Annotated in this window: 61 protein-coding genes (1 of these 61 running past the window's edge); 26 read left to right on the top strand and 35 right to left on the bottom strand. The window is 44.2% G+C overall.

The annotated features are described in order from the left end of the window. The 4 genes from AACR11_RS03380 to AACR11_RS03365 form a co-directional block, all read right to left on the bottom strand. Positions 1–472, bottom strand: the 5' portion of a protein-coding gene (locus AACR11_RS03380) for a GGDEF domain-containing protein (protein ID WP_029791078.1). It extends 650 nt beyond the left edge of the window; the window shows 472 of its 1,122 coding nt (coding positions 1–472); its start codon is at positions 470–472; its stop codon lies beyond the left edge, outside the window. A 195-nt stretch (positions 473–667) separates the two neighbouring features. Continuing rightward, on the bottom strand, positions 668–1,843 hold the full coding sequence (gene rlmF, locus AACR11_RS03375) for a 23S rRNA (adenine(1618)-N(6))-methyltransferase RlmF (protein WP_029791079.1): 1,176 nt from the start codon (positions 1,841–1,843) through the stop codon (positions 668–670). After that, the gene (locus tag AACR11_RS03370) at positions 1,830–2,345 is read right to left on the bottom strand and encodes a M48 metallopeptidase family protein (protein WP_005528224.1); all 516 of its coding nucleotides are present in this window, start codon (positions 2,343–2,345) and stop codon (positions 1,830–1,832) included. The genes rlmF and AACR11_RS03370 overlap by 14 nt, the downstream gene beginning before the upstream one ends. 196 nt (positions 2,346–2,541) lie before the next feature. Next, entirely contained in the window at positions 2,542–3,012 is a 471-nt protein-coding gene (locus AACR11_RS03365; RefSeq protein ID WP_005445513.1) for a type II secretion system protein, read from the bottom strand. Positions 3,013–3,284: 272 nt separating this feature from the next. Between AACR11_RS03365 and AACR11_RS03360 the strand changes: the two genes are divergently transcribed. The 4 genes from AACR11_RS03360 (at position 3,285) to AACR11_RS03345 (ending at position 7,048) form a co-directional block, all read left to right on the top strand. Then, a complete protein-coding gene (locus tag AACR11_RS03360) occupies positions 3,285–3,512 on the top strand; it encodes a glutaredoxin family protein (protein ID WP_005439862.1) in 228 nt (75 codons plus the stop codon). A gap of 285 nt (positions 3,513–3,797) precedes the next feature. Continuing rightward, positions 3,798–4,904 (top strand): HlyD family secretion protein, encoded by a 1,107-nt coding sequence (locus AACR11_RS03355; protein WP_079324574.1) that lies wholly within the window; start codon positions 3,798–3,800, stop codon positions 4,902–4,904. After that, positions 4,894–5,895 carry a DUF2955 domain-containing protein gene (locus AACR11_RS03350; RefSeq protein ID WP_029791083.1) on the top strand — a complete coding sequence of 334 codons (1,002 nt, stop codon included), beginning with the start codon at positions 4,894–4,896 and terminating at the stop codon, positions 5,893–5,895. The genes AACR11_RS03355 and AACR11_RS03350 overlap by 11 nt, the downstream gene beginning before the upstream one ends. 133 nt (positions 5,896–6,028) lie before the next feature. Continuing rightward, entirely contained in the window at positions 6,029–7,048 is a 1,020-nt protein-coding gene (locus AACR11_RS03345; RefSeq protein ID WP_029791084.1) for an FUSC family protein, read from the top strand. A gap of 65 nt (positions 7,049–7,113) precedes the next feature. Here AACR11_RS03345 and AACR11_RS03340 read toward each other — a convergent pair whose 3' ends face one another. Further along, positions 7,114–7,983: a LysR family transcriptional regulator gene (locus tag AACR11_RS03340; protein ID WP_029791085.1), complete on the bottom strand. Its 870-nt coding sequence runs from the start codon at positions 7,981–7,983 to the stop codon at positions 7,114–7,116. Positions 7,984–8,095: 112 nt separating this feature from the next. Here AACR11_RS03340 and AACR11_RS03335 point away from each other — a divergent pair, with 112 nt between their 5' ends. The 3 genes from AACR11_RS03335 to AACR11_RS03325 all read left to right on the top strand — a co-directional run bounded on the left by AACR11_RS03335 (position 8,096) and on the right by AACR11_RS03325 (position 10,655). Then, the gene (locus AACR11_RS03335) at positions 8,096–9,307 is read left to right on the top strand and encodes an MFS transporter (protein WP_029791087.1); all 1,212 of its coding nucleotides are present in this window, start codon (positions 8,096–8,098) and stop codon (positions 9,305–9,307) included. Between the two features lie 82 nt (positions 9,308–9,389). Continuing rightward, the gene (locus AACR11_RS03330; RefSeq protein WP_029791089.1) at positions 9,390–9,971 is read left to right on the top strand and encodes a DUF1415 domain-containing protein; all 582 of its coding nucleotides are present in this window, start codon (positions 9,390–9,392) and stop codon (positions 9,969–9,971) included. A gap of 108 nt (positions 9,972–10,079) precedes the next feature. After that, positions 10,080–10,655: a nucleoside triphosphate pyrophosphohydrolase family protein gene (locus AACR11_RS03325; protein ID WP_029791091.1), complete on the top strand. Its 576-nt coding sequence runs from the start codon at positions 10,080–10,082 to the stop codon at positions 10,653–10,655. A 90-nt stretch (positions 10,656–10,745) separates the two neighbouring features. Here AACR11_RS03325 and AACR11_RS03320 read toward each other — a convergent pair whose 3' ends face one another. The 12 genes from AACR11_RS03320 to AACR11_RS03265 all read right to left on the bottom strand — a co-directional run bounded on the left by AACR11_RS03320 (position 10,746) and on the right by AACR11_RS03265 (position 21,747). Further along, positions 10,746–11,519, bottom strand: coding sequence for a nucleotidyltransferase domain-containing protein (locus AACR11_RS03320; RefSeq protein WP_029791092.1), 774 nt, complete (start codon positions 11,517–11,519; stop codon positions 10,746–10,748). 32 nt (positions 11,520–11,551) lie between these two features. Next, entirely contained in the window at positions 11,552–12,058 is a 507-nt protein-coding gene (locus AACR11_RS03315) for an AAA family ATPase (RefSeq protein WP_029791093.1), read from the bottom strand. A gap of 547 nt (positions 12,059–12,605) precedes the next feature. Further along, a complete protein-coding gene (locus AACR11_RS03310) occupies positions 12,606–13,022 on the bottom strand; it encodes a lysozyme inhibitor LprI family protein (RefSeq protein WP_009697380.1) in 417 nt (138 codons plus the stop codon). Positions 13,023–13,109: 87 nt separating this feature from the next. Continuing rightward, on the bottom strand, positions 13,110–13,877 hold the full coding sequence (gene btuD, locus AACR11_RS03305; RefSeq protein WP_029791095.1) for a vitamin B12 ABC transporter ATP-binding protein BtuD: 768 nt from the start codon (positions 13,875–13,877) through the stop codon (positions 13,110–13,112). Beyond that, on the bottom strand, positions 13,864–14,859 hold the full coding sequence (gene btuC, locus AACR11_RS03300; RefSeq protein ID WP_049535872.1) for a vitamin B12 ABC transporter permease BtuC: 996 nt from the start codon (positions 14,857–14,859) through the stop codon (positions 13,864–13,866). Before btuC ends, btuD begins: the two co-directional genes overlap by 14 nt. A gap of 102 nt (positions 14,860–14,961) precedes the next feature. After that, complete coding sequence (locus AACR11_RS03295; RefSeq protein WP_029791097.1) at positions 14,962–15,990, bottom strand: succinylglutamate desuccinylase; 1,029 nt, start codon at positions 15,988–15,990, stop codon at positions 14,962–14,964. A gap of 238 nt (positions 15,991–16,228) precedes the next feature. Then, complete coding sequence (locus AACR11_RS03290) at positions 16,229–18,028, bottom strand: M3 family oligoendopeptidase (protein ID WP_029791098.1); 1,800 nt, start codon at positions 18,026–18,028, stop codon at positions 16,229–16,231. 82 nt (positions 18,029–18,110) lie between these two features. Beyond that, positions 18,111–18,725 carry an alpha-ribazole phosphatase gene (gene cobC, locus AACR11_RS03285; RefSeq protein WP_005445528.1) on the bottom strand — a complete coding sequence of 205 codons (615 nt, stop codon included), beginning with the start codon at positions 18,723–18,725 and terminating at the stop codon, positions 18,111–18,113. Next, positions 18,722–19,270, bottom strand: a complete 549-nt coding sequence (cobU, locus tag AACR11_RS03280) for a bifunctional adenosylcobinamide kinase/adenosylcobinamide-phosphate guanylyltransferase (RefSeq protein ID WP_005445529.1) — start codon at positions 19,268–19,270, stop codon at positions 18,722–18,724. Before cobU ends, cobC begins: the two co-directional genes overlap by 4 nt. Beyond that, on the bottom strand, positions 19,267–20,073 hold the full coding sequence (locus AACR11_RS03275; protein WP_029791100.1) for an adenosylcobinamide-GDP ribazoletransferase: 807 nt from the start codon (positions 20,071–20,073) through the stop codon (positions 19,267–19,269). Before AACR11_RS03275 ends, cobU begins: the two co-directional genes overlap by 4 nt. Then, positions 20,073–21,116 (bottom strand): nicotinate-nucleotide--dimethylbenzimidazole phosphoribosyltransferase, encoded by a 1,044-nt coding sequence (gene cobT, locus AACR11_RS03270; RefSeq protein WP_029791102.1) that lies wholly within the window; start codon positions 21,114–21,116, stop codon positions 20,073–20,075. Before cobT ends, AACR11_RS03275 begins: the two co-directional genes overlap by 1 nt. A 19-nt stretch (positions 21,117–21,135) precedes the next feature. After that, positions 21,136–21,747: a flavin reductase family protein gene (locus AACR11_RS03265; RefSeq protein ID WP_029791104.1), complete on the bottom strand. Its 612-nt coding sequence runs from the start codon at positions 21,745–21,747 to the stop codon at positions 21,136–21,138. Between the two features lie 735 nt (positions 21,748–22,482). On the opposite strand from AACR11_RS03265, the gene AACR11_RS03260 reads away from it, so the two are divergent. The 8 genes from AACR11_RS03260 (at position 22,483) to purT (ending at position 30,809) form a co-directional block, all read left to right on the top strand. Beyond that, a complete protein-coding gene (locus tag AACR11_RS03260; protein ID WP_079324572.1) occupies positions 22,483–23,178 on the top strand; it encodes an NAD(P)H-binding protein in 696 nt (231 codons plus the stop codon). Between the two features lie 194 nt (positions 23,179–23,372). Then, positions 23,373–24,746 (top strand): L-cystine transporter, encoded by a 1,374-nt coding sequence (locus tag AACR11_RS03255; protein ID WP_029791108.1) that lies wholly within the window; start codon positions 23,373–23,375, stop codon positions 24,744–24,746. A gap of 221 nt (positions 24,747–24,967) precedes the next feature. Further along, positions 24,968–25,648 carry a DUF1826 domain-containing protein gene (locus AACR11_RS03250; RefSeq protein ID WP_029791109.1) on the top strand — a complete coding sequence of 227 codons (681 nt, stop codon included), beginning with the start codon at positions 24,968–24,970 and terminating at the stop codon, positions 25,646–25,648. 161 nt (positions 25,649–25,809) lie between these two features. Beyond that, on the top strand, positions 25,810–27,231 hold the full coding sequence (gene sbcB, locus AACR11_RS03245) for an exodeoxyribonuclease I (protein ID WP_049535861.1): 1,422 nt from the start codon (positions 25,810–25,812) through the stop codon (positions 27,229–27,231). A gap of 58 nt (positions 27,232–27,289) precedes the next feature. After that, the gene (locus AACR11_RS03240; RefSeq protein WP_005445537.1) at positions 27,290–27,664 is read left to right on the top strand and encodes a CidA/LrgA family protein; all 375 of its coding nucleotides are present in this window, start codon (positions 27,290–27,292) and stop codon (positions 27,662–27,664) included. Between the two features lies 1 nt (position 27,665). Then, positions 27,666–28,343, top strand: a complete 678-nt coding sequence (locus AACR11_RS03235) for an LrgB family protein (protein ID WP_005445538.1) — start codon at positions 27,666–27,668, stop codon at positions 28,341–28,343. A 255-nt stretch (positions 28,344–28,598) separates the two neighbouring features. Continuing rightward, positions 28,599–29,486 (top strand): cytidine deaminase, encoded by an 888-nt coding sequence (gene cdd / locus AACR11_RS03230; RefSeq protein WP_029791112.1) that lies wholly within the window; start codon positions 28,599–28,601, stop codon positions 29,484–29,486. 147 nt (positions 29,487–29,633) lie between these two features. Then, a complete protein-coding gene (purT, locus tag AACR11_RS03225) occupies positions 29,634–30,809 on the top strand; it encodes a formate-dependent phosphoribosylglycinamide formyltransferase (RefSeq protein ID WP_029791114.1) in 1,176 nt (391 codons plus the stop codon). 76 nt (positions 30,810–30,885) lie between these two features. On the opposite strand, the gene AACR11_RS03220 is transcribed toward purT, so the two are convergent. Beyond that, the gene (locus AACR11_RS03220) at positions 30,886–31,536 is read right to left on the bottom strand and encodes a thiopurine S-methyltransferase (protein WP_029791116.1); all 651 of its coding nucleotides are present in this window, start codon (positions 31,534–31,536) and stop codon (positions 30,886–30,888) included. A 336-nt stretch (positions 31,537–31,872) separates the two neighbouring features. Here AACR11_RS03220 and AACR11_RS03215 point away from each other — a divergent pair, with 336 nt between their 5' ends. Next, entirely contained in the window at positions 31,873–32,646 is a 774-nt protein-coding gene (locus AACR11_RS03215; protein WP_029791118.1) for a phosphoribosylglycinamide formyltransferase, read from the top strand. A gap of 143 nt (positions 32,647–32,789) precedes the next feature. On the opposite strand, the gene ihfA is transcribed toward AACR11_RS03215, so the two are convergent. Beyond that, entirely contained in the window at positions 32,790–33,086 is a 297-nt protein-coding gene (ihfA, locus tag AACR11_RS03210; protein ID WP_005445544.1) for an integration host factor subunit alpha, read from the bottom strand. 526 nt (positions 33,087–33,612) lie between these two features. On the opposite strand from ihfA, the gene AACR11_RS03205 reads away from it, so the two are divergent. The 7 genes from AACR11_RS03205 (at position 33,613) to AACR11_RS03175 (ending at position 37,411) form a co-directional block, all read left to right on the top strand. After that, a complete protein-coding gene (locus AACR11_RS03205; RefSeq protein ID WP_009697364.1) occupies positions 33,613–34,491 on the top strand; it encodes an AEC family transporter in 879 nt (292 codons plus the stop codon). 182 nt (positions 34,492–34,673) lie between these two features. Continuing rightward, a complete protein-coding gene (locus tag AACR11_RS03200; RefSeq protein ID WP_009697363.1) occupies positions 34,674–34,913 on the top strand; it encodes a hypothetical protein in 240 nt (79 codons plus the stop codon). Positions 34,914–34,934: 21 nt separating this feature from the next. Then, positions 34,935–35,135 (top strand): hypothetical protein, encoded by a 201-nt coding sequence (locus AACR11_RS03195; RefSeq protein ID WP_223295719.1) that lies wholly within the window; start codon positions 34,935–34,937, stop codon positions 35,133–35,135. A gap of 374 nt (positions 35,136–35,509) precedes the next feature. After that, positions 35,510–35,770 (top strand): hypothetical protein, encoded by a 261-nt coding sequence (locus tag AACR11_RS03190; protein ID WP_005445548.1) that lies wholly within the window; start codon positions 35,510–35,512, stop codon positions 35,768–35,770. Further along, a complete protein-coding gene (locus AACR11_RS03185; RefSeq protein ID WP_017817997.1) occupies positions 35,770–36,153 on the top strand; it encodes a hypothetical protein in 384 nt (127 codons plus the stop codon). Before AACR11_RS03190 ends, AACR11_RS03185 begins: the two co-directional genes overlap by 1 nt. Continuing rightward, positions 36,144–36,482: a hypothetical protein gene (locus AACR11_RS03180; protein ID WP_029791121.1), complete on the top strand. Its 339-nt coding sequence runs from the start codon at positions 36,144–36,146 to the stop codon at positions 36,480–36,482. Before AACR11_RS03185 ends, AACR11_RS03180 begins: the two co-directional genes overlap by 10 nt. 203 nt (positions 36,483–36,685) lie before the next feature. After that, positions 36,686–37,411, top strand: a complete 726-nt coding sequence (locus AACR11_RS03175; RefSeq protein ID WP_029791122.1) for a metallophosphoesterase family protein — start codon at positions 36,686–36,688, stop codon at positions 37,409–37,411. A 103-nt stretch (positions 37,412–37,514) separates the two neighbouring features. On the opposite strand, the gene pheT is transcribed toward AACR11_RS03175, so the two are convergent. The 16 genes from pheT to thrS form a co-directional block, all read right to left on the bottom strand. Next, positions 37,515–39,902 (bottom strand): phenylalanine--tRNA ligase subunit beta, encoded by a 2,388-nt coding sequence (gene pheT, locus AACR11_RS03170; protein ID WP_029791124.1) that lies wholly within the window; start codon positions 39,900–39,902, stop codon positions 37,515–37,517. An 18-nt stretch (positions 39,903–39,920) separates the two neighbouring features. Beyond that, positions 39,921–40,904, bottom strand: coding sequence for a phenylalanine--tRNA ligase subunit alpha (gene pheS / locus AACR11_RS03165; RefSeq protein ID WP_029791125.1), 984 nt, complete (start codon positions 40,902–40,904; stop codon positions 39,921–39,923). A 281-nt stretch (positions 40,905–41,185) separates the two neighbouring features. Continuing rightward, positions 41,186–42,310, bottom strand: a complete 1,125-nt coding sequence (locus AACR11_RS03160) for a GGDEF domain-containing protein (RefSeq protein ID WP_029791128.1) — start codon at positions 42,308–42,310, stop codon at positions 41,186–41,188. A gap of 177 nt (positions 42,311–42,487) precedes the next feature. Continuing rightward, the gene (locus AACR11_RS03155) at positions 42,488–43,669 is read right to left on the bottom strand and encodes a hypothetical protein (RefSeq protein WP_029791129.1); all 1,182 of its coding nucleotides are present in this window, start codon (positions 43,667–43,669) and stop codon (positions 42,488–42,490) included. Between the two features lie 9 nt (positions 43,670–43,678). Further along, entirely contained in the window at positions 43,679–44,470 is a 792-nt protein-coding gene (locus tag AACR11_RS03150) for an outer membrane lipoprotein-sorting protein (RefSeq protein ID WP_029791131.1), read from the bottom strand. A gap of 41 nt (positions 44,471–44,511) precedes the next feature. Next, on the bottom strand, positions 44,512–46,887 hold the full coding sequence (locus AACR11_RS03145; RefSeq protein WP_029791132.1) for an efflux RND transporter permease subunit: 2,376 nt from the start codon (positions 46,885–46,887) through the stop codon (positions 44,512–44,514). Between the two features lie 201 nt (positions 46,888–47,088). Beyond that, positions 47,089–47,877 (bottom strand): TetR/AcrR family transcriptional regulator, encoded by a 789-nt coding sequence (locus AACR11_RS03140; RefSeq protein ID WP_009697355.1) that lies wholly within the window; start codon positions 47,875–47,877, stop codon positions 47,089–47,091. A gap of 170 nt (positions 47,878–48,047) precedes the next feature. Then, entirely contained in the window at positions 48,048–48,857 is an 810-nt protein-coding gene (locus AACR11_RS03135) for a helix-turn-helix domain-containing protein (RefSeq protein WP_005445576.1), read from the bottom strand. Positions 48,858–49,210: 353 nt separating this feature from the next. Beyond that, complete coding sequence (locus tag AACR11_RS03130; RefSeq protein ID WP_029791134.1) at positions 49,211–49,654, bottom strand: hypothetical protein; 444 nt, start codon at positions 49,652–49,654, stop codon at positions 49,211–49,213. 144 nt (positions 49,655–49,798) lie between these two features. After that, on the bottom strand, positions 49,799–50,113 hold the full coding sequence (locus AACR11_RS03125; protein ID WP_005443150.1) for a heavy metal-binding domain-containing protein: 315 nt from the start codon (positions 50,111–50,113) through the stop codon (positions 49,799–49,801). Between the two features lies 1 nt (position 50,114). Continuing rightward, a complete protein-coding gene (locus AACR11_RS03120) occupies positions 50,115–50,504 on the bottom strand; it encodes a VOC family protein (RefSeq protein WP_009697353.1) in 390 nt (129 codons plus the stop codon). A 12-nt stretch (positions 50,505–50,516) separates the two neighbouring features. Further along, positions 50,517–50,897, bottom strand: coding sequence for a RidA family protein (locus AACR11_RS03115; RefSeq protein WP_017190336.1), 381 nt, complete (start codon positions 50,895–50,897; stop codon positions 50,517–50,519). Between the two features lie 317 nt (positions 50,898–51,214). Then, entirely contained in the window at positions 51,215–51,568 is a 354-nt protein-coding gene (rplT, locus tag AACR11_RS03110) for a 50S ribosomal protein L20 (protein ID WP_004727974.1), read from the bottom strand. Between the two features lie 40 nt (positions 51,569–51,608). Beyond that, a complete protein-coding gene (rpmI, locus tag AACR11_RS03105) occupies positions 51,609–51,803 on the bottom strand; it encodes a 50S ribosomal protein L35 (RefSeq protein ID WP_005445589.1) in 195 nt (64 codons plus the stop codon). Positions 51,804–51,926: 123 nt separating this feature from the next. After that, positions 51,927–52,478, bottom strand: coding sequence for a translation initiation factor IF-3 (infC, locus tag AACR11_RS03100; protein ID WP_074050532.1), 552 nt, complete (start codon positions 52,476–52,478; stop codon positions 51,927–51,929). Between the two features lie 3 nt (positions 52,479–52,481). Further along, a complete protein-coding gene (gene thrS, locus AACR11_RS03095; protein WP_005445593.1) occupies positions 52,482–54,410 on the bottom strand; it encodes a threonine--tRNA ligase in 1,929 nt (642 codons plus the stop codon). Positions 54,411–55,059: 649 nt separating this feature from the next. On the opposite strand from thrS, the gene AACR11_RS03090 reads away from it, so the two are divergent. Genes AACR11_RS03090 through pcp form a run of 3 tightly spaced genes read left to right on the top strand, consistent with a single transcriptional unit; the run spans position 55,060 to position 57,320 of the window. After that, on the top strand, positions 55,060–55,764 hold the full coding sequence (locus tag AACR11_RS03090; protein WP_079324570.1) for a DUF969 domain-containing protein: 705 nt from the start codon (positions 55,060–55,062) through the stop codon (positions 55,762–55,764). Positions 55,765–55,767: 3 nt separating this feature from the next. After that, positions 55,768–56,673 (top strand): DUF979 domain-containing protein, encoded by a 906-nt coding sequence (locus AACR11_RS03085; protein ID WP_079324568.1) that lies wholly within the window; start codon positions 55,768–55,770, stop codon positions 56,671–56,673. A gap of 8 nt (positions 56,674–56,681) precedes the next feature. Then, positions 56,682–57,320 (top strand): pyroglutamyl-peptidase I, encoded by a 639-nt coding sequence (gene pcp, locus AACR11_RS03080; RefSeq protein WP_079324566.1) that lies wholly within the window; start codon positions 56,682–56,684, stop codon positions 57,318–57,320. Positions 57,321–57,671 lie beyond the last annotated feature (351 nt).

Here is a 57,671-nt window from a genome sequence, read left to right as displayed (position 1 = left end):
CTTGCAAAGTGTCGACAGCATTCACTTTCGCCGTCTCTAAAGAGTCACTCGACTCCAACTCTCTTACTGCCACGCTCATTTTTTTATCGTCGCCAATAATATGGAACACGAGCCAACGCACTAAGAACTGTAGGATATGCTCAATAGATTCTTGCCAGTTGAGATCTTTCGAGTCCGCTTGGATTTTTATGACTTCATCAACAAAAGAGGCATGGCTCTTCTTATGCTCATCATTCCAAATATCATCAGAAAAGTATTCATTCCATACACTTTCTTCATATGAAAAGTGATATTGAGCATAGTCTTTTAACTCACTAAATACGCAGTCTACTTCAATCTGGTCATCATAAATCAACGTATTAGCTAATTTATTCACCAATAAAAATAGATGGTAATGTTGTTCATCAATCTTTTTCATCCCTGTCTCAAAATTGTGATTCCAAGGGAAGATGATCAGTTCGTTATCGGACATCGCTGGGCATATATAAATATTATTTCTTTACTGGATAGTACCCCATGTTATTTTAACTTGATAGCCCTACCATATAATTTGACATAAAGAGAAAATAAACTTGTTATAATTATTAAATTAATGAATTTCTTGTTAAAAAATAGCACCAACAAAGTGGTGCTATTTTTTAATTATTTGAACAGCTTTGCTGGATAACTACTTTAATTCAATCCACACTTTACGCTGCGATTTGTCCATGTAGGACCAAGCGATAAAACGGCTGACTTTTTGTCCTTGGCTCATTTCCACGATTCGGATCGCTTTTACACCCAACTTTTCAAGTTGTTTGCGCATCGGACGAACATTGTCTTTCTTTGAGATTAACGTGGTAAACCAGAGCACTTGTGCACTGAATGCTTGGCTTTCGTTCGCCATCTTACGGATGAAAGCAACTTCACCACCTTCACACCATAGCTCAGCATTTTGCCCACCAAAGTTAAGCGCGGGTTTATTGGCTTTTACTTGAGGCGTTTTCGCTTGATTAGCTTGAACCTTCACCCCCTTCTTACGCTGATTCGCTTTTAAATTATCTAGCTTACGCTGACTGCCCATCGCGGCTTCTTCAGCTGAACGGTGGAATGGTGGGTTACAAGTCGTAACATCGTAGCGATCGTTTGGTTGGATAATACCACGGTAAATATTGGACTCACTGGTTTGTTGTACCAATTCGATCTTACCGTTTAACGAGGCATTACGCTCTGTGATTGCTCGTGCTGATTCAATCGATGTTGCGTCAACATCGCTACCAGTGTAATGCCATCCATATTGAGTCACACCGACGATTGGGTAAATACAGTTTGCCCCTACACCCACATCAAGTGCTCGCACTTTATGGTGGGCGTATTTGCCTTTTACTTCACCATCAAGCAACTCAGCTACGCGATGAACGTAATCCGCGCGCCCAGGAATCGGTGGGCACAAGTAAGTATCAGGGATATCCCAATATTCAATATCATAGTGCGCCGCCAGCAATGCTTTATTGAGCATCTTGACGGCCTTTGGATCAGAGAAGTTGATTGAGTCTTCCCCTTTGGGATTCTTTATCACAAATGATTTGAGCTGAGGCACTGCTGTGATTAGCTTTTTGAAATCGTAGCGACCTCGATGTGCATTACGTTCATGCAATCCACTCTTAGCAATTTTGATCACTTCCACATCGCTGCTTTTGTTCGCGACGTTAGTTTTCAGACCAGTGCTTTTTGCCGCACTCGCAGCTTTTGCTGTTGGTTTATTTTTCACACGCTTTGGTTTGATCTTGGTGACTTCTTTGCTCGGCTTAGACTTCGCCGTTTTTGGCTGAGCTTGTTTCGCGTTGTGATTATTGGTCTTCATTCGAATTCGCTTTTAAATCGAGGTAAATCATAAACAGACGAGCATCAAATTCGAGTTGATGATACTCAGGTTCCATATAACAGCACAGTTGGTAAAAGGCTTTGTCGTGGTTTTTCTCACGCGTGTGTGCCAGCTCATGTACCACCAACATGCGTAGTAACGCTTCAGGTGCATCTTTAAACACGTTCGCAATGCGAATCTCATTTTTCGATTTCAGCTTGCCACCATGATTACGACTTATCACGCTATGCAAACCAAGCGCATTGTTTACAGCGTGAATTTTCTTATCGTAGACCACTTTGCTAATTGGCGCGGCTTTCTTCATGTAGCGATTTTTGATCGCTATTGCGTATTCGTAGAGTGCCTTTTCGCTTTTGATTTGGTGTCTATCTGGGTAGCGTTTTTCGAACCAAGGCACCAGTTTACCACTGTCGACGAGTGAACTGACTTGCTCGACAATGTTCTGCGGATAACCTTGAATATATCGAAGTGACGGATGCATGCGTATTAAGTCTGCTATGACAAAAGAAAGGCGCTAAATATACCTGAGATGAGCAAGAGTTTCATCTTAGGTTATAACCAATCTGATTGTTCACAGTACCTACGCAGCTTTTGCAGTCATATTGAGGAGAGTTTAAAAAGGGGTTACTTGTTGGATAGGAGCATCTCAAGCCCCTACCCAACCTAGAAGGTCGCTATTAGCTATCTACGCGGACATCCCCTGTACCGGATTTATATGTCACAGCACCGTGTTGTAAATCTGCATAAGAGCAAGTGGCTTCATTACGATCAAAAGTCGTCTTTAGTTCACCTTTTTTAGCATCAGCCCCTTTCGCTCTAATGCCATTAACCGCAGTGTTCCAGATATCCATACATTGCTCGACATCTGTCGCTGTTGGGTATTCAAACGACTGAGTGTTGCCATCTTCTGTGGTAAAGAATGATAGTTCTGTACCGTCAACAATCAAGGTATCGGGTTCACCCTCAATTTTATGTTTGCCTGCAATAATCCCAATACTAGCAAGCAACGCACCTGCGTAACCTTCCAGAGTTGCATCTCGCGCATCATCTTGAAGATTTAAAAATCTCGGAGCTGCGGTAACCGCCAAAATACCGAGTAGTACAATAACCACAACCATCTCAATTAAAGTGAAACCTTTATTTCTCATGTTTTTCTCCGTCGTTATATCGGCTTCCTGCCTGTCTAACTTTCCTTTTTATTGGTTTGTAAATGAATAGCGTTCTGTAATTATTTTAGTGTACTTTATACCATTAAAGTATACCAGCGTGCGTACCTTATTTTTTAAAATCAATTCGATGTTGTGGCTACTCTTACTTTGATAGATAGCAGGCATTTGTAATGCGGTGTAGTTCCACAAGCTTTCCTTTGTTGCGAAACCTCGCTAAACTTCGCCTCCCGACGATAATGGAGAGAAATTGAATGAAACGTGTCGTTCTTTACGTCAAAGACAAATGCCCGCACTGCAAAGATGCTCAACGTTATCTTGATTCGAAAAATATTAACTACCGCTTGTGCAATGCAAAAATGCAACGCGGACGCAAAGAGCTCGATGCACTGGGGGCTCGTTCTGTACCTGTACTGAAGATTGGCGATCGAGTCATGATTGGCTGGAATCCAAAGAACTTTGAAAAAATGTACAGCAACTAAGTGACATATTAATCAATTTGTTTGATCACTTAGTCACGTTATCTCTACCCTAAAGAGCTTCTCCAAAGAGAGGCTCTTTTTCTATCTACCCGCCCTATTTCTTTGTCTGTCGCTCTTATTCAAACCACTACTCTGCAAAATTTCCGAATGTCGCATAATGGCAATTTTTACTTCCTTACACATTGTATTTTAACGCTCAAACGAACTGGTCTCAGTTTAATTCGCGCCTAGCTTGCGTCGATGGAGAACTCTGACCATCTTTCTTCATCATTAGTGAGTGTTTATATGTCAGAGACAGCAGCAGAAAACCAAGTAAGCCAGACGCCGCAACCGATTAATAAGGTCAAGCGCACAACCAATGCATTATTGGCACTCACTATGGTGTCCATTGGTACAGCGATAGTGGCAGATCGCATCATTCCGACAACCGATAATGTCCGTGTGGAAGGCAATGTCGTCTCATTGATCCCACAAGTTTCTGGCCAAGTTGACAGCATCAGCATTAAACCAAATACCCAAGTCAAAAAAGGCGATGTGCTACTGCAAATCAATACCACCGATCACCAGATTGCGGTCAAGCAAGCAGAAGCAAAGCTCAAGATCGCAGGACAGAATGTTGGCTCGCAAATGGCAGGTGTGATGTCAGCACAAGCTCAATTGACCACCGCGCTTGTGGCACAAGAAAATGCTAAACGCCAAGGTCAACGAGTTTTAGCCATGGCAGAAAAAGGCGTGGTTTCAAAATCAGATGCAGACACAACTCGCGCAGCCATTGATAAAGCAAATGCCGATGTCGTTAATGCCAAAGCGAACCTAGAAAAAGCAAAAGCTCAGGTGGGAGCGGCAGGTGAAGAGAACGCTCAGATCCAATCGGCTTTACTAGAACTGCAACAAGCGCAACTGAACTTATCACGCACGACAATGCGAGCACCTTCTGATGGCGCTGTGACCAATTTTAATTTGTCTCAAGGGGCTTATGCCACGGCAGGTTCTCCCTTGATGACGTTTGTTGAAAGCGGCGGTTTATGGCTTGAAGCCTTCTTCCGCGAAAACAGCATGGGCAACATTAACGCCGGAGATAAAGTTGAAATTGCACTCGATTATGCTCCCGGACAAACCTTCTCTGGCACAGTATCTTCAGTAGATTTAGGGGTTGCATGGGGCGCGAATAATCAGCCAGGCACCTTAGCCACCGTGAAAAATCAAAATAGTTGGCTGCGCGATACACAACGTATGCCGGTGACCATTAAGCTCGATGATAAACATGCCGCTGACTTCATGCGCATCGGTGGACAAGCAGATGTGGTGATCTACACAGAGAGCAACGCTCTATTTAACTTTCTGGGTAAGGTTTGGATCAATCTAGTGAGCGTGTTCTCTTATGTTAGATAGTCTGACTCAAGCACAAGAACGTCGAATTCTGCGCTATGTTATCACTGTAGGTTTGGCTACTTTTATCGCGTTATGGTTTAACTGGCCTTTGGCATTTTGTACGCCTCTTTTGACGGCAAAATTCATCGTCGATAAACCGCAATTTCATATTCTGCATGTCAAACAACTTGGCGATGCGTTGATCTCCACCGCGGTCATTGGCTTTTTGGTATCGAGCGGCTTGCCAGAGTACAAAATAGCTTTTCTGGCTGTACTGTCGTTGGGCATGCTGTGGAGCTATTACCTATTTACCGACCCGAAATGGGTAATGTTTGCCACTTTCTTAATGATTGCCCTGATTTTGATTCCATCGGTTACCATCATCGACAAGCAAGCCGCGTTAGACGTGGGCATCGGTTTTGCGTTTTCTGGTATCGTCGCCGTAGCGCTTTACGGGGTGTCGCATGTTTACTTCCCAGAAGAGGATGCGACTGAATTTGCTGGCTTCCCTCCCTCCCCTTTAACTCAAGAAGTTCGTTGGAATGCTGCGATTCGAGCTTGGATGATGTCGTTTCCCTTGGTTTGTTTTTATTTCTATTTCCAACTGTCACAAATATTACTCACCGTTGCGTTTGTCATGCTGCTTTCTCTGATGGCAACCAGCGACAAAGCGGGCAAAACATCATTGTTTTTTGTTATCAGTAATGTGTTAGGAGGACTACTCGCTTTCGCCGCTTTCGTTACCATTTCTCTGGTGCCAAATATGTACATCTACATGCTAGTGATGTTGGTGGTTATTACGTTACTTGGGACCAAGATTTACACCGAGCCCGCCAAAGCCCCAGTCTACGCCACTGCATTTACGGGCTTTATGGTGTTAATGGGTACCTCCATGAGCAGCGGTGCGCTAGACGATAAGTTTTACGTTCGGATATGGCAGTTAGTGTTGGTCGTTGCCTACATGGTATTTGTGACCTATTTCTTCGAATCTCGCGACAAGAAGACCGCATAGTCGCATTAAGCTTGGGCACTTTATGCTGCTCAAGCTTTCATCACTATTGTCGCAAACTGGCAATGAATATTTCATCAAATTGGTAATCTCATACCTTCCATATTGTTATTCACTGAAGGATGGGAAATACGCCATGCTCGATTCACTCGCTCAAAAATTCACCCCGCCAAAGCCTTACCTTGTGCTAGGCAACCGCATGTTTTTGCTTTCTATCGTGCTGCTTATCATCAGTGCGTATTTTTATGATGTCGGAGAAGCTTTTGTGGCGGTGGAAGTGGGAATCATCCACTACCTATACAATCTCAAATTCAGTACGACAAAAGACACCCTACTAGGTAGCCTTCATCCTTTGGTCATGACATTAACTGCGGTACCACTTTCCATGGTGCCTATCACTTATGCGCCTTTTACTAGTGCGCTGTTTGCCTTCTTACTCGTCATAACAGAGCGCGATAAACACCACCAAGGAGTACCAAAGTACATTCTGCCGCTGACGTTTATGTTGTTATCGATGATGATGCCAGTAGATATCCCTGCCACAGAACTTATGCTTCAACGTTCAGTATCGGTTGTGCTTGGCATCACTGTGGCGATCATTGCTAGTACGTTGGTTTGGAGAAACACCAACACCCAGAATGGCTCGATGAGCACCACACATAAAATTAGTCGTGTTGATCTCAAGTACTCCAGCCGCAAGGCGCTAGGGATTGGCTTGGTGCTGTCGTTAGGTATATGGGGTGGCACAGGAGCCGTTTTAGGTGCTTACCTATTTATGATGATCCACAGCCCGTTCAGCAAAGATTTAGCACCGAAAGCTTGGCAACGTTTGAACGGAACCTTGCTTGGCGCATTAGTTTATTTGCCTGTGGGGTTGCTATTGGGCTCTTTCAACTCCGACATGGCAATGACAATAACCATGTGGGTTTTAGTCATCGCTTCGCTTTACGGCATCCTTGTGTATCTCGAACACAACTACACCATTGCCACGGCTTGTATCATGCTGCTTATTCTTACTGTATCGGTAGGTCCTTTTAATCCGGAAATGGCAGAATTGATCTTTTCGCAGCGAGTATTGTTCACCGTAATCGGGGGCGCTGCCATGGTGGTTCTTGGGGTATTGATACCACTTAATGAGAAAGAGATAACTGCATAAAAGGAAAAGCCTCCCAATTAAAGGGAGGCTTTCCATTGAACAGTTTGGTTTTAACTGGATGCAAATCAAACATACCGCTTCACAAAGTCAATAAAAGTACGGTCGGCAATGGATAGATAGCCTTGTTTTCGCCACGCAAGTGCAAGGTCGAGCTTAACGCTAGGTTCAAATGGAATACCCACCACACCCTGTTCATGTTGTGTCACCAGTTCGAGAAGCGCGGTAATAGCAAATTCTTGTTTAACGATACTCAGAATGAGCGGCAGCAAGTTGGTTTCAAATGAGGACTTCATTGTAAAGCCATGCTCTTCGCTGACGTGGTCTAAGAATTCTCGGTGGAAGTAGCCATGTTGGAACATCACCAAATCATGCTCGAAAAACTGATCAAATGTGATCGCGTTGTGCTGAGCTAAGTCATGTTCCGGAGCCACAACGGCGACCATTTGGCTAGTAAACAGATGGTCAGTTTCTAAGTCTTCTGGAACATCGTCACAGCTGATCACGCCAATATCGAGCTGTCCATTAAGTAACATTCGGCGGATAGACTGAGTACCCGCCTCCACCAGCGTCAGCTTTAAATCTGGATACTGGCTCTTAAACGCCATGACAATTCGAGGGAAAAAATAGCTGCCCATCATTGAAGGCGTACCAAGGCGCACTTCCCCTTTGGCTAAACCTTTGAGCTCATCAATCGCTAGCTGCGCATCATGTAACTGCTGAATTACTCGCTTAGCGTGAACCAACAAGGTTTCCCCTTCTTTGGTTAAGCTGATTTTCTTTTCTTCTCGGCGAAACAGCGTCACACCAAGAGACTGTTCGAACTTCTTAATTGAAATGCTTAACGCTGGCTGAGCAATGTGCAAAGCCTTAGCTGCATGAGTAATGTTGCCGTGTTCCGCGACCGCCAAAAAGTGTTTGAGTTGTTTCGATTCCATTAGATCAAAAATATATACCAACCATATTTTTAATATATTTTTTCAATCCACAACTAACTGATAGATTGATCACAGTTTCTTTATATTTGCTCGCTCGCATTAGGCAGGACTCATGGTCAGTTTCGGCACTCCGGAATACAAACGCATTACGCTATCTCTGGCGCTCGGCTCTTTTTTGGTTTTCTCAAACCTTTACCTCCTCCAACCGATGCTGCCAAGCTTTGCGGCGCACTTTCAGATCTCGGAAACGCAGGTCAACTGGCTATTCGCCGCCACCACACTGGCTCTCTCCTTTAGCTTGGTCCCGATGGCTGTGCTTTCTGAATCGATTGGGCGCAAACCTGTAATGATGTTTGGTCTGTTTTCGATCCCTGCTATCTCCACATTAATGCTGCTTGGCGATTCGTTTTTGTTCTTAGTGGTTTGTCGCGCTTTGATCGGTGTTGCGCTTGCCGCGTTTGCAGCTGTTGCCGTTGCTTATATGGCGGAAGAGCTAGATAAACACGCATTTTCAATGGCGATCGGTACTTATATCGCAGCCAATTCATTGGGAGGAATCGCAGGACGTATCAGCGGAGGATTGTTGGCAGACAACTTCAGCATCGATGTCGCCATCGAAGTCATGATGCTATTCACCCTTATCGGTGTGGTCAGCGTGCATTACTTGCTGCCAAAACAGAAAAACTTCACCCCTTCTTCGAGCAGTTTAAGGCATCACAATCGAGCTATTATCGGACACTTCAAAAATCAACGTGTGTGGTTCGCTATGCTAATTGGCGGTTTGAACTTTGCCTTGTTCGTTAATCTTTATTCGGTAATGGGATTCCGCTTGGTTAGTGCACCACATAATGTGCCTGTCGGGTTAGCTTCTCTCATCTTTGTTTGCTATTTGGGTGGTACGTTTTCTTCCCGTTGTGCCGGACATTGGAGTAAACGCTTTTCACCGATACTTGGCATGTTTTTAGGCTCTATCGTCAGTATGGCTGGCATGTGGATCGCAGTAATTGAAAGCATACCTACAATGTTGGCAGGTTTGTTATTGATCAGCTTCGGTGCGTTCTTCACTCACACGCTAGCCTACGGTTGGGTTGGACAAAACGCAACACAAGCAAAAGCGACGGCGACCGCATTGTATCTCGTGCATTACTATATTGGCGGCAGTTTAGGTGGATTCCTATTGCTCTATTGTTGGCAAAACGGCGGTTGGTCGAGTGTACTCATCGGCGGCAGTGCACTGTACATTGCCATGTTCGCTGCTATCGCATTCTTAAAACACATCACAGAGCGAATCGACGCTGGCGATAACGCAGACATAACGGCTTAATGAAGCGTTAAACCTTATTGGTTTTATGTTGTGGCGCTGGTCTGCTATGCTTGCGCCACATTCATAAAAGCAAGAAAGTCGTATGCCAACGCGCTCAACACAAGAATCACCAAACACCGATATCAATGCGATCACAGAGCAAGTCAATCAATGGCTCAATGATGTCGTGATCGGGTTAAATCTCTGCCCGTTCGCTGCTAAGCCACAGCGCAATAAACAAATCAAAATCTTCGTTAGTGAAGCCTCGCAAGAAGAAGCTCTACTTGAAGACATTTTGCTGCAACTGATCGAGCTCAGTAATACCGAGCCAGAAAAACTGGAGACAACCTTGGTTGTGGTTCCAAACATGCTGCAAGATTTCTGGGATTACAACTTCTTCATTGATTGGGTTGAAGGTTTGATCAAACAGCAAGATTGGGAAGGCATTTTCCAAGTTGCCACCTTCCATCCTGATTACTGCTTTGGCGGTGCAGAACCAGAAGATGATGAAAACCTGACGAATCGCTCTCCATACCCAGTGTTTCATTTGATCCGTGAGGAGAGCATGGAAAAAGTACTTAAGCACTACCCTGATCCAGAGTCCATTCCAGATACCAATATTGCACGTGTTTCAGCGCTTTCAGAGGAAGAACGTAAGAAGCTCTTCCCTTACCTATTTCGCTAAGACTCACTCCCCAAGAGACAGAATTCTAACCAGTTAGAATGGGATCGCTTGGGGATTAAAGTTCGGTTTGATATGATTGCGACTTCAATCGATTCAATGGACATTAGAATGCAACTGTCAAAGCTAACCCAAGAGATTTTTGATCACCTATACCGTGACATCACCGAGTTCCGTAGCACTTTCGACCTACCAGTGGCGGATGTTGCAAGCCTAGACGCACAAGCAGATACACTACACACTTCTCTTGCGATCGAAGAGCTTACTGAACTAGCGGAAGCGGATTGCAAAACCGAGCAAGCAGACGCAATCATTGACAGCGTTTACGTTCTAATGGGTCGTCTAGTACACCTTGGTGACAGCAAAGTTGAAGATAACCTAGCGATCAGCTACCTGATCGATCTACTGCTTAACGTAGCGGTGAACCGTGGTATCGACTTTATCCCTTGCTGGGACGAAGTGCACTCAAGCAACATGAGCAAAGTGTGCCGTAACGAGCAAGAATATGCAGAAACAGAAGCGTTCTACGCTGAACAAGGCATCAAGCTGATGGCGGTTCAAAAAGGCGAATACATCATTGCGAAATGCGCAGAAGATTTTGTATCTGAAGGCAAAACGGTACGTAAAGGCAAGGTTCTAAAATCGGTTTACTACCACCCTGCAGACCTTAAGCCGCTTACACAATAAGTAGTCGATTAGGTACAACAGATAAAATTCAGCGCCCACAATACTCGATATTGTGGGCGTTTTTTTATTCTGAGCGTTCTTGATAAACAATCAACTTCGCAAAGCCCTAGCATTGATGTATTGACTTAACCGCTGATAAAGTGCAATGGCATCTATTTTGGACGCTATGTTGCCTATTGCACATTGGTAAGCAAGATCAATATCTTGATGTTGATTTGGGTAGTATTTTCTCGCTACTTTGACACATTCAGGCAAGTTGATGTACCAACTGCCGTCCTTCTCAGCGACAAAATAGTAGGCAGCTCTTATCAACTTCTTACCAATCACTTTTGCTACCGCTTTGTCACTCATTTGCGCAAAACGACCACTCATTTGCTCCAAAAAAACCGCGAGGTCACCATTGAGAGCTTCAGCGATTTCAAAGCTGGGTTTATGTGACACAAGCTCTTTTGATAAATCATTTCCCCAAATGCAGCAGCAACAGTGTTTGAGCCAAAATTGCCAATGGTATTTTTCTTTTGGGTCTAGAACACGATGACGCTCACCTGGGTCAATATCAAGTTTGCTTATTTGCGGATAAGCTTTGGGGATGCTTGAAGACAGTTTGTTGAATATGCCCAGTTCATTTTGACTCACCGGTGCGGTCAGTATTACGGAAACATCGAGATCTGAGTGCCCCAGCATTGCTGTGCCTCTGGGAACGCTGCCGTACAAGTAGATACCATCTATTTGTTTTGGAAGTTGCGTTATCAACTCACCAACAACGACCTCGACAACTGGTTGGAACTCTATTTGAATATTTTCTGGTGAACAGTCATTGCGGATAAAGCCCTGGGCATCGAGACCATTATCTCGCTTGTGCATGGCGAATCTCCATCATAAAAGGAATGCTAAATTCAAATACCAAGCTTTTCGACCAATTTGGCAAACGACGTTTCGATACTGTCTGTTGCCGTATCAATCTTGACGACTTCCGTCTTCCAAGCCTCGTAGTGACGAGCTTTTACTTGTTGCCAATTCGGTAGCTGCAGGTTCTCAACTTCATTCTTACGAGAATCAACACGTTGTTTATGCTCATTCTCATCCGAGCAACTTATCTCTATGTTAACAAAGTGAGCGGACATGCTTGTTGCCACTTGCTGCCATTCATGCCGTGTAAGCTCTATGGGGTTACAAGAATCAGCGATACAACTCAACCCAAGTTCAAGGTTATCTCGGATGATCCGGTAACTTAGCCGATAACCCTCACCTTCAACCTTGAAATGACACAAATCACGTAGACCTTGCTCTATAGTATCGACGCGTACATACATCGCACCAACTCTTGCGGCTAATAGCTTTGCTAGCGTCGACTTACCAGACGCAGGAAGACCAGAAAAAATGTACAAGGTAGGAATCGTCAAATGAACTCCTTCTCTATTAAATGCCATAAGCTTGAAATACATGATTCAAAAGAATGATGCTAAAGAACATCAAAGCGACATGCCAAACATTCGTCACCATCAATGTACTCTGCGAACCAATAATGGCCATCTTCCAATTCTCGATAATTGACCAAAGTATATGATTTGGAAAACCGATATTGCAATACAATGAGCTTATTGCATTTTGGCGGCCAACTCGTTGTTTCAACAATTAAATTGTTGTTTTTCAGCTCAGATTTAAGGATCTCAGTTAGAAGGAGACTTTGGAACATACTATCGGTCCTCAAAAGAAGTGCTAGCTCTCCAACAAGAGAAGAAACTTACAGCTAAATTTACCCCCAAAATGCCCTACGATCAGGTTCTGAATCACATTTGCCCTCTTTGGCATAAAACACTTCCCATTTACTGCCTGAGTTGGCTAAACAGTATCTCTCATCCGCTATACCGTTTAGCGTGATAGAAGCCGTGTTGAGGTTAAGTACGTTGACGCGTTTTAAAAAATGAATCTATCCGCGTTTAAGTAACACTACTCAACATTTGGTTCGGGTAAAACCGGTGGCGTACTATCCATGTAGGTTAAGAAGTTTTGCCAAATTTCGTGAGTTCTTTGTTGAGTTAATTGAGTTTCGCAGGAAATAGCCATCACGCCACGAATTGTCCCTTCACGCCACTGCGTATATACCGAATCACAATGCGACGTCACGTACGCTTGCCAATCTTTTTGTGCAACTTGAATCGCTTTAATCAGCTCAGGATCATAAGAATTATGTTCGAAACTCGTTTCCAAATACTTATTTAGTTGCTTTTGAGCAGCCTCTAACTCAATGGCTGCACACTGATTAATCTCGAGGGTACTGACCGCGTTATTACAATCAATCGCTTCTTCTTGAGCAAATGCCATAGACGACAAACTCGTTAGAGCCACAATCACGTATTTTTTCATTCCTTTCTCCAAAAAAGAGCTCAAGCCGACGCCATTTGGGGTCATGGTTAAACGTTAGTGTCTTGAAGCGTCGCTTTAATATACGCCTCAATCAAAAATCAAATAGGGTCTATCTTCCAATACGACTTTACGAACTTGAGTTTGAAAGACTTCTGCCAAGCCCTCTTCCGTGAGTACTTCATCTGCATGACCTAAAGAATGCAATACGCCGTTATTGAGCAGCAGTACCTTGTCAGCATGCCTTAGCGTTCGATTTAGGTCGTGGTTTGCGACCAACACCCCGATGCCTTGCGCTGCGACGGCATTAATGAGCTGATATAGCAGTCCTTCTTGGGCAATATCGAGTGGCGCTGCGGGTTCGTCCAAAATCAATAGCTGAGAATAAGGATTGATTGTACGCCAAACTTGCAAACACACCCCGGCTAGACGGACACGTTGCCATTCACCGCCGGATAATGTCTGAATACTTCGATGAAGCTTGTCTTGCAATTGTACTAGCTCAATAACAATATTAACGGCATCTCGTACTTTCGCGTCGCTGATATGGGCACCCGTTGGCAGTGATAGCGCTAAGTATTGGAAGACATCAACATTGAATGCAGGTCTCGATTGCTGACACAAATACCCACGGATATGGGCTTGTTCTGAAAGTGGCATTGCTAGCAGGTCGTTATTGTCGACAAGTACTTCCCCACTCACGCCTTCACGCTGAGTTAAGGTGCCAGATATCGCGCCAAGTAATGTGCTCTTTCCAGAGCCGTTTGGACCCACGACATGGACAACCTCACCCGGCTTACATTCAAAGGAGAGCGGTAGCAGTCGACTTCCCACTGCGATGTGCTTAACGTGCATCATGACTTTTCACCAGCATCCAAATGAAGATAGGTGCGCCGATAGAAGTGGTCATCACTCCCAGCGGCAGCTCTGCAGAATCGAGCAACAAACGCGCGCCGATATCCGCAAACACCAATAAGGCTGCGCCAGATATTGCCGACAGAGGCAATAGGTAACGGTTTTCTGTACCAAACGCTAATCGAAGCAAATGCGGTACGACCAAGCCCACAAAGCTAATGATCCCACCCAATGCAACGGAACCACCAACGAGAATGGAAATTGCCAAAATGAGCTTCCAGCGCATCTGATGAACATCAATGCCCAGTTGAGTGGCATGGATTTCCCCTAGCATCAACTTATCAAGCGGTTTGCCCTTGCAACATAGCCAAACCAATACGGGTAGCATGACCAAAGTCACGGTGTGCTGATACCAACTTGCCCCACCAATGCTGCCCATTAGCCAATACATTAACTGACGCAGGCTCAAGTCATCGCTAAAGTAGAATGCCCACGTCACAATCGCGCTCGACAGAATGCCCAAAGCAACGCCGACGAGCAGCAGCCTTGCGGTAGTGAGATGCATCGCACGCGCAATGCCAACCAATATGACGGTAAACAACATCGAACCAGCAATGGCAGCCAACATAAAGATCATTGGAGACGGTAAAACTGGCAAGGCAAACATGACGAGCACCATTGCCAAACTCGCGCCCCCCGAAATTCCGAGAACGCCGGGTTCAGCTAACACGTTTCCTAGCAGGACTTGTAGCGTCGCTCCGGAAACCGCTAGCGCCGCACCAATAATAGCGGCAGAAACCAAACGTGGCAGACGTAAATCCAACAAGAGTTTTTGCTCAAATGCAGAGAGAGACTGAAAAGGAGAAAGGAATACCTCTCCGACCATCAAGTGGATAGCAGAGAGCAGCACGAGAATCACTGACATAATCAAAAGATTGCGTTGCCAGCGTCGTTCCTTGTTCAGGATAAGTTGTTGAAAATCCATAGTAGCCGATAAATACAAACGAGGCTTAACCTTACAGTTAAGCCTCGGTAAATTGCAAATGTGTTCGTACGCTTTATTCGCCGAAATTAAGGCGATATGGCATTAATCGTAGACTAACTCGCCATCTTCGTAGCGCGTTTTCACTTCACACACCATTAACGCTGCGCGTTGACCAATCGCGACGTGGCGATTTGGGAAAACAACGGCTTCGTTATCGTTCTTCGCCATCAATGGTTTGTCACCATCGTGACCAAACACTTCGCCGTGAACGAATGAGGTGAAGTTCTCGACGTTGTCATCAAACATGAAATCGAAATCTTCGTGCAAACGCACAATCGTACGACTAACACGGTACTTGATACATGGTTTAGATAAGTGCTCCGCTTTCGCCTCTGCAATTAGGTTACGCAGTGACAAATCGAACGCAGTCAGTTTGTCTAAGTCGTTTTCACCAATACGAGCCACTCGACCCAGCTCCATCGTCAAAGCTTGAGCGCCATAGTTTTCTGCACTGAACCAGCTGAATGTACTGGTTGGCGAGTTAGAAAGCAGCACCGCTTCAATATGTGCACTATCGAGGAAATCAATCAAAGCTTTGCTACGAACAGGATGGCGCGTTTTCGGACTCACCGCAAAGGTGTAGTGCTTTGAATCACGGATCGCGCAGTGCAAATCTAAGTGCCAGCGTGTTTCCGCTGAAGTATCTTGATAGAAATCTCTCACTAACAATTTGAGAGTGTCAGCAATCGCAAGCTCTTTGGTCGGCTCGTGCTCTTTCTCATCAAACAGTCGGTTAAGGTTTTCTTCTAAAAATCGCGTGTGCGCCAGAGTCGATTCTGGGTGAGCGATAATGAATAAGCATCGAGCCTCGACTTTCTGGAAGCCAGATTCGATGTCTTTGATAATTGAATCCACCAGCTCCATCGGTGCGGTTTCATCCCCGTGGACACCACAAGAGATGATGACGTTCTTTGTTTCCTGAGTGTATTCATCAGGAATCACTTCTAGCACACCACGCTGATAGAGTTTAAGTTTTACACCATTAGACAGCACCTGCTCCGCTGGCGCGACATCAATATGAACATCTAACGTGTCAGTTAAAAACGATTGGCGAAAGAGAGACTTCGTCATGCGTTACTCCTTAATAGCACGGCGGGTATGTTAATAAATTGTACAAAGGATTTTTGTTGTTGCGATCCCACTTATGAGTAGAAGCCACTAAATTTACTTAAAATCCCATACCTTTTCGCGCCATGCACTCAAATCAAGCATTGAGGCGTTTATTTTTTAAACAATTACAAAGTGTTAGGGCTGTGAACTTTACCACAGCCCTAAAGAAGATCATTATGATTTGATCAACTTTTAGCGTTTATTCACCACGTTGTGCGAGTAAACGTTCAAATTCGTCTACTTTGTCACGAACTAGCTCCACACTCTGCTGCCAAAATTCGGGTTGCGTCAGATCCATTGAAAGATGCTTGTCTACAACCTCTTCAGCCATCATGTTGCCAGTGTCACGTAATAGATCTACGTAATCGTCGTAGAAACGCTCCCCTTTAGCTTCACGTTGAGCGTAGATACCTTTACTGAACAAGAAGCCGAACAGATATGGGTAGTTGTAGAAGCTCACCCCAGAGATTGAGAAGTGCAGTTTGCTCGCCCAGAAATAAGGGTCAGCTTCGCTCATCACATCGCCATACCAATCTTTCCACGTTTCTGACATCAGCTCACAGAAATCATCTGCTGTCAGTTCGCCCTCTTGGCGACGCTCGTAGAAAGCTTTTTCGAATTCGTAACGAACGGGAATATTGATCATCAGCGCCAACGCCGAAGAGAGCTCTTCCCACAGCATTTCGAGCTTATCATCCACACTTTCTGCTTTTGAAATCAGATGATCGCGAACGATGTTTTCAGCGAAAATTGAAGCAGTTTCTGCCAACGTCATTGGGTAGTACGTTTGGCAAAGCGGTAAGTCACGAATCACCCAGTTGTGGAATGCGTGACCAAGCTCGTGAGCCAGCGTCATCAGATCTGAGCGGCTACCACTCCACGTCATAAACACGAGCGGCGTACGCGTCGCTGGCAGCTTAGTACAGTATGCGCCAAGGCGTTTGTTGGCATTAGGCGCGGCATCAATCCAGCCGTTTTGTACCATCATGCGGACAAACTCGGACATGTCTGGATTCACGGTTTCGAACGCTTCACAAATGACGTCGATTGCTTCATCAAATGGATAAACTTTCGCTTCACCACTCAAAGCAGGCATCGCAGCAAGATGATTCCACGGTTTCATCTCATCTAAACCGTGTACCTTCGCCATTAACAAACCGGCTTTTTGACCAATCTCACGGCTGTCTTTAGCGACTTTCATCATGGCATCCAACGTTTCCGCTTTAATTCGGCTGCCATGTAAGCTTGGATCAAGGAAATGGACATCACGTTTGGTAGAACGCTTTTTGTTCTCTGTTAAACGCCAACCTGAAAGCGCGTTAAGGATAGAAGCAAAAGACTCTTGATGTGTTGCCATCGCCTTTTGAACGCCACGCCACGCAGCTTCTTGGCGATCAAATTCAGAGCCATAAAGAATACTTGCTGCTTGCGAGAAGCCAAGCTCCTCACTTTCACCATCAGCGTAGTCAAGCTTCACTTTCAAAGAGCCCGTAAGGTTGTTGTATAACTTACCCCACGCAGATTTTCCATCCACGCTCATTGCTGCTAATAGCTTTTCTTCTTCGGTGCTTAAGCGTGTGTCAGCCAGTTTCCGAGAGTTCAGGATTGAAAACGCCTGACCACTGATGTCTGGATTTTCATGATCCAAAACGCGAGTAATGAACTCTTCATCAGCGTGAGTCAATTTAAGCTCAAAAGCACTGTAAGCTTGAGAAAGCTCAGAGAAAATACGCGTCATACGACCCAGCAGTGCTTTCGCCTCTGCATTTGTCGCATCCACTGACGCGTAACAGTTTGCGAAGTTAGCAATCGTGCCAGCCAAACGGCTTGCCGCCTCACTGGTTAAGATTGCGTTTTGCATCACTTCAACAGAGTTACAATCGGTAGACTGTTTATTGAGTAGGTCAATGCATTGCTCTACAAGGGCAATGTCATCTTGAATTCGTGGGTCTGCGAGATCGTTATAAACGATGGATAAATCCCAGCTAGGAGCGGTCATTTATGGTTCCTTTTGATGTAATCGAGCCAGCTCTTTTCTCTCTTAAACTCGGTAGAGATCCAAGCATTGGCTACTTCCGTGACTAATTTTCAAATAGTGGTACGCCTATCGAACGAACTGAGGCGTAAATCTGATCATCGATGGTAATTGTTATATGTGTTACTGACGCATTTCCTATCGCTAATGTCGAATACCACCGCGGATTGCGCCAATCTACACCCAATACATGGGCAAGAATCATTCTAATTACGCCACCATGCGTGACAATTAGCAAGTTGTCATTGATATCATTAATGATTTGAGACCAAGCACAAGTTACACGATGAGAGAAATCATCTAAGCTCTCAGCATTCGGTAAGGTGTGTTGTGCCGGTGCTTTCCAAAACGCATCGAGCTTATTCCAGTGCTCAGAAAGCATGTCAAATGGGATGCCATCGAAATCACCAAAATCCAACTCTTGAAGTTGTGGCTCCACACTTAAAGGCAAAAGTTGCTGCTCAGCGAGTATCTCAGCAAGGTCGTGACAACGTGACAAGGGAGAGCTGATGATCCCTTCTACTTCTCGCCCCGTCTGTTGCCAGGCTTGCGCAATTTTGCGTTGCTCAGCTTCATCAACTTTTAAATCGGCTTGTCCGTGTAAACCTGGGGCTGCGTTCACTTTTCCGTGTCGCAGTAAATAGATATTCAGCGTTTTCATTTCTTCCCGTCCTGTGGTTTGAGCTCAAGCGGCAAGCCCGCAGCGACAAACGTGACTTGTTCGCATACGGTCGCCAGTTTTTGATTCATCCGTCCCGCATTATCAACAAAGTAACGACTAACGGCGCCGAGCGGCACAATACCCATCCCGACTTCGTTAGAGACAAAAATCAGCGTCGCTTCCGATTGTGCTATCGCATTTACCAACCGCTCAATTTTTTCTTCTAACCGCTCATTACAGCAGTCATCACCGAGTTCAAAGATCCAGTTGTTGAGCCAAAGCGTAAGGCAATCAACTAACACGACATCTTGAGACGAAAATTCACAAATGAGCTCAGGCAAGTTAAGCGGACATTCATGTTCAATCCACCCAGCCCCTCGTTGCTGTTTATGGTGAGCAATGCGTTGCTTCATTTCTTCATCAAAAGGCAATGCCGTCGCCACATAGTGAAGCGTTCCGTTTTTGTTTTGTGACGACTGTTGCGCCCTGCTCTCTGCTAAGCTCGATTTTCCTGAGCGCGCACCACCTAGAATAAGTTGCTTCATAATGAATGACTAAATGCGATAAGAATGAGATAAACAAGCAATTCTGAAAGCTGCTGCGCGGCACCAAGGCAATCGCCAGTAAATCCGCCGATACGTTTGGTCAGCCAGCGTTTAAAGCCCACACGAAACAGTGCCAATACCAACACAATCACAGCTGCCTGAGACACGCCCAGTAACAATGCTACAACCCCACCAGTTAAGAGTAATATCGCGACCTCTAAGCTCGATTGTTTATTCGCTAACGGTTTGCTTTTCGAGGTGTCAGCGTCACTAACATAAGGCATGTCATATATGAGAGTGGCAGCCAGTGCTCGGCTCACGGTGTACGCCACAACGATCATCAGCCAAAATTGAGGTTCATTGGCTAACTCGCTCCAAAATACAAACTTCGCCAGCAGCGCCATCATTAGCGTTGCCGCGCCGTACGTCCCGATGCGGCTGTCTTTCATGATGGTTAAGCGGCGCTCTAACGTCATGCCACCGCCAATACCATCTGCCATATCCGTTAAACCGTCCTCATGGAACGCGCCGGTAAGCAGCAGGCTAAATGCCATGGTCAACACGATGGCAACTGAGTTTGGGAACAATAAACTTGCCAGTGAAAATACAGCTGCACACAGTAGCCCTAGCAACACACCGACCAAAGCAAAGTATCGCCCCGCTTGGTTCATGCGCGCTTCACTGTAAGGTAAATCAGAAGGCACTGGAATGCGGCTAAAAAAGCTTACTGCGAGCAAGAAAAGCTCGCTCTGATAGCGTAAAGAACGAGTCTCTGAATGGAGTGTATTATCAGAAGCTGACACTAAACCGTCACTCCCGCACTCTCAAAGCTCGCCATGTTGTTGTAAAACTGAGCCGCTGCTTTTACCAGTGGCAAAGCAAGCGCCGCTCCGGTTCCTTCACCTAAACGCAAACCAAGATCCAAAAGAGGTTCCGCTTGTAGGCATTCCAGCACAAACTTGTGCCCATTCTCTTCTGAGTTATGAGCAAACAACATGTAATCTCGCGTCTCTTCATCTAATAGAGTCGCGACATAAGCGGCTACAGATACGATAAATCCATCAACCAAGACTGGCGTTTTGTGGCGTTTTGCTTCTAAGAATGCGCCAATCATTTGCACAATTTCAAACCCACCGACTTGAGCCAGTGCGCCTTTGGTATCAAGGTCACGACAGCGATTCACACCTTGCGCAACTAGCTTGATCTTGCGGTTGAGTTGCTCTTGAGTAATGCCCGTGCCATAGCCAACGCAATGGTCGACTTCCAATGGACTAAGCGCAGTTAACAATGCCGATGCCGAACTGGTATTGCCGATCCCCATCTCACCAAACATCAACAAGTTCGAGCCATTAAGGATCGCCTGTTGCGCAACCTTTGCACCATATTCCAAACCTAACGCGACTTGTTCTAACGACATCGCCGTTTGTTTAGCAAAGTTTGCCGTGCCATTTCCCAGACGTTTCTCAATCAAGTTGGGATGATGTTTAAAGTCAGGAACTAAGGTATCGATCGGTGACAACATGCCACAATCAATGACCTTAAAGTCAATTTGGTTGAGATCGCAGAAACAGTTAATAGCAGCGCCACCAGCGAGAAAATTCGCCACCATTTGTTGAGTCACGGCGCTTGGTGCAATGCTCACCCCTTCTTCTGCTATACCGTGATCACCAACGAATACCAACATGGTTGGTTTGCGAATTTCTATTGTTTCAACCGATTGAAGCTTATCTTGGCTTTGAATTAACGCAAGTTCTAGCGCTACTTTTTCGAGCAAACCAAGAGCGCCTAATGGTTTGGTTTTGTTATCAATGCGAGCTTGAATTTCTGAGGCAAAAGAGCGATCCATGATGATGATTCCTTATTCTTTATTTTGGACGAGCGACAGAAAAAGTTTTTTCTAACGTGGCGTATTCATTACCGCCCAACCGAGCCAATGGGTCTACAGCTAAGGCATCAACTTTTAAACGGTCACCCTCCATGGATATGACCCGCTCATCGACATAAATGTGTTCAATCTCTGCAAAGATTAAACTTTGCGGTGTCTCCCCCATCTCTATCACTTCGTGCAACTTACAGCCGAATGCAATTGGCGCGCCCTCTAAGCGTGGTAATTCGAAACCTTGGAAATCAACCGTCTCAAGTTGAGTCGTCTCCAACTCAGATTTCCCATGTTCTAAGGTGGCAGAGGATAAAGTGACTTTATCCGCGAGATCACTTGGTGCAATATGGATAACCAACTTACCAGTTTCTAATGCATTTCGCGTGGTGTCTTTGATGTCCCCATTGGGCTTTTTTCCCACAGAAATCATCAATAAAGGTGGACGGCTGGAGACCGCAGTAAAGTAGGAAAATGGCGCTAAATTGAAGTTTTGCTCACCTGAGTCTGTTAGCACCCAAGCGATTGGGCGAGGAATGACAGTTTGAGTCATCAAATGGTACACCTGCGTTGGCGCAAGCGTACTGAGATCTATGTTCATACGACGTCCTTGGTCTTAGAAAACCGCGAGAGAAATGAGACTCCCGACAAATTGAGAGAACAAGTGTACCCCTCTCCCGTGCAATTTCATCTGATTTTCTCTTTTTGACAGCGCTTTTTGTCAATTCGACAGTCATATTGATAAAAATATTATTTCAACCTGCTCATTTAGCGTTAGAAGAAAAACAAAGTCGAGCAATGAAACCACATATGTAAACAAGAGAACCTTTCTTTTAAGAGGTAAGACCGAAAGTCAGCCCACCTATCGAAACAGGTATATATAACTGAATAATAAATAATTTTAATTTCCATTCGTCGATTTAAAATGATTTTTTGCTCCTTATAGGGTTGTTAGATTAGTTCCGATTTACCCACAACATTCCAATGTTGGCACGAGTGATGCTATTTAGATCTTGTCCCCGACAATAAAGAGTGAGAAATCATGTTTGCCAATCAAAGTCGTCGCCCTGCTAAGAAAGGCAAGCCCAATAAACAACGCCCATCGCGGCAATCCATACCCTTATCATTCTCCTAGGAAAAAAGACCCGTTCGTCCCGCGGGTCTTTTTATTTGCGGGTATTTTATTTGCTTAGCTTTCTATACCTAAGTAACCTTGAGATGCTAGGTTCACTGAGTTCGATTGATTAAATGTCATACATTAGCTACCTGACTGCAGCTTCGTGGAAGAAATGCGCTACAATAGCCTAAGCACTTGTTCTTAAACAGGAAGGATACAATGGGCAACGATTCAAATGCATGTGTGATTATTGCAGGTGGTACAGGTCTTGTAGGGAAAGAAGTCATGGCTAAACTTGTCTCACAGCCTAGCATCGAAACGCTATATTCTCTCTCCCGCCGAACGATCACTGGTATCGAGGATCCAAATAACAAAATTGTCCCATTGTTAGACGCGGCGCTCACAATCCACGATTGGGACGATCAGCAACCGATTCCACGCGTCGGTTTTATTTGTCTCGGCACCACATTAAAACAAGCTGGCAGCAAAGATGCTCTGCGAAAAATCGACGTCGAATTGGTATGTAAAGTTGCTCAACAAATGAAGATGATCGGTGTAAAACGCATCGCTGTGGTTTCGAGTCTAGGCGCAAAAGCGTCTTCTTCATCCCATTATCTAGCTTGCAAAGGACATATGGAAAAAAATATCGAGAGGATGAGCTTTGAAGAAGTGGTGTTCGCAAGGCCCGGACCTCTGGTCGGACAGCGAGAAAATCCTCGTACGGATGAAAAGGTTGTTCAGACACTTTCTAAGGTAATTCGTCCGCTTATGCTTGGTAAATTGGCGAACTTTATACCCGTTCATGCTCAAGACGTAGCCAAAGCGATGATTTATCAAGTTTTCAGCTATCAAGAAGAAAAAGTCATTTATTTGCATAGAAAGGATATGCTTTATCTCATTAGGTACTATGATTGAAAAATTTCGCCTAAATATTACGCTAAATCAGTCATCAACGAGAGTCGAGTCGCATTTTTATATTCATTTTAGATCTATCTAATACCTGTTTATCATTTTTAAAGTTATACCCCACTCGGTATCTTACCCAACCAGTATATAGCTCCGTATAAAATTTAATCAGCACTTCTTATGCCGATTACTAAGGTAAGATTATGAATTTCGCAGTGGTTGCTTCTCTGGCGGTGTTTATCGCCATATTAATGTTCCTTTTTAACCAACAACAAAAACAAAACACACTCTCGCGTTTGGTTTTAATTGGCTTGGTTACGGGCTCTCTTTTCGGTCTTGGACTGCAACTTATTCATGGCGAAGGCAGCGATGTCATTGGACAAACACTTGAATGGGTCGGCATAGTCGGCAGCGGTTATGTTGGTCTCCTTAAAATGGTGATTATGCCTTTGGTATTGATTTCCATGATTTCCGCCGTTGTAAAGCTAGAGAAAGGCGGTTCGCTGGGTAAGATCTCTGGTCTAACGATTTCTGTTTTGCTGGTAACAACAGCCATTGCTGCCATGATCGGTATTCTTGTTACGACTACATTTGGTTTGTCTGCCGCTGGATTAACTGAAGGTGCACGTGAAACGGCTCGTATTGCCGTATTAGAGAGTCGAGTAGGATCAGTAAGCGACCTAACGATTCCTCAGATGTTAGTAAGCTTTATTCCAACTAACCCGTTTGCCGATCTTACAGGGGCTCGTTCTACATCGATCATTGCTGTGGTTATCTTTGGTGTTTTAGTAGGTATCGCTGCACGTAAAGTGATGGCAGAAAAAGAAGAGTTGGAATCTCCAATTCGTACTTTTGTGGAAGCGGCACAATCCGTGGTTATGCGCCTGGTTAAGATGATCATGGCATTAACGCCTTATGGTATTGCTGCCCTTATGGCGAAAGTGGTCGCAACATCAAGTGCTGCCGACATTTTTAATTTGCTTGGCTTTATTGTTGCGTCTTACGTTGCAATTGCACTGATGTTCCTTGTTCATGGTCTACTTGTTTCTTTTGTCGGCGTTAGCCCTGCTGAGTACTTTAAAAAGATTTGGCCAGTACTGACATTTGCATTCACGTCACGCAGTTCAGCGGCAACGATTCCACTTAACGTTGAAGCACAAATCACCAAGCTAAACGTACCACCAGCAATTGCGAACTTGTCAGCGTCTTTCGGTGCCACTATTGGTCAGAACGGCTGTGCAGGTATCTACCCAGCAATGCTTGCGGTAATGGTAGCGCCAACAATGGGTATCGATCCTCTAGACATCAACTTTATTCTGTCACTGATTGCCATCATCACGATTAGCTCATTTGGTATTGCCGGTGTCGGCGGCGGCGCAACCTTTGCTGCCCTGATTGTACTGCCTGCGATGGGCTTGCCTGTGACAATCGCAGCGCTACTGATCTCTATCGAGCCACTAATTGATATGGCGCGAACTGCACTTAATGTCTCTGGTGCAATGACTGCAGGTACCATTACCAGCCGATTGTTGAAATCCACCAACGACAATGGACAGTTAGAAGAACAAAAAGCGTAGCTGTTCTCAAAAAATAACTCTCAGTTTGAGCCGATGGTTTCTCCATCGGCTTTTTTGTATTTAAGCGCACCAAAGTGAAGAGTCATCCCCTTCCTATCTTCTCCAATTAATGCCTTACTCCCTACTCGCTAACTGTCTAAACTGATTTATTGAGCAGTGTTGTTATGATATAACATTTCACAAATATCAAAATGAACACAGATAACATCGGAGGTAATGTCATGAGTTCAACTTTAATCGAGTCCACTTCAACTGAGGCTCTTGAATGCACACTTCGAGCGCCGTGTTTCAGTTCAGGCGAAGAGCCAACTGTGTTAGCGAACATCTATCAAGAAGACATCAATATCGCAATCTGGCGGCGACAATTCGATCAACCGCTTGCCGATGCCACGAATCGGTTCATCACCTCCCACCCTAACTTCAATAAATCGCTGAATGTATCTCCTGAAAATGCTTATGAAGTACTGCAATACGCAACCGATGGGCAGGCGCCGGATGTGTTGTTGAGAAATATCGTGGAGTTAGTCGACATGTTTTGCTATTTGTTTGAGTTAGAAGACGCAGGAGTGCGCCTAGCGACACTCAATAGCGCGATGTGTCCCCGTTTTCACGTTGATCAAGTCCCCTGCCGCCTAGTCACTACCTACCAAGGCATTGCGACTCAATGGATTGCTAATGACGTACTTGATCGCTCAAAGCTCGGTCGCGGTAGTCATGGGCTTTCGGATGCAGAATCCGGCTTATACAGAGCAGAATCAGACATCAGGCACCTTTCTGTTGGTGACGTTGCACTGCTAAAAGGTGAGCGTTGGATCGGAAATGAAAACAAAGGGCTGGTTCATCGCTCGCCTAGTATCCAATCGAATCAAGCTCGTTTGTTGCTCACCCTTGATTTTGGCTAATAAAAATCAGCGATTGTCCAAGCATTAACCAAATAAAAAACTTCAAGCCGAAAGTGACACTTCGGCTTTTTCATTTTCACAACGTCACATTGCATCTTTCGTTGCGAGTCAAGGCGTTGAATGGTCTAATACTCCTATCGGTTCCGTAAACGGTAAGCAGAATGCACCAAGACAATCAGCCCACTTTTTTCTTTTTCGATTACGAGACTTGGGGAACAAGTCCAGCCAAAGACCGCCCAAGCCAGTTTGCTGGCGTTCGCACTGATGAAAACTTCAATATCATTGGTGAACCTTTGGTGATGTACTGTCGTCCACCTGCTGATTACCTTCCTTCGCCAGAAGCAGCTTTGATCACTGGTATTACACCACAAAAAGCAATGCAAGAAGGCTTACCTGAACCTGAGTTTATTGCCAAAATTCATGCCGAATTGTCTAAACCAAAGACGACTAGCCTTGGCTACAACAGCATACGTTTTGATGATGAAGTCACTCGTTACACTTGCTACCGAAACTTCATCGATCCATACGCATGGAGCTGGCAAAACGGCAACTCACGATGGGATTTGCTTGACGTGATGCGAGCATGTCATGCCCTGCGTCCTGAAGGCGTAGAATGGCCAGAGAACGATGAAGGCTTTACAAGCTTCAAGCTAGAGCATTTATCCGTAGCGAATGGCATTGAACACAGCAATGCTCACGATGCGATGGCCGACGTGATTGCCACGATTGAAATGGCGAAGAAAGTTAAAGCCGCCCAACCTAAGCTATTTGACTACTTTTTCTCGATGCGTAACAAGCGCAAACTCAATGAGCTGGTTGATATTGTCAATATGACTCCGTTGATGCATGTATCAGGCATGCTTGGGCGTGAATGCCAATACACAAGCTGGATTGTGCCTGTGGCTTGGCACCCAACCAACAACAACGCCGTCATCACGATTGATTTAGCCAAAGATCCTCAGCCTATCCTTGAGCTTTCAGCAGAAGAGTTAAAAGAGCGTTTGTACACCAAACGTGAAGAACTAGGTGACTTACTGCCTGTCCCCGTGAAGCTCGTGCATCTGAATAAGTGCCCTATTCTTGCTCCAGCAAAAACGTTAACCGCGGAAAATGCGGAAGTCATTGGTATTGACCGCCAACAATGTTTAAACAATTTAGCGTTGTTGCGCCAACACCCAGAGATCCGAGAGAAGCTGATTAGTCTATTCTCTATAGAACGTGAATTCGAAAAGAGTAATGACGTTGATACGCAGCTTTACGATGGGTTTTTCTCACCTGCTGATCGTGCTGCGATGGACATCATTCGTGAAACCGATCCGAATAACTTAGCTGCACTGGATATTGAATTCGATGATAAACGAATCAAGCCATTGCTTTTCCGTTACCGTGCTCGCCATTATGCAGGCACATTAGATGAACAAGAACAAAGACGCTGGGCACAACATTGTCGTGAAGTTTTCGAAAGTCAGATTGAAGAGTACATGATGAATTTAGAAAACTTAGTTCACGAACATGAAAGTGACGAAAAGAAGATAGCAATATTAAAATCCGTCTATCGTTATGTAGAGAGCCTAGCCTCCTAATTTCTTACCTTGTTCAAGCGCACCTTCGGGTGTGCTTGTTGTTTTATATGCTGTCAAAATGATAAAAGATCGATTACTACAGCTGATCCATTTGCTCATCTCCCTCGCACTCATCATGGGAGCACTTGGTATCGGCAACACCATTCAAAAATTCATTGGCATTTCTGTTCCAGGAAGTGTCATCGGGATGCTTGTGCTGTTTTTCTCAATGACCCTTGGCTTAGTCAAAGTGGAATGGGTTAAGCCAGGTGCAACCCTATTCATCCGCTATATGATCCTGCTATTCGTGCCTATCAGCGTGGGTCTGATGCAACACTTCGATATGCTACTGGCTAACGCGCTGCCAATTATTGCGAGTGCAGTAGGCGGCTCACTGATCGTATTGGTCAGCTTGGCATGGTTCTTAGATTACTTACTGAAGGAGAAGCACTAGTATGTGGTTACTTGTCACTATTGTGGTTTTCCTTGCCGCACGCCAAATCGCAATCAAGGTGAACAATCCGATTGCTAACCCGCTTTTGATCAGTATCGCGGTATTAATCCCGTTGCTAACCTTTTTGAAAGTGCCATTTGAAACATACTACGCTGACAACGAATACATCAGCTTTTTACTTCAACCCGCCGTTGTTGCGCTGGCATATCCACTTTATGAACAACTGCCTCAAATCAAAGCCAATTGGCGCATTATCACTCTGGCTTGCACGTTAGGTAGTGTTATGTCCATGCTTACCGCTACGCTCATTGCGGTGGCATTTAAAGCTGACATTAGCTTAATAGCCAGCTTGGTTGGTAAGTCTGTGACGACCCCTATCGCGATGGAAATCTCTAGCCACTTAGGCGGAGAAGCAGCTGTTGCGGCAATTTTAGTGCTTATTGTGGGTTTGTTTGGTGCCATCCTCGCGTACCCGATCTTCAATATCATTGGTATTAAGCATCCAATTGCGCGCGGTCTAACAATGGGTACTGTTTCTCACGCTCTCGGCACCGCAACATGTGCTGAGAAACAACCGGGAGACGCAGCGTTCTCATCTCTTGCATTGGTGCTTTGTGGCATCATCACCTCAATTCTCGCGCCAAGCTTCTTTGCTTTGGCGGTTTGGTTATACCAATAATAACCTCAATGACCTGCTTTGCTATCAAGTGAGCAGGTCATAATCTCCTCTAGAAAATTCGCAGTATGAATATACGTTGATATAGTTATTAGTGGGACAGAGATAACGTTAAATCTTAGTGAAATCGAATACATGTGTGAGCTCACTCTAATTATGTAACGTAAATTATCATTACACACATTAACGTGATCTAAAGCACAGAACATTTCCACCTTTCACATAGAATAACTGTCCATGCAATAACAAGGATTCAACATGAAAAGTCGCATTGAACAGGCGCTAGCAAGCGCTCCTGAAGCACTTTCAACACCTCTTGCTCCTATCGTCCTTTCTGACGATTTTGATGCCACTATTTCTGAGCAACAGTTTGAAGCGCTACTAAACGCTACCAATCTTTCTGATAAAGAGCTTCGTGTTGCTCTACTTCCTTTTGCCGCTGCGTTTTCTTACGCACCGATTTCTGAATTCTATGTAGGCGCGATTGTTCGTGGTCTATCTGGTCGCCTTTACTTCGGTGCGAACATGGAGTTTTTTGGTGTTCAGTTAGGTCAAACTGTTCATGCTGAACAATGCGCGATTAGCCATGCTTGGATGAAAGGCGAACGTGGTGTTAAAGATATCACCATTAACTACAGCCCTTGTGGTCACTGTCGTCAGTTCATGAATGAACTAACTACGGCGAAAGAATTAAAGATCCAATTGCCAGAGCGTGAAGAAAAATCGCTACACGACTATCTTCCTGAAGCATTCGGTCCTGCTGATCTTGGTATCCAGTCAGGTCTAATGGCAGAAGTGAAACACGAGTTTGCTTGCGATGACAACGACACTCTGATCCAAAAAGCAGTTACTGCTATGAACATCAGTCACGCTCCATACACTAACAACTTAAGTGGCATTGCTCTTGAGATGAATAGTGGTCGTGTATTCCAAGGTGCTTACGCAGAAAACGCAGCGTTCAACCCTAGCCTTCCGCCACTTCAGGTTGCCTTAATTCAAATCCTGATGGCAAGCGAGCAGTTTGAAGACATCAAAGCCGCAGCACTAGTGGAGAACTCACAGGGTAAGATCAGCCACCTAGCCGATACTCAATCAACACTAGAGGCACTGAACCCAGATATTCCAGTGAGTTTTGTTAACATTTAACTCACAATGCTCTTATGAGAGAGGCTCTGCATGACGCAGGGCCTTTTTTATTGTTTAAAATCACACGCAAACGTTTGCTTCATTCGCAAAAATCAGTATGATCCCCTGCAAATTCGCTTCCACCACTTTATTTTGTAAGGGAACACTATGTTTGGTACTGCTACTAGCACTCATGCTACCCGCGTATTACTTCTGGGCTCTGGCGAGCTTGGTAAAGAAGTAGCAATTGAATGTCAACGTCTTGGTTTAGAAGTGATCGCGTGTGACCGTTATGCTGACGCACCAGCAATGCAAGTCGCTCATCGCAGCTACGTCATCGATATGCTTGATGGCAAAGCATTAGAAGAAATCATCAAGAAAGAGCAACCTGCTTATGTGGTTCCGGAAATTGAAGCTATCGCAACAGACAAATTAGTTGAGCTAGAAGAAAAAGGCGTGAACGTCGTTCCGACAGCGAAAGCAACTAAGTTGACTATGAACCGCGAGGGCATCCGTCGTCTTGCAGCTGAAGAGCTAAGCTTAACGACTTCTCCTTATCAGTTTGCAGATAACTTTGATAACTTTAAAGCGGCAGTTGAGCACGTTGGTATCCCTTGTGTAGTAAAACCTGTGATGAGTTCGTCTGGTAAAGGACAAAGCGTCATCAAAACAGAACAAGATGTGCAAGCAGCGTGGGAGTATGCGCAAGAAGGCGGTCGTACTGGTGCTGGTCGTGTGATCGTCGAAGGCTTTATTGACTTCGACTATGAAATTACGCTGCTGACAGTACGAGCGAAAGATGGCGTCCATTTCTGCGCACCAATTGGACATCGTCAAGAAGATGGTGACTACCGAGAGTCGTGGCAACCACAAGCAATGTCAGATACTGCGATTAAAGCAGCAGAATACACAGCGGAGAAAGTCGTAAATGCGCTCGGTGGTTACGGCATCTTCGGTGTAGAGCTGTTCGTGAAAGGTGATAAAGTAATTTTCAACGAAGTTTCACCTCGTCCACACGACACTGGCATGGTAACTATGATTTCTCAGGAAATGTCTGAGTTTGCTCTGCATGTTCGTGCGTTCACTGGCATGCCAATCAACAGTATCATTCAATACGGCCCGTCCGCGTCAGCTGTCATCCTAGGGCAAGGTACATCAACAGATATTCGCTTTGATAATCTTGCCAATGCCCTGGCTCAACCACAAACTCAAGTTCGTTTGTTTGGTAAGCCTGAAATCGATGGTCGCCGTCGTTTAGGCGTTGTTCTAACGCGTCGTAAGACTATCGAAGATTCGATTAAAGATGCAGTGAATAGCGCTTCTAAAGTACAGATCGTTTACTGATTTCACTAGTTCGCTCCAAGAAACAAAAAGCGCAGCCCAATTGGCTGCGCTTTTTATTTGTATAAACTCGGTTACCCTATTCACTTTCAATTAAATACACTTCTTCAGAGAAGTGACTCAGACCCTTTTTGGCAATTTTAGGGTGATTATCATCGGCTTGATCTACGTTTAAGCATGTGATCTTATAACCGGAAAATAACTGTTCAATCTCTTCTACAGGAACACTAAAAGGAGGTCCTGCCATCTCTTCTTGCGGGTAGTTCAACGTGACCAACAAGATACGACCGCCAGGATTTAGCAATTGCTTAACACGAGCAGCATATTCTGCTCGCATCTCTTTAGGAAGAGCCACTAACGCAGCGCGATCGTAAATGATATCGGCTTTAGATACTGGGGCGGTAAAGAAATCACCCGTATAAATCGACAGCTCATCAAACTGATATAACTCGTGCATACCATTAACAGGCGTTACCGTTGGTGTGTAAAAATGCTCAGCAAAAAACGCTCTTACCGCAATTTGGCTTAGCTCAACGCCCTGAACTTCGTCGTGTTTGGTCGCTAACCAAATCAAATCCTCTGACTTACCACACAGAGGCACCAAAACTTTATCATCATGCTTTGCAGCCGTATGTTGCCAAAATGCAGGCAATAGTGGGTTCACGTCTTCTAGATGAAAACCAATTTGGTTACTGGCCCATTTATTGTGCCAAAATTCTTGATCTCTCATGATTCTTCTACTTGTCGGCTGATAGTGGATTCGAGCTTTGCGCTTCACTTTTGTGGGCTAAGACTAATGATTTTTTCAAATTTGTCTATGCCGTTCATCTTTGGTTAATGCTGCAATGTTAGTATGGCTAACGTTCAAGAAGGAACCCTTCCTTGTTCTGATGGTCAGAATAAAGGAAAGCAAAATGGTGATCTAGAACACGATTCCACCATAAGGTTGAAAATCAACCTTGGAATCTATCGTAGAGACCCCATTAACTAGGTAGTACCTGATTTGCGAATCTTAGTGACCTTTTCGTTACCCATTTTCTAAGTGCAAGCAAGTTAAGGAGAGTGAATGAGCTTATTTCTACGTACTACGGCATTGATGCTATTAGTACTAAGCCGTGCGCCGGCTTTCGCCGCACTTCCAAATGTCCCGAGTAACGAGCAAGACCGTTCTGCTAGCCAAAACGAAGTTTGCTCAAAATTGTTTAAACATAGCCTTAGTGGTTTGTATGGCATTCAGTCAATCGACTCCAAACCAACACAGCCTTATTCAGATTTCGACGTACTTTACAGCAAAGCTCACCAAGCGCAGTTTGAGCTAGAAACCATCTGTAAGAGTACTGCCCTTCTCACTGACGCACATCCTTATTTTGCTGGCGTTAAATCTCAGCACCGCGCCGAAGAGAAAATCGCCCACGAACTTGACGGTCAAGTAGAACGTATCACCGACTTAGCCCGTGCAACTATCGTTGCAAATGACGTAGCAAGCTTGGTGTCGGTATATGAAACGTTAGAGCGCGAAACAACCATTGTTAAAGTAAAAAACCGCTTTAAAAAACCAACGGCTTCTGGTTATCGTGATCTCAACTTGTTGGTCCGTTTACCAAAAACCAACCTAATTGCTGAAGTCCAATTGCATCTAAAAGCGATTGCTGATGTAAAAAGTGGTCCGGAGCATGATTTGTACGAGCAAATTCAGAAACTGGAACGTCAAGCTCTGGTTGAAGGTCGTAACCTAAATGATATCGAGATGGCATCAATTCGTAACATGCGTACTCAATCTAAAAACTTGTATCAAGAGGCTTGGCATCCTTACCTAACGACGCACCTAGAAGCAGCCTAAACAAACAGTATTTTAAAAACTGATTCCCTGAATACTGAAAAACCACCGCAATTGCGGTGGTTTTTATTTGTTCTTTAGTCAGTAATGAAAGCCACAAACAAAAAGACCACGACAAAGCGTGGTCTCATTCCATGTTACATGGCTTACTGGTCGGTCTTTAGGTTCTCTACGCGAGCTTTCAACTTCTGACCCGGGCGGAACGTAACGACACGTCGAGCAGTAATAGGAATATCTTCGCCAGTTTTCGGGTTACGACCAGGTCGTTCATTCTTGTCACGAAGGTCAAAGTTACCAAAACCTGACAGTTTTACCTGTTCGCCACTTTCTAGTGCCTTACGAATCTCTTCAAAGAACACTTCCACCGTTTCCTTGGCGTCCCGTTTACTAAATCCCAATTTATCAAACAGGTTTTCTGCAAGTTCGGCTTTTGTGAGCGCCATAAAACTTTCCTCAAAGCTATGTTAAACAATGCTACCTTAGTGTAGCGCCAGAGCAGTTTTACCCTACCAATTCAACAACATATCGGGGTTACATCAGGAAGTGTATGCCAAGCTTATGATTTTCGCCAACTTTTTTCTTTGCTAATATACGGAATGTTGCACCACGCAGATAGTTTACCCACCACCATTTCCAGATTTTCCTTTAATTCCCTCTCCAATGGCAAAAATATCCAGTTCAAATTACTAGATTTGAAACTCAAAACAACATTAATCACTATTTAATAAAAATGTCAGATACTGGCTACTTTACAAACAATTGACACAAAACTTCTTACCTTTTCAGTAAGTTGAGTACGTTTGAAAATAGATCTGGTCGGTCCTATTTAGCAGACTTGTTATTCAGATATAGCGTGACACTAGGAGCATGAAAGCTTGAACAGCGACAAAATTCTATTGATTGCTCCATGACGGTTAACTGAAAGGTTGTTACTGTTTATCCCTGTTTTCACCACGCGAAAGAGCCGCCATGTTGCACCAAGTCATCAGTATCTTATTTCCCGTCTTTGTCTTGGTTTGCGTAGGTTACTTAGTTGGTCGATGCCTCAAGCCCGATTTTCGCCCAATCAATCGCATCAATATGGATGTGTTTACTCCGGCACTGGTATTTTCTTCTCTTGTCGGTATGCCACTAAGCATGGGGCAAGTCCCCTTGCTACTAGCCGCGCTTATTGCTGTCGTAGTACCTGGCATTGTGATGGTTCCCATCGCGAAGTTTTGCGGATTATCATTCAAAGCATGGGCTCCACCACACATGTTTCGAAACAGCGGTAACTTAGCGATACCGCTGTTTACTTACACCTTCGGGGAAATCGCTCTTCCCTCCGCAGTATTGCTTTTTGTCGTTTCAGCATGCCTACATATAAGCCTTGGCGTCATGCTACTGAGTAATGGCAATCCGCTTAAACAAATCGTCAAAATGCCGATCTTCTTATCCGCTTTGCTCGCGTTGCTTATCAACATTTCTGGTATTGGTATTTGGTCTCCTCTTTTTGAAGCGACCACATTACTTGGGCAAGCCGCCGTCCCAGTTATGTTGTTATCATTGGGAGCACAAATGTGCCATTTAAGATGGGATGGTCTTCGAGTGGGTCTTTGGTGCACACTTCAATCACTCGGTACCGGAGCACTCGCCTTTGCCTTAATCTATACCTTGATACCATTGCCAATCATGCAATTACAGATGATGGTGTTGTTTACCATGTTGCCACCAGCTGTAATGAACTACTTGTTTGCTGAACGACTCAATATCGAACCTCTGAACGTTGCTTCTATGGTCTTGTTTGGCAACTTTTTAAGCATTATTACTCTACCGCTGCTACTAACGTTTGCTTTATCACTTGCTTGAACCATGCCTCCACATAATCCATCAACATCAAGCAACGTTTAACAAATCACAACGTAACGCTTCAAATTTGAAATCTAATTTTTAACAATAAATTCACCTTATCTAGCCTTTATACCTCGCTTTTTGAGTGTTTTATCTATTAGCCTGAACCCTCCGCAAATTTACAAAGGAGTTGTAATTTTATGGATAAGACATGCCGTGTGATTTTTCTCGGTGGTGCTCATCACTTAGAGGAAATCACAACAACACTCAACACAATCAAATTTACACCAACAGTGTGCTTTGGCGATGACGAATACGTTCTACTCCCAAAAGGAGTTGGTAATTCACCTAGAAACTTCATTTATGTGCACTCCACTTTGACAGATGAAGAACAAAATGAACTGATTCAATTAATCGAAATTCCGATGAAAAATAAATAGAGGCTTAATGGAGGACAGATAATGTACGAAGTTATTTTTATTGGCGGTGAGAGCCATGGTGAAAATATTTCCCTCAACTCTCTACCCTTAACGGTAGATAAAAATGGAGAAAAATATTCTTTATTTGGCTTAACAGACCCTAACTATGACAAACCTTACAAAATATACTGTACGAAGTATTCAATCGCAGAACGGTATATTCCTCAAATTGTTAAAGTCTAATTTATTGGTGGTCATTGGGATCGAGAATTTGAACACAGAATTCTGGGGTGGATACCTACAAGGGTGAACCGAACTCGTGAGGTCCTCGATAATCTAATAACCAATTCCTATGAATTAGTCACTCAGTTTTCCGACGGGAAGACCGTCCACGCATACGCCTCTGAAGATGTTCCAGAAGTATTTTTAAATGAAAGAATGCAAGCATTGCTCAAAGGAGATTGAAGCAAATTTTATCGCTGACATTGTTTATTTAACAAATTCGCAATCTAAATTTTACGACTAAATTAACCATGTCTCTTTTTTGAGTCTCGCTTTTTGAGCAATTTATCGATTAGCCTAAAATCTCTCAACACTTGCAACGGAGTTGTAATTATATGGATAAAGAGTGCCTTGTAATTTTTCTAGGTGGCTATGAACACTTAGCAAAAGTTGTAACTACGCTTGATGCCATCAAATTCTCTTCAACAATAAAATTTGGCAATGATGAATATACCCTCATGCCAAATGGATATGGAAATACACCTCGAATCTTCTTTTATGTACACACTGAACTGAGTGAAGACATCATTAGAGAAATGAAAAATATGGTGAAACTTTCTATTGATAAAAAATGGTTTGAAATTGGTGGTGAATAATGGCGTTAGAAGTATTTATTGATATTTGTGGAGTCTCAGCAACAACACGAGAGATAGACAGGGAATGGGTAACCGGACTCGTTAACAGAGCAAAAGACCGCAAATCTAAGGTATGGGTGTCTGTGATTGTCCGAGATTTGAAGCAAGATATTAACATTCGGCTTGCATGCGGTAGTGCACCAAGAATAGCAACAACCACAAACAGCCCAAGACGAAAGCCGCTAACCCAGCTCGAAAGTAAGCTGACGGATCTCTGGTCTATGTTCCGGTGCGAAGGTGGGAACGTTAACGTTCAGGGCGTATGTGATTTTATCCGCTACCTCGAAGGGTGTCAGAGACGTGAGAGTGATGAAAAGCTAAAAAAGGATAAGCAGTGGCATTAATTATTTCCATTGATTGCTGTGGAGTAGTCATTGATTCATTAGAGAGCAACTCGAAAACCATAAACGCTATTGTGACGAAAGCTCAAGAACAAGGACAAAAAGTGTGGCTACGTATATGCCTAAAAGATGTATCGCAGAACATCGATATTGAACTTTGCTGTGGAGAACCGCCGTCTAACTCTGTGCCACCAGCAGCTAAAAGGGGCTCACTCATAGAGAAGAATATTAAAAAACTTTGGTTAGAACTTGGTTGCGCGGGTGAACAAGTGAATGCACAGAAGATCTCTGCATTTTTACTGTATTTTCAAAGCTATATTAATCAGTCCTAGAGAGTAGAACCTGCAAGCACGAACTACCTATCAAGTTAACGTTTAAGAAAGGCGCTGGTGTTCTTCAGTTATCGATTAAGCTGTGGCACTGCGCTTTTAAACAGATGACCTAGAGAAACCTTTTAATGGTAGAGGCATATCAAAAACAAAAGATTGAATGATAGACTAACGTCAAACAACTAACGTTTTTGCTTTGCAACTCTATGACATCAATTATTCAAATCAGCGACTGCCATTTAAGTGACGATTCAAGCTTTGAGAATCTACGTAGCGCGCTTCTTTATGCTCAAAAAGATTCATCATGCGATACCCTTTTGCTCACAGGCGATCTTTGTTGCAACCCCAAACCGGGTGATTACCGTGTACTACTAAGTTTCCTAGAAAAGCACATTCGCGATAAGAAAATATTCGCAATTGCAGGCAACCATGATGACACCAAATTGATGAAGCGGGAACTGGTCGGTAGCTCTATTAACGTAGTGAATAAAGCCAAAATTCATAACCGTGACATGCTGTTCTTAGATTCGAGTGCTAAACCTTTGGATAAGCGCCACCCTTTAGGCTCTGGTCGTGTCGATAACCGTGGGCTAGCACGCTTCAATAAACAACTTCGCCATGCGATCAATCCGATTGTTGTTATCCATCACCCTATTATTCCCGTAGGCTCGGATTGGATACAAGCCATTTGCTTGGAAAACGATGCAAGCTTACATGCGCTTTTGGCTAAGTACCGGGTTCAAGATGTTATTTGCGGGCATGGTCATGATGCACTGACTGTAACGCGTCAAGAAGTCACTCAACATATGGCACCCGCTACTGCTTACGGTTTTGACCACAGTATTGACGAATACAACCGCAATACAAAGATTGGCGTGAATAAGATTCACCTCGAAGATCAGAGGATGAAGGTAGAGACAGTTTGGCTCTAGTTATTCCCTATTTCCTATCTCCTATCTCCTATCTCTCAAGATATAAAAAAACCCTGCCAAACTGGCAGGGTTTCCATTTCTTAAGAAGATACGTTACATGAGATTAGTCACGTAGAGACGCACCAAACTTCTCAGAAACGTGAGCAACGATAGCATCAACCGCACCAGCGATATCTGCATCTTCTAGAGTACGCTCAAGTGACTGTAGAGTCAGAGCGATTGCTAGGCTCTTCTTACCTTCTTCAACGCCTTTACCTACGTAAACGTCGAACAGCTTCGCATCTTTAAGGAACTCGCCACCTTGTTCTAGACAAGCGTTAACGATATCACCAGATGCAACAGCTTCATCCACGACTACCGCGATATCACGACGGTTTGAAGGGAATTTAGAAAGTGCTACCGCTTCTGGGATCACTTTGCTGTTGATTGCAGACCATTCGATTTCGAAGACGATAGTACGACCATTTAGACCGAACTTACGCTCAAGTTCTGGGTGAACAGTACCGATCACACCCACTTCTTTGCCATCTACGATGATTGCCGCAGATTGACCTGGGTGAAGTGCTGGGTGCTTAGCTGCAGCGAAAGAGTACGCTTTTTCGTTAGCAGATAGCTCTAGAATTGCTTCTAGATCGCCTTTAAGGTCGAAGAAATCAACAGTGTTAGTTTCGATATCCCAATGCTCTTCACCGCGAGTACCTGCGATAACACCGGCAAGCATTGGCTCTTGGCGCATACCGTTTTCTGCAGATTCACATGGGATGAAACGTAGACCACATTCAAATAGACGAACACGTGGCTGTTGACGCTTCTGGTTGTGAACAACCGTGTTCAGCAGACCTTGGATAAGACCAAGACGCATTGCTGACATGTCTGCAGAAATTGGGTTTGGAAGCACTAGAGGCTCAACACCAGGTACAACTAGCTTTTGTTGCTCAGGCTCAACGAAGCTGTATGTGATTGCTTCGTGGTAACCACGGTCAACAAGAAGATCACGAACGCGTTTCAGTGGAAGATCCGCTTCAACGTGGTTGTGCATCTTAAGTGCTGCTGCTGGGTGTTGGTTAGGAATGTTGTCGTAACCGTAGATACGACCAACTTCTTCAATCAGGTCTTGCTCGATAGCGATATCGAAACGCCATGTTGGTGCTACTGCCACCCAACCTTCTTCAGAAGCTTCAACTGTCAAACCTAGGCGCTCTAGGATTTCTACCACGTCAGCATCAGCGATGTGGTGACCTAATAGGTTGTCTAGCTTAGTACGACGTAGAGCAACTTTGTTTGGCTTAGGTAGGTCTGCTTCAGACTCTACAGCAACAACAGGTGCGACTTCACCGCCACAGATCTCAACAAGAAGCTGAGTTGCGCGCTCCATTGCGCTCACTTGTAGTGCGTAATCCACACCACGTTCAAAACGCATTGAAGAATCAGTGTGAAGACCGTAACTACGTGCGCGACCACGGATGTGGTCAGGTGCAAAGAATGCACACTCTAGTAGAACGTCTTTAGTTTCCGTTGTTACACCAGACTCTTCACCACCAAAGATACCTGCGATTGCAAGTGCTTTGTTGTGGTCAGCAACAACTAGTGTATCTGCGTTTAGTTCTGCTTCGCTACCGTCAAGAAGTGTTAGCTTCTCACCTTGCTCAGCCATACGAACTACGATGCCACCTTCGATCTTCGCTAGATCGAATGCGTGCATTGGTTGACCTTGCTCTAAAAGAACGTAGTTAGTGATGTCTACTACAGGGTCGATAGAGCGAATACCACAACGACGCAGCTTCTCTTGCATCCATAGTGGCGTTTCAGCTTGAACGTTTACGTTCTTAACAACGCGACCTAGGTAACGTGGACACGCAGCTGGCGCTTTCACTTCGATAGACACTTTATCTTCGATTGAAGCTGCTACTGCTTCTACTGATGGCTCAGTTACGTCAGCGCGGTTTAGTACGCCAACTTCGCGAGCTAGACCACGAATGCTGAAACAGTCAGCGCGGTTTGCTGTTAGGTCTACGTCTACTGTTACGTCGTCTAGACCTAGGAATTCACGGAAATCGGTACCGATTACTGCGTCTTCTGCTAGCTCCATGATGCCATCTGACTCAACATCGATACCTAGTTCAGTGAACGAACAAAGCATGCCGTGAGATGGTTGACCACGTAGTTTTGCTTTTTTGATTTTAAAATCGCCTGGAAGAACAGCACCAACCGTTGCTACTGCAACTTTCAGACCTTGGCGACAGTTGTGTGCGCCACAAACAATGTCTAGAAGCTCTTCTTCACCCACGTCTACTTTAGTAACGCGCAGTTTGTCTGCATCTGGGTGTTGACCACATTCAACAACGTGACCAACTTTAACGCCGTTGAACGAACCTGCTACAGGTAGCACGTCATCAACTTCTAGACCCGCCATTGTAATTTGGTGAGTTAGTTCGTCAGTGGTAATCGAAGGACTAACCCACTCACGAAGCCATGATTCGCTGAATTTCATAGTGATTTATCCCCTGGATTACTTGAACTGTTTTAGGAAACGAAGATCGTTCTCGAAGAACGCACGTAGGTCGTTTACGCCGTAACGAAGCATTGTTAGACGCTCAACACCCATACCGAATGCGAAACCAGAGTATTTTTCAGGATCAATGCCTACGCTACGTAGTACGTTCGGGTGAACCATACCGCAGCCTAGTACTTCTAGCCATTTACCGTTTTTACCTTTCACATCAACTTCAGCTGAAGGCTCAGTGAACGGGAAGTAAGATGGACGGAAACGTACTTCCACTTCCTCTTCGAAGAAGTTGCATAGGAAATCGTGCAGGATGCCTTTCAGCTGTGCGAAGTTTACGTTCTCATCAACCAGCATGCCTTCCACTTGGTGGAACATTGGCGTGTGCGTTTGGTCGTAGTCGTTACGGTATACACGACCAGGTGCGATGAAACGGAATGGTGGTTGGCCATTTTCCATCGTACGGATCTGTACGCCTGACGTGTGAGTACGAAGCATCAAATCTGGGTTGAAGAAGAAAGTATCATGGTCAGTACGCGCTGGGTGATCAGCTGCGATGTTTAGTGCATCAAAGTTGTGGAATGCATCTTCGATTTCTGGACCAGACTCAGTGTTAAAGCCAAGTTCACCAAAGAACTTCTCAATACGCTCTACAGTACGAGTAACTGGGTGTAGACCACCGTTCTCGATACGACGACCTGGTAATGTTACGTCGATCGTTTCTGCCGCTAGCTTCGCTTCAAGCTCTGCACGTTGTAGTGCGTCTTTACGAGCTGCGATAGCTTGCTGAACTACGCCTTTCGCTTTGTTGATCTCTTGACCCGCTTCACGGCGTTCTTCTGGTGGTAGTTTACCTAGGCTTTGAAGTTGAGCAGTTAGCTCACCTTTTTTACCTAGATACTGAACACGCACTTCATCAAGTACGACTAGCGATTCTGCAGCTTCAATTGCTGCACTCGCGTTAGCAATGATCTCTTCTAGATGTTGCATCGTTTCCTCATCTACCTATTGGTAGTATCCATAAGGGAGTGATTGGTTTTTTGATAGCTGTACATAGTAGCCAAACCCGCCACCAAGGCCAAATTGAATTATGAAAAGAAGAGGTTATTGAATAAAAAGAACACAAAAACGTAAAAAATGAAGGGTTGCTATGGAATAACCCCTACTTTTTCGTGTTTGTTTTTGCATAAGTAGCTAAAGAATACGCCACATAGATTTTCACCAAACAGTGAAAAAATTGGGTTCTCTGGCGTTCTAATGTGAATGACGAGTTAGTTCGAAGATATTAGCTTTTGCGATGACCGTACTCGGTTTTTACCGTTTTGTTTTGCTAAGTAAACGCCTTCGTCAGCAACTCGGATCAAATCAGTGTAAGTTTGCATTTCTTCGCGGCGTTCTGCTACCCCGACACTGATGCTGCCTCGCCAAGGTTCGAATGCTGTTGGAACCAGCATGTGAGAGATCTGTTTTCTCACCATCTCGGCAACATGCAACCCACCTTCAAGCCCCGTGTCCGGGCATATAACAACGAACTCGTCGCCGCCAAGTCGGCACACGATATCATCACTGCGGAAAGAGTGTTTTAGCGCTTGTGCAAGTTCTTTTAAGACCAAATCTCCGGCTTCGTGACCACAGGTGTCATTGACTTGCTTAAAGTAATCCGCATCAATCATGATACAAACCAAAGGTAAAGCTCTCACCTCCTCGTTTCTCCACAAGGTCTTGAGAGATTTAATCGCACTTCTTCGGTTCGGCAGTTGAGTCAACGAATCCGTGAGTGATAAAGCCTCTAGCTGCTTGTTGGCTTGAGAAAGTTGTATTGTCCTTTCATCCACTTTTTCTTCCAAAACCAGATTAAGCTTCAGTAATTCTCGGTTACGCTCTGAAACTTGTGAAAACAGAGCATTTAGCGCATCCAGCAATGGCGCAGTGGATGCGTTGGCTTGCTTTTCTTGTTCATCATACGCCGCCCTCGGTGACATCCCAGATTGAATGGCAGCCACTTGCTTAGACATATTTTGATCAATACCAAGAATGTGGTAAGCCAACCAATGAATGAGGAAATCCAATAACTGCTCAGCAGCGCGTTTATTGGCATCACTGATAAAGCTCTGCATACTGATGATGTCGCTCATAAATGCGCGATGTACTTGGATATGTTTTTCTAGGTGCTCTGGGTGGATCTCGACCTCTCGCATCAAGTTCTCTTCTTCTTTGAAGTGGAACTCGGCATAGCGAGACAATTCAAATAATGCCACTTGAATGTCCGTGAGAGTGATGCTGTTTTGCGCCAAAAGTTCGCCGTACTTGTTGATAAATCCAACAAGATATTGGTGCTGTTCATCGACTTCTTCGATGCCTGTTTCAAAATAAGTGTCCCAGCGAAATGAATTCAACGTTACTACCCCTAAGTAAAACCGGAGGGTTTTGTTAGTTGCTTATCGCATCGCTATCAAAACCACAACAAACATAAGGAATAGTAACGATAAATCTTCCTTACGGCTCTAGCAGCCAGTCAAAATAATGACATGGATCTCTTTGCCTTAGAATTTTCGATTTAACTATCTCCCGCACTAAAAATAGTACTGGATAGATAGCTCGATAAAATCATCGTCTCTTGCGAAATACAAGAGGTCCGTTGGCGTGTCATTTTTAAACAACCAAGCATCAATTTGCCACTTAAAATGATTTGAAATGCGGGTGGAAGCCTCAAGTTTTGCGTTGTACACATCGGTATTATCGAGATCTTGCGTGATACCAGTTAGGATTTCGGTGCCATCTTCATCATTAAACGCTAAGCGAACACCTGCAAAGACATCATTTTGACCAATGTTCTGCGCGTTGTTACCACGGCTATCATATAAATACTCACCGATAAGCCCCACATCCCATACCGTTTCAAAAGCCCCCACTATCGTGTATTCAAATCCGGTAACAACACCGACATGATTATCAAAACTATCACGATAAACACTTTCAAGTTTCCATAACCAATCTCCCACGATTCCCTGCACATCCAGTCCAACATGACTCATCAATGCGTAGTAAGGTTTTAGCTCGCCTTGCTCGAATCGAAAATACGGGTCACGGTTCGTTCCATAGACATAGCTCAAGCCGAGATCCCAATCGCCAAACATTTGTGCATACCGCAACGCGACATCTACATGTTTTTCTTCTCGACTCGATTCGTACAACGCATCATCGGAGACAACAGGATCGAACCTCAAACGCCCATCTTTACCCGCGAATGTTCGTTCACGAAAATAAGGCAAGATCATAGCATCCAGCGTTCCCCACTCTTTGATGGACGTAAAATGCACCATGGGTTGTCCCAATTTATCTTCGCCATCGACCGCTTCTACCGCATCAATTTGGTTTACAACATCCACTAAGTGCGCAGATTCTGTTACTCCCCAAAACACCTTGCTGATACCAACACGAAGTTCATAGTCATCCCAATAGGTTAAATACAAGGCTTCTCGAATATCAGCATGCGTACGATCATCATCCATGCTGTCCCAACGATAAAAAGGCGTAAAGGTGAAACTCGCATCACCATCTTGAAGATCCCAGTAGAGCTCTGGTTGCAACACTAGCGATGTTTGCCCTTTGCTCTGCCCTTGAGCACCGGCAGAGAAAAATTGTCGATGCTCGAAGTTAACCTGACCTGCCAATTCAGCACCAAGCAAAGACGAAGAACAAAGCACAGCCATAATGCTAGCCAAGACTCGGCCAGCAGCGATTACCCTAGTCATTCAACCTCCCTACTTAACACGCTTGAGGATGTTTTTGTTGAAGTCGTTATCTTTAAGACCGGTCTGGAACGTCAATTCACTGGTTGTCAGTTCTGTACTCTTGCCCGTTTGGTGATTCATCATTGCCATAGTGTGGGCACGCCAGTATTGATTCAGATACTGTTTGTAATCAGAAAACTCTAACGTCTTTAGCAACGCGCCTTTGCGGTCATAAAATTCTACTTTCAGAGGACGATAATGTGCTTGATCTAGCCAAACCACCTGCTTGGTGTAACCGGAGTTTTTATCTGTCGGGATTTGCTCTAATACAAACGTCTGTTGGTCATTCATCGTTTCATCTTTAAGGTAATTGAAACGGTACTTTTCAATCTCGAATGAGCTCAGGTCTTCATAAGCAAACTCACTGCCCATAAATGGACCAGATTTATTGCGTGAAGCGATACGTTTTACGCGTTTGAGCGCGGGTAGATAGAGCCATTGGTCGTCAGCGCCCACCGTGTGTGAATGATTAAGAAATGCGGTTCCTTTAACATCTCGTGGTTCATCAAAGATAGTTAGCCCTTTATCGCCATCATCAGCGACCTCCAGTGATTTTAGGCGCATCAAGCGAGTACTACTTTCTCCTTGAGCATTGCGAAGTATCATTTGCATGGTGGCAACAGAATCTCCCCAGCCTTGGTCACGCGCTTTGCGCTCTTGTGCAATTTCCAACCCTTTAGCTTCGTCAGCCCAAGTGAGAGGAGCCATTAACAGAGAAATCGATAATGTAACGACATTCAGAGGTTTACTAAATAACTTCATCATATAGTCCTTGTCTTGTTTTCCTTGAGGGCACTGTTCAATCACAACGATGCCGTAATGTTTTTCTTCGCTTGTGTTTCTGGCGTTTTAGTCTTTGTTTGCTCGACATATGCTGCTTTATCAAAACGCATGAGTAGCGTTGGCAAGAATAAAAAGTCCACGACCAAGGCGATAAAGATCACGATCGCACTAAGCTGCCCCATATCTGCATTTAAGCGGAAGCTCGACATCGCCAATACTGAGAAACCTGCTACCAATACGACGGTAGTGATCCACAGTGCACGACCAACAGTGTGGAAGGCATAACGAACGGCCTGTTCAGCATTTTGTCCTTCTTTTCGTGCTCTTTGATATTTCGAAAGGAAATGAACCGCGTCGTCGACCACAATGCCAAGCGTCAAGGTCACCACGACTGACAGTCCTAGATTGATTTCACCGGAGATCAGCGCCCAAAGACCGAAACCAAGCACGGCCGGGGCAATATTTGGAACCAAGCTGATGAAACCAAGCCTTAGCGAACGCAGCGCAAAGATGAGTAATGCAGAGATCAAAACTAATGTAATTGGTAACGTAGAGAGCATACTTGCCATATTGGTCTCACCAATGTGAGCAAACATCAATGATGGACTCGATGCGACCACATCATATTGCGGTGCATTGTCGGCAAACCACGCGTAGATTCGGTTCTCAAGGTCAACTAATTCAACACTCCCTAAATTATCGACGGTTAACACCATTTTGATCGAAGATTTATCAACGTTAATCTGATTATTAAGATCTAAGCCGTACGGCAAAGACATCTCATAGAGTAGAAGGTATTGCGCCGCCAATTCTCTATCTTGTGGTAGTAAGTAGTAACGCTCATCATCAGCGTGCATGTTTTTATTGAGGCGTTTATATACATCCGCGAGCGTTGCAACATGATCTGTCTCAGGCTGTTCGCGAAGCCAATCGGTAAAGTTGCCTATAGCGGTAAGAAAAACAGGATCAGCAATCCCTTGCGACTCATTGGTTTTGATGGCAATGCTGAGATTGGTCATGCCGCTGATACGTGCTTCCATAAAATCGGCAGCTTGACGAAAATCACTGCGATTATCGAAATACTTTACGGATTCATCATTGACTCGATTTAACGGTATCAAGCTTGCACTCACTGCAATAACGATCACTGATATTGGCAGTAACACGTTACGACGTAAAACGACAAAATCTCCTAGCTTGTCCATGAAGTCGGTCCCGCTCTGTGAGGCAGGTTGCTTAACTGAGACTGGTAATATTGTGAGTAACGCTGGAAGCAGCGTCACTGATAGAAAACAGGCAATCATCACCCCTAATGCCGATAAGTTACCAAAATCTCGCAGCACAGGAGAATCCGACATATTCATCATCAGAAAGCCAATTGCGGTTGTAACTGACGTGATTAGGATGGGCATAAAGTTAAGAGAGATACTGCGCTCTATCGAATGTGCCTTACTAAAGCCGTTTTGCATCGACTGGCGCATAGTTGCAATAACATGCACGCAGTCCGCTACAGCCAATGTCATGACCAAGGTTGGCACATTAACCGTCGCAGTGCTTAAAAACATACCAGCCCAACCAGATAACCCCATCGTTGCTATCACCGAGCCAATAATCACAATAAGAGTCGCGACAACACTTAAGAATGAACGCAGCATGATGGTTAAGAACACCAAAATAACCAACAGCATCGTTGGTACTAAGGTAGCGCTATCCTCTTGTGCTGCGGTCATGAAGGCATAGTTCATGGCGATAATACCAGCTTTATGAAACTCAACATTTGGATAGTTTTGCTGATACTGCGCCAGCATCTGATTAATGTGAGCCATCACCTCTTGGACTTCCGCTGTTTTATCAACCTCCGGCAATTGAACGGTGATATTCACGACAGTGACATCGCCTTTTGCAGAGATCAGCGCATTTTTTAACACTGGCTCTGTTAGTGCGATATTTTTTACTTTCGCAATTCGCTCTGGAGTCAACTCATGCTCTTCGTAAAGCAGGTCTTCGACCAAGAGATCATCTTCAACCGCTTCCGTGTGCTGGTAATTAGCCAGAGAGTCTACTCGGCTCGAATACGGCACTTGCCACGAATCCACTGTTAAGTTTTGTATGAGTTTCAGGATCTCAGGAGTAAACACCTCTCTGCTATCAGGAGCGATCACGATAGCAAGATTGTCTGTTTTGGCGAAGGTGGTTTGAATTTCGTCGAAAGCTAATAACTGCTTATTGCTGCCATCGAAAAAGATATTATAGTCGCCCCGAAAATAGAGATTCTTTGCTCCGATCGTTGCGATAATAACGAGTAATACTGTTGCCAGCAGAACCCAAAGACTGTACTTGGTTGGTATTTTCCCCCATTGACCGGGGCTTGCTTGTTGAGCTTGGTGGTGTTTCATCACACTCTCCCTTTGTGACGTTTCGTCAAAAAACGGAGTTAAAAAAGCAGCTTACGCTGTTCTCTAATTCCAGATGCGTTAATAACGCAGTTTTGGCACTCTAGGGATTAAAAATCCTGATACCAAAACAATCGTTATTGACGATCCGTCAAATAGTGTGACTAAAAAACCAATCGAATAACCGATTGGTTTATACCCTACTCAGCGATTGACTGAATCAAGGTAAGCAATTTCTTCGCTAAATAGTTCCTGCTCAACTCGACGCCAGGTTTTGCGGTAATCCCAATCTGTTGAGAGAGGTAACCACCCTAATCCATCAAGTAACATATTCGCATTGTGTAATACCGAAAACGGGTCTTGCAAACGCTGAATACATCGACTGTTAGATGCATTTTGCGCCAAAGCATTAGAACCAAACGCAATCGACCAATTGGCAAAAACAATCGCATCAGCACCAACAGCAGGAGAGAATTTTAAATCCCCAATTTCCACGGCGTGGTTTACTAATGCGTCCGCTCCAGATATTACTTCTTCTTCCAGCTTGTTCAATTCATTCAGTCGAGCGGGTGAAGCTTTCTCTATCACCCAAGGAGTTTTGGCGACAATAGCGCAAGTCGACAATACAGGTTCCATACGGGCGTAAATACGATACCCAACATGCATTGCAATGATCTTTTCACGCGTGTTGCCATCAAAATTTGCCGTACGCTCAAAAAACACCGCCTCACTTTTCAGTGAGTGTATACAAAGTGCAAGGATCACATCTTCTTTGCTGCAAAAATGGTTATAGATGGTCCCTTTTGAATACGGACTGGCAGCCGTTAGCTTATCCATGGTGAGATTAGCAAAGCCTTGTTCTTGCACTAAAGATTTAGCCAGTTGAACTAATTCGACCTCGCGATCAGCGATCGCCTGCTGTTTCTTAGTCAAACCAGAAGCAATTCGGCCTCCCTCTTGCTTGTCATCTTTGTTGCAACCAAAGTTAAACATACTTCCTCGTCCCGTATCCCTGTGTAACTCAAATGAATTGTAACACGAATATGGTTTGCAGAAACGCCATCACATTTCTGACGAATCGTCATAATTGACACTTCGTCATATTAGTTCATTAAATAAACATTTCAAGGGTGAATCTATAAATCACTAAAAATAACTAGAAGCTATATCGAAAGGCTTGGTTTATCCCCAGCCGAAGCGATAGCGTAGCGAATGTCATCAATGAAGTTGACTTCTGTTTGTACAATACCATCAGAAAACGTTACAGGCTGATGCGGACCTGCTATAAGCAAAACATTGGTAAAGTCTGACACATTAAAGTTCTCTGCAACGACGTTTTTAGAATGAAAATCTAACACGGTTTTCGCCATCTGCTCTTCTAAGATAAGTAGCTGTTCTTCCGTGATTTTCATTCGCGATAGCGCTACACGTACACACTTCTCATGGGTAGTCGTTTGTTCTTTAAGGATCTCGGTGTACTTCTCGTTAAGTTTAGAGTTTTCTGCATAGCTGTAATAAAGCGGACCGTGAAGCGTGATGTTGTTATCTTCGTCCACATAAACCAAATCAAGCAGCTCTAGAGCACCAAGGTAGTCAGACATGCTTTGCTTTGAGAGATCATACTTTTTCATAAGAATGGTGTAGCCATCCTTCCCCCTCAGCATTCGAAGTTCTCGATAAAAATCGTAAAGATGCGGAAACTGGAAAAAGACTTCATCCTGCGTACGACTGAAATAGTCCTGATCCTCAGCTTGTAGCTGATTTGCCAGCTTTTGAAGCTCATCGAGGGTACAATCCACAGCTCGACAATACTCAAGTAGCTTATCAAGACCTAGGTTAGTGCTAGTTAAATGACGTTTAAAAGTGGACAACGGCATGCCCATTTTCTCAGATAACTCTCGATATGTTAGCCCTTTGGTTTTGATCGCTTGTCGTAATGCGGCTAACAAGTACTCGGGAGTGAGTTCTCTCATCTACAATTCCTTATGGCAATGTTACAAGTGAATGGTATTTGTAACAATTTAGAACCAATTGGCAAGCCATAAGTTCATATTTTTATAAGAAAACAGTGAATTAATATACCCAACATCACATTTAGATGAGCAATACCGCCACCAGAAATGCATTCAGTTTCATTATATCTAATCAATTAAACACATCATAAATACGGTATAACATCCATAGCCCGTCGCATTTCATGCTGATTTATGGAAACTACTCGAATACTTTCGACTTTGAAAGACGTTCATTTTTAGAATAATCACATTAAAACGCACACGCCAAAAAACTGCATATATATGCAACAAAATAGTTCTATTTCTTAAGGCTAAACTTTCTCTGCCACATTCTGTTCAGTGTCAACTATATGGGAGCGCAAAAAACGTAAATGGATAATAGAAATCCCAACGATGATGAGTGGAACATAGATACTCGTTATTGAGTTTGCGATGTAGATCAGAGTCATTTTAAGTTTACCGACAACGCCAACTGAATGAGACCAGCCCTCTGTATTCCCGTCTGAAAAAATACCAAAAGCAAGGTAATACAACATCAGATACAACAGAATAGATTCTTTCCATTGCCCTTCATTCAAATGCCCGACAGCACTCCAAGATACAAATAATGACAAGAATAAAAGAACAAGTAGACTTAAGAAGTCGATAGGAAAAGACAACATGGTAACGAGTAAATTACCTTTAGCTGCTAGCGTCGCTACCAGTAAGCACACGCAGAACGTCACAATTGCATTATTTAAAACTGTATCACGCATACATTCGCCTCCTTTTTTAGGAGGCGAATTATGAGATAAAAACAGCCATTGACGCTTAGTTAAAAATGGGGAAACGAGCTACCTCTAACGATTTCATCTTTATTGCACATAAGTTTGCAACACGCTGTGCAACATTATACTTTATTAAACGAGCTTTACTGCCGTACCAAAGGCAAGAATTTCTGATGAACCGTCCACAATCGAACTGGTGGTAAAACGAATACCGACAACAGCATCTGCTCCTAGGTTCGCGGCATCCTCTACCATTCGTTGAATAGCGATATTTCGGGCTTCAGTCATCATTTCGGTGTAGCCACGAATCTCACCACCAACAATACTTTTTAAGCCAGCCATGAAATCACGCCCAATGTGCTTTGACTGAACCACATTGCCCGTCACGACCCCTTTTATCTCCGCAATTTCACGCCCTGGAATCGTCTCGGTTGTTGAATAAATCATGTTATACCTCAGCAAGATAATTAGATAACTCAATTAAGTTACCATCTGGGTCTCTAATGTAAACCGATAGGATGTTACCAATTGCACCTGTCCGTTGAACAGGGCCATCAATAACCTCGACAGAATGGGAGTCTAAATGGGAGAGCACATTTGCAATTGGCGTATCACATACAAAACATAAATCAGCACTCCCAGAAGCTACTTGACTTGCCTTAGGTTCAAATTCATTGCCAAGCTGATGCAAATTGATCTTCTGCCTTCCATACACAAGTGCAACACGCCCCTCACCAAAGGTGATGCTTTCCATACCAAGCACTCGCTCATAAAAGTCCACCGTGGTTGCAATGTCTTTTACTGTTAAAACCAAATGGTCTAATCGATTTATTTTCATCCCTACCTCTTATTACAACGCCTCGCTTGAGATTACTGCCTCTATTTCTATTGCCAAATCAGCATGGATCAAGGCACTGACTTCCACCAGCGAACATGCCGGCAAGTAGCCCTCATAGAAATCAAATAGTACTGAACGAATCGCCGCGAGTTGACTCATATCAGTAATAAACACCGTCAACTTCACCAGATCACGCTTCTCTCGTTGCTCTTCAGCCAGTATTTGCGATAGATAAGATAAAACTGTCTTTGTTTGATCTACTAGCCCCTCAGCTTGGCTCGAAGAGCCTAACGCAGTCAACCCTGAAACATATAAGGTCTCACAGTGTCTAGTAGCATGAACATAAGGACCTGAAACCTGTGGCAAAAATTCATAACTGATTCGTTGAACCATACACTCCTTCCCTAGCGGTTAAATTTTCGTTTGTTCAGTTGCTCTTTCTAGTCGTGGAGCAACGCCATAGTTCCCTTAATGATGTCCTCTAACGGCTGCGCCTTGGTGTCTTTCCTAGCTCTTTTGCTCGTTATGCCGATAAACCCTACCACAGATTAATAACAAAATGATTTAGCAAGCACTGAGATGGAAGTGAGAAGTGAGAAGTGAGAAGTGAGAAGTGAGAAGTGAGAAGTGAGAAAACTTACGGATAACAAAACAAAAAGCAATAAAAAAGGAGAGCTAATGCTCTCCTTCTCTTAATCCTAAACTGCTAATTAAAGAGCAGCTTTCGCTTTTTCAACTAGAACAGCAAATGCTGCTTTGTCGAATACTGCGATGTCCGCTAGGATCTTACGGTCGATCTCGATAGATGCTTTCTTAAGACCGTTGATGAAACGGCTGTAAGATAGACCATTTTGACGAGATGCCGCGTTGATACGTGCAATCCATAGTTGACGGAATTGACGTTTCTTAGCGCGACGGTCACGGTAAGCGTATTGACCAGCTTTAGTAACTGCTTGGAAAGCTACGCGGTAAACACGTGAACGTGCACCGTAGTAACCTTTAGCTTGTTTTAGAACTTTCTTATGACGTGCACGAGCTTGTACACCACGTTTTACGCGAGGCATTATGCTTCTCCTAAACTAAACGATTGATAACTAAAAAGAATTAAGCGTATGGCATCATACGAACAACTGCAGCCACTTCACAACGAGGAAGGATTGAGTTTGGACGTAGTTGACGCTTGTTCTTAGTAGTACGCTTAGTCAGGATGTGACGTTTTGTAGCGTGCTTGTACTTAATACCACCAGCAGTTTTCTTAAAACGCTTAGCAGCACCTTTGTTGGTTTTCATCTTAGGCATGATGAATAACTCCGCATTGAGTAGGTTTAATAAACAACGTAATTAGGGCGAACAAAACCCAGCCGCTATACCTTTTATTAGAAGGAAAGGCGGCTAGGTCTTAATTACTTGATGAGCCGTTAATTACTTCTTTTTAGGGGCAAGAACCATGATCATCTGACGACCTTCGATCTTACTTGGGAAAGATTCCACTACAGCAAAGTCTACAGTGTCTTCTTTCAAGCGATGAAGAACGTCAACACCGATGTCTTGGTGTGCCATTTCTCGGCCACGGAAGCGAATTGTTACCTTCACTTTGTTGCCTTCTTCAAGGAAACGCGTCAGGTTGCGTAGTTTTACCTGATAGTCTCCAATATCAGTTCCAGGACGGAATTTTACTTCCTTAATCTGAACCTGTTTTTGCTTTTTCTTCTGCTCTTTAGCAGATTTGCTCTTTTCAAAGAGGAATTTGCCGTAGTCCATAACACGACAGACTGGCGGCTCAGCGTTAGGACTGATCTCCACAAGATCCATGCCTGCTTCTTCAGCAGCTGCGATCGCTTCTTGAATCGATACAACACCAACTGATTCACCGTCAGCGCCAGTTAGTCGAACTTCACGAACGCCACGAATTTCACCGTTCATACGGTGTGGGTTTTGTTTTACCGGCTGTTGGCCGCGTCTTCCGCCTTTAATAGCTTATTCCTCCAGATTGAGCTTACGGCTAGAGATCTCGTCTTGGATGTATGCGATAAAGTCATCCACTTTAAATTTACCGAGATCTTTACCTTTACGAGTACGTACTGCGATTTCGCCTGCTTCCATCTCTTGGTCACCGACAACAAGCATATACGGTACACGCTTCAAAGTGTGTTCGCGGATTTTAAAGCCAATCTTCTCATTTCTCAAGTCCGCTTTAGCTCTAATTCCACTTTTTTGTAGTTTTTGTACTACTTCCTGAACATAATCTGACTGTTTATCAGTAATGTTCATAAGAATTGCCTGTTCTGGCGCCAACCAAGTTGGGAAGAAACCTGCATATTCTTCGATAAGGATACCAATGAAACGCTCTAGTGAACCTAGAATTGCACGGTGAATCATTACCGGTACAAGACGTTCATTGTTTTCACCTACGTAAGTTGCACCTAGGCGACCTGGTAGGTTGAAGTCTAACTGAACAGTACCACACTGCCACGCACGGTCTAGACAGTCGTATAGCGTGAATTCAATCTTAGGACCGTAGAACGCACCCTCACCTTCTTGAATTTCGTATGGGATTTCCATCGATTCAAGAGATTGTTTCAATGCTTCTTCAGATTGATCCCAGATTTCGTCTGAACCTACACGTTTTTCTGGACGAGTAGACAGTTTCACTACGATGTTGTCGAAACCAAATGTTTGGTACGTATCGTACACCATCTTGATACAGTTTGTTACTTCTTCTTGAATTTGGCTCTCAGTACAGAAAATGTGAGCGTCATCCTGAGTAAAGCCACGTACACGCATAATACCGTGTAGTGCACCAGATGGTTCGTTACGGTGACATGAGCCGAACTCAGCCATACGTAGCGGTAAGTCACGGTAAGATTTTAGACCTTGGTTAAAGATCTGTACGTGACCTGGACAGTTCATTGGCTTAATCGCGTATTCACGGTTTTCAGAAGAAGTTGTGAACATCGCATCAGCGTATTTGTCCCAGTGACCAGAGCGTTCCCAAAGAACGCGGTCCATCATTAGCGGACCTTTTACTTCTTGGTAACCGTACTCATCTAGCTTAGCGCGAATGAATACTTCTAGATCACGGAAGATAGACCAACCATTGTGATGCCAGAACACCATACCCGGTGCTTCTTGCTGCATGTGGAATAGGTCTAGTTGCTTACCAATCTTACGGTGGTCGCGCTTCGCCGCTTCTTCTAGGCGAGTTAGGTGCGCTTTCAGAGCTTTCTTATCGTGGAAAGCTGTACCGTAGATACGTTGAAGCATTTTGTTGTCGCTGTTACCACGCCAGTATGCGCCTGCCACATTTAATAGTGTGAAATGTTGACAGAAGCTCATGTTAGGTACGTGTGGACCACGACACATGTCGATGTATTCTTCATGGTGGTAAAGACCTGGACGATCATCACGAGATACGTTTTCGTCTAGGATTTCCACTTTGTATGGTTCTTCACGTGATTCAAACGTATCACGTGCTTCCTGCCAGCTTACTTTTTTCTTAACCACTTCGTACTTGGTTTTCGCTAGCTCTTTCATACGCTTTTCAATCTTTTCAAGATCGTCTTGCGTTAGAGACTCGTCTAGGTCGATGTCGTAGTAGAAGCCGTTGTCGATTGTTGGACCAATCGCCATTTTAGCTTGAGGGTAAAGCTGCTTAAGAGCGTGACCAAGAAGGTGAGCACAAGAGTGACGAACGATTTCTAGACCGTCCACTTCATCTTTAACTGTGATGATCTCTAGGCTTGCGTCTTCTTCAATTAGGTCACACGCATCTACGCGGTTACCATTTACACGACCAGCGATAGTTGCTTTTGCAAGACCAGGACCGATCGATTGCGCAACTTCCATAGTAGAAACTGGGTTGTCAAATTGACGCTGACTGCCGTCAGGAAGAGTAATAATAGGCATGCTATGTCCTTTACAGTGGTGTTGCACACCAAGCAACACATGATTTTAGTTTTTTGCATTTGTAGCAATGATTTAGTCATTCAGCTATTGATAGCTAAACGTTGTTGGTACAAAACTTGGTACAAATACCGATGTACACCTTTTTTGTACGAGCAAGCATTGTAAAGAAACGACATGAAATCACAACCGCTTTCTATATTGGTTGGTACAACAAGATTGTGATTTCTTCACTGCTTATTAAGACTTGTTCCATTGCTATGCCCATACAAGGGTGAGCTCGAACACTCGCCTCACCTAAGCGAACCCATTTGAAATCTTCGATGCTCAGCTTTTCATAGTTTGCAACGGCTCCCTTAGAATATCAGTTAACATTGCCCTCGGCATAATTTAACGCTTTGATTTGCTTTTCTAAAAAATAATAACGCCTTGTCAGAACAGTCAAAAACACCAAAGTTCAACTTCCCTAGCATATCGATGCTTTTTATGGAATGGCTCTGACTACACAAAAAATTCGACAAAATCGTCTGCTGGAAATCATAAAAGATCCCAATTGAAACACGTATTTTTGGTTCCTTATACTCGAAGCATCAATACAAATTTCTACTGTATTGATTGAAAATAATAATTACGGGAAGTTTAGGGAACACCTATGATCGATTTATGGCCATTAATTGGCATTGTGATAATTACAGTAGGGCTAGCTCTAAAGCAAAATACTCTGCTAGTAATTTTAATTGCCGGTGTTACTACTGGTTTAGTGGCAGACATTGCGGTGGTGGATATTCTATCTGCTCTTGGTCAATCTTTTACCCAGAATCGTTACATGTCTCTGTTTATCTTGGTACTGCCAATGATTGGTATTTTGGAGCGTTACGGTTTACGTCAGCGAGCCGAAGAGCTGATTGCCTCAATGAAAAAAGCTTCTGTAGGAAAGATTTTATTGACTTACTTACTACTACGTAAGATCACAAATGGTATGGGGTTAAACATTGGTGGTCACCCGTCTATGATTCGTCCGCTAATCGCTCCAATGTCAGAAGCGGCAGCTGAGAAAGCATCACCGAATCTAGCAGATGAGAAACGTCAAACTATTCGTGCGCTATCTGCGGCAAGTGAGAACTTTGGTAACTTCTTTAGCCAATTGCTGTTCATTGGTACTGGTGGTCTACTACTGATTAAAGGCGTAATGGGCGATAACCAACTTGATGTGAAATTAGAAACAATGGCGCTCTGGGCGCTGCCAACGGCTATCACATCGTTTGTGGTATTCGGGATTTACACTAAGTACATCAGTGCGCGTTTAAATAAAGCGACAACCACAGCAACGACCAACGCGTCGCAACAGGAGCAATAATCCATGCTTGAATATGTATACCAAGCTACCGGCTTACTGCTACTAGCTTTTTCACTGCAAAGTTTCCTAGATAAACAAAATGCCAAGCGTATTGGTAGTGGTTTATTTTGGCTAATCTACGGCGTTACCTTTATTTTTGGTGCGATGATTCCCCACTGGGTAACTGGTGTGATGGTTTTAGCACTGACTGCTTTAGCGGCTGGTGGCTTTATGGGCACAGGCAACTACGGCACAACCAATGATCAAGAGCGACAGCAAAGTGCTTCCGTTCTAAAAAACAAACTGTTTATTCCAGCGATTGTCGTTCCTGCTGGTACGGTTTTGATCAGCCAGCTAACTTCTTTAGGTGCACTAGTTGGTCTAGGCATTAGCTCTATTGCGGCGATTATTGTCGCTTTGGTAATCACTAAGAGCCAACCAATGCACAGTCTGAATGAAGGTCGTCGTTTGATTGACTCAATAGGTTGGGCTGCGATTCTGTCCCAATTTCTTGCCGCATTGGGTTATCTGTTTAACCAAGCGGGCGTGGGCGATACCGTGGCTTCAATTGTGAAGCTAATGATCCCTGAAAACATGCTACTGGTTAAAGTGATTGCTTATTGCGTTGGCATGACGCTATTTACTATCGTTATGGGTAACGCTTTCGCTGCGTTTGCTGTGATCACGACCGGTATCGGCATTCCACTACTTATCCTAGATCATAGTGGCAATGCGGCAATTATTGGTGTGTTAGGTATGCTTTCTGGCTACTGCGGTACACTGATGACGCCAATGGCGGCTAACTTTAACGTTGTGCCAGCCGCGCTGTTAGAGCTTAAGAACAAGCACCACGTTATTATGATGCAGGTGATTCCAGGTTTAGCGATCCTAACGTTTAATATCTTCCTTATGTATAGCTTTGCGTTTTGAGAATAATGATGAAAAAAGTACTAATTACTGGTTTTGAACCATTTGGTGGCGCGTCAGTTAACCCTGCGCTAGAAGCGGTGAATAAACTGGCTCAAGCAAAGCTTGATGGTGGTGAGATTGTCGTATGTGAAGTGCCAGTCACTCGTTATGAGTCGGTAGATACGGTTATCGCAGCAATTGAACAACATCAACCAGATTTTGTTATCACGGTTGGTCAAGCGGCAGGTCGTGCTGGTATTACGCCTGAACGTGTCGCGATTAACGTGGATGATTTCCGCATTCCTGACAATGGGGGTAATCAGCCAGTTGATGAGCCGGTTGTAGCCGACGGTCCAGATGCTTACTTTACGACTTTGCCAATCAAAGCAATTACTCGCACGTTACAAGAAAACGGCATTCCATGCCAAGTATCGAACACGGCGGGTACCTTTGTGTGTAACCACGTATTCTATGGCGTACAGCATTACTTAAGTGGTAAGAATATCGCTCATGGTTTCGTGCATATCCCACTGCTACCAGAGCAAGATACCACCGGTAACCAAGCGACCATGTCTTTGGATGTGATTGTTGAAGGTTTACGTTTGGTTGCTCAAGCGACAATCGACAACAAACAAGATATTGCGATTACCGCAGGTCAAATCTGCTAAGTTTGGTCGACACTATTTCAGGCCCGATAGAGTCGGGCTTTTCACATTAGGTCGCTTGCTCTACACTGCGAGTGCCGATGATATGACAACCGTTGCCATGTATCTTTTACAAAACCACGCTAAAAGTTAAACTGCTCTCATAGCTCGTGTCATTCCCCCCTCTTAACACTCAAAACAGAATACACTTCCACACTTTTTAAGTTTAAACACCCCAAAACTACCTGACTAAATCTAAATGAAGTGGTTTAGCTAAGTTAAGCTAAGAGAGAACCTATGATATGTTCTTTCCAAATGATATGGATCGACGTATCGACACTGCCGTTGTCCAGATCTGACAGCCAGCTAAATGCT

It is taken from the genome of Vibrio sp. L85 (genome assembly GCF_963871815.1).
GTDB lineage: Bacteria > Pseudomonadota > Gammaproteobacteria > Enterobacterales > Vibrionaceae > Vibrio > Vibrio harveyi.
This window is presented reverse-complemented; position numbering and strand designations above follow the sequence as displayed.

Excerpts from the sequence above, each read along its gene's own strand:
- rlmF (WP_029791079.1), bottom strand. The coding sequence starts at position 1,843 with ATGAAGACCAATAATCACAACGCGAAACAAGCTCAGCCAAAAACGGCG.
- AACR11_RS03370 (WP_005528224.1), bottom strand. The coding sequence starts at position 2,345 with ATGCATCCGTCACTTCGATATATTCAAGGTTATCCGCAGAACATTGTC.
- AACR11_RS03365 (WP_005445513.1), bottom strand. The coding sequence starts at position 3,012 with ATGAGAAATAAAGGTTTCACTTTAATTGAGATGGTTGTGGTTATTGTA.
- AACR11_RS03360 (WP_005439862.1), top strand. The coding sequence starts at position 3,285 with ATGAAACGTGTCGTTCTTTACGTCAAAGACAAATGCCCGCACTGCAAA.
- AACR11_RS03355 (WP_079324574.1), top strand. The coding sequence starts at position 3,798 with ATGTCAGAGACAGCAGCAGAAAACCAAGTAAGCCAGACGCCGCAACCG.
- AACR11_RS03350 (WP_029791083.1), top strand. The coding sequence starts at position 4,894 with ATGTTAGATAGTCTGACTCAAGCACAAGAACGTCGAATTCTGCGCTAT.
- AACR11_RS03345 (WP_029791084.1), top strand. The coding sequence starts at position 6,029 with ATGCTCGATTCACTCGCTCAAAAATTCACCCCGCCAAAGCCTTACCTT.
- AACR11_RS03340 (WP_029791085.1), bottom strand. The coding sequence starts at position 7,983 with ATGGAATCGAAACAACTCAAACACTTTTTGGCGGTCGCGGAACACGGC.
- AACR11_RS03335 (WP_029791087.1), top strand. The coding sequence starts at position 8,096 with ATGGTCAGTTTCGGCACTCCGGAATACAAACGCATTACGCTATCTCTG.
- AACR11_RS03330 (WP_029791089.1), top strand. The coding sequence starts at position 9,390 with ATGCCAACGCGCTCAACACAAGAATCACCAAACACCGATATCAATGCG.
- AACR11_RS03325 (WP_029791091.1), top strand. The coding sequence starts at position 10,080 with ATGCAACTGTCAAAGCTAACCCAAGAGATTTTTGATCACCTATACCGT.
- AACR11_RS03320 (WP_029791092.1), bottom strand. The coding sequence starts at position 11,519 with ATGCACAAGCGAGATAATGGTCTCGATGCCCAGGGCTTTATCCGCAAT.
- AACR11_RS03310 (WP_009697380.1), bottom strand. The coding sequence starts at position 13,022 with ATGAAAAAATACGTGATTGTGGCTCTAACGAGTTTGTCGTCTATGGCA.
- btuD (WP_029791095.1), bottom strand. The coding sequence starts at position 13,877 with ATGATGCACGTTAAGCACATCGCAGTGGGAAGTCGACTGCTACCGCTC.
- btuC (WP_049535872.1), bottom strand. The coding sequence starts at position 14,859 with ATGGATTTTCAACAACTTATCCTGAACAAGGAACGACGCTGGCAACGC.
- AACR11_RS03295 (WP_029791097.1), bottom strand. The coding sequence starts at position 15,990 with ATGACGAAGTCTCTCTTTCGCCAATCGTTTTTAACTGACACGTTAGAT.
- AACR11_RS03290 (WP_029791098.1), bottom strand. The coding sequence starts at position 18,028 with ATGACCGCTCCTAGCTGGGATTTATCCATCGTTTATAACGATCTCGCA.
- cobC (WP_005445528.1), bottom strand. The coding sequence starts at position 18,725 with ATGAAAACGCTGAATATCTATTTACTGCGACACGGAAAAGTGAACGCA.
- cobU (WP_005445529.1), bottom strand. The coding sequence starts at position 19,270 with ATGAAGCAACTTATTCTAGGTGGTGCGCGCTCAGGAAAATCGAGCTTA.
- cobT (WP_029791102.1), bottom strand. The coding sequence starts at position 21,116 with ATGGATCGCTCTTTTGCCTCAGAAATTCAAGCTCGCATTGATAACAAA.
- AACR11_RS03265 (WP_029791104.1), bottom strand. The coding sequence starts at position 21,747 with ATGAACATAGATCTCAGTACGCTTGCGCCAACGCAGGTGTACCATTTG.
- AACR11_RS03260 (WP_079324572.1), top strand. The coding sequence starts at position 22,483 with ATGGGCAACGATTCAAATGCATGTGTGATTATTGCAGGTGGTACAGGT.
- AACR11_RS03255 (WP_029791108.1), top strand. The coding sequence starts at position 23,373 with ATGAATTTCGCAGTGGTTGCTTCTCTGGCGGTGTTTATCGCCATATTA.
- AACR11_RS03250 (WP_029791109.1), top strand. The coding sequence starts at position 24,968 with ATGAGTTCAACTTTAATCGAGTCCACTTCAACTGAGGCTCTTGAATGC.
- sbcB (WP_049535861.1), top strand. The coding sequence starts at position 25,810 with ATGCACCAAGACAATCAGCCCACTTTTTTCTTTTTCGATTACGAGACT.
- AACR11_RS03240 (WP_005445537.1), top strand. The coding sequence starts at position 27,290 with ATGATAAAAGATCGATTACTACAGCTGATCCATTTGCTCATCTCCCTC.
- AACR11_RS03235 (WP_005445538.1), top strand. The coding sequence starts at position 27,666 with ATGTGGTTACTTGTCACTATTGTGGTTTTCCTTGCCGCACGCCAAATC.
- cdd (WP_029791112.1), top strand. The coding sequence starts at position 28,599 with ATGAAAAGTCGCATTGAACAGGCGCTAGCAAGCGCTCCTGAAGCACTT.
- purT (WP_029791114.1), top strand. The coding sequence starts at position 29,634 with ATGTTTGGTACTGCTACTAGCACTCATGCTACCCGCGTATTACTTCTG.
- AACR11_RS03220 (WP_029791116.1), bottom strand. The coding sequence starts at position 31,536 with ATGAGAGATCAAGAATTTTGGCACAATAAATGGGCCAGTAACCAAATT.
- AACR11_RS03215 (WP_029791118.1), top strand. The coding sequence starts at position 31,873 with ATGAGCTTATTTCTACGTACTACGGCATTGATGCTATTAGTACTAAGC.
- ihfA (WP_005445544.1), bottom strand. The coding sequence starts at position 33,086 with ATGGCGCTCACAAAAGCCGAACTTGCAGAAAACCTGTTTGATAAATTG.
- AACR11_RS03205 (WP_009697364.1), top strand. The coding sequence starts at position 33,613 with ATGTTGCACCAAGTCATCAGTATCTTATTTCCCGTCTTTGTCTTGGTT.
- AACR11_RS03200 (WP_009697363.1), top strand. The coding sequence starts at position 34,674 with ATGGATAAGACATGCCGTGTGATTTTTCTCGGTGGTGCTCATCACTTA.
- AACR11_RS03195 (WP_223295719.1), top strand. The coding sequence starts at position 34,935 with ATGTACGAAGTTATTTTTATTGGCGGTGAGAGCCATGGTGAAAATATT.
- AACR11_RS03190 (WP_005445548.1), top strand. The coding sequence starts at position 35,510 with ATGGATAAAGAGTGCCTTGTAATTTTTCTAGGTGGCTATGAACACTTA.
- AACR11_RS03185 (WP_017817997.1), top strand. The coding sequence starts at position 35,770 with ATGGCGTTAGAAGTATTTATTGATATTTGTGGAGTCTCAGCAACAACA.
- AACR11_RS03175 (WP_029791122.1), top strand. The coding sequence starts at position 36,686 with ATGACATCAATTATTCAAATCAGCGACTGCCATTTAAGTGACGATTCA.
- pheT (WP_029791124.1), bottom strand. The coding sequence starts at position 39,902 with ATGAAATTCAGCGAATCATGGCTTCGTGAGTGGGTTAGTCCTTCGATT.
- pheS (WP_029791125.1), bottom strand. The coding sequence starts at position 40,904 with ATGCAACATCTAGAAGAGATCATTGCTAACGCGAGTGCAGCAATTGAA.
- AACR11_RS03155 (WP_029791129.1), bottom strand. The coding sequence starts at position 43,669 with ATGACTAGGGTAATCGCTGCTGGCCGAGTCTTGGCTAGCATTATGGCT.
- AACR11_RS03150 (WP_029791131.1), bottom strand. The coding sequence starts at position 44,470 with ATGAAGTTATTTAGTAAACCTCTGAATGTCGTTACATTATCGATTTCT.
- AACR11_RS03145 (WP_029791132.1), bottom strand. The coding sequence starts at position 46,887 with ATGAAACACCACCAAGCTCAACAAGCAAGCCCCGGTCAATGGGGGAAA.
- AACR11_RS03140 (WP_009697355.1), bottom strand. The coding sequence starts at position 47,877 with ATGTTTAACTTTGGTTGCAACAAAGATGACAAGCAAGAGGGAGGCCGA.
- AACR11_RS03135 (WP_005445576.1), bottom strand. The coding sequence starts at position 48,857 with ATGAGAGAACTCACTCCCGAGTACTTGTTAGCCGCATTACGACAAGCG.
- AACR11_RS03130 (WP_029791134.1), bottom strand. The coding sequence starts at position 49,654 with ATGCGTGATACAGTTTTAAATAATGCAATTGTGACGTTCTGCGTGTGC.
- AACR11_RS03125 (WP_005443150.1), bottom strand. The coding sequence starts at position 50,113 with ATGATTTATTCAACAACCGAGACGATTCCAGGGCGTGAAATTGCGGAG.
- AACR11_RS03120 (WP_009697353.1), bottom strand. The coding sequence starts at position 50,504 with ATGAAAATAAATCGATTAGACCATTTGGTTTTAACAGTAAAAGACATT.
- AACR11_RS03115 (WP_017190336.1), bottom strand. The coding sequence starts at position 50,897 with ATGGTTCAACGAATCAGTTATGAATTTTTGCCACAGGTTTCAGGTCCT.
- rplT (WP_004727974.1), bottom strand. The coding sequence starts at position 51,568 with ATGCCTCGCGTAAAACGTGGTGTACAAGCTCGTGCACGTCATAAGAAA.
- rpmI (WP_005445589.1), bottom strand. The coding sequence starts at position 51,803 with ATGCCTAAGATGAAAACCAACAAAGGTGCTGCTAAGCGTTTTAAGAAA.
- thrS (WP_005445593.1), bottom strand. The coding sequence starts at position 54,410 with ATGCCTATTATTACTCTTCCTGACGGCAGTCAGCGTCAATTTGACAAC.
- AACR11_RS03090 (WP_079324570.1), top strand. The coding sequence starts at position 55,060 with ATGATCGATTTATGGCCATTAATTGGCATTGTGATAATTACAGTAGGG.
- AACR11_RS03085 (WP_079324568.1), top strand. The coding sequence starts at position 55,768 with ATGCTTGAATATGTATACCAAGCTACCGGCTTACTGCTACTAGCTTTT.
- pcp (WP_079324566.1), top strand. The coding sequence starts at position 56,682 with ATGAAAAAAGTACTAATTACTGGTTTTGAACCATTTGGTGGCGCGTCA.